This window comes from Novosphingopyxis sp. YJ-S2-01 (assembly GCF_016093175.1).
GTDB classification, from domain to species: Bacteria; Pseudomonadota; Alphaproteobacteria; order Sphingomonadales; family Sphingomonadaceae; genus Novosphingopyxis; species Novosphingopyxis iocasae.
Genome location: NZ_JAEDAI010000001.1, coordinates 731,086 through 786,479 on the forward strand (window position 1 = coordinate 731,086; position 55,394 = coordinate 786,479).

The following is a 55,394-nucleotide window of genomic DNA, read 5'->3' on the forward strand; positions in this document are numbered from 1 at the left end:
GCCTTTGCCGGGGATGCGACCGCGTTCGAGCAGGTGGGCTACAGCTTCCTCACCGCCATGATGGCGCTGGCGATCCTGGAACATTGGATGCTGGTGCTGCCGATGCCCGCGGGCAAGTTGTGGAATGCAGGTCTGAAATCGCGCGGCAATGCCCGCCCGTTCGATGCGGAAATCGTCGTCGGCTTCCTGGGCGCGGGCAAAACCACTTTCCTGAAGCGCGTGCTGGCCGCCGCCGATCCGTCGGTGAAGACGGTCGTGCTGGTCAACGATTTCGGCGAGCTCGGCATCGATGCAGGGCTTCTGAACGGCGACAGCGCCGAAGTGGTCGAGCTGCCCAATGGCTGCATCTGCTGCAGCTTGCGCGGCGATGTCACCACCCGCCTGCGCTCGGTGATCGAGGAGCAGCAGCCCGACCGTATCCTGATCGAGCCATCGGGCGTCGCCGATGTCGCGGCGCTGATGGGCGTGATGGAAGCGCCCGAGCTGAAGCCGCTCGTCCGCTCGATCACGCTGTGGACGGTGATCGATGCCGCCGCGTTCCTGGCGGATTACGCGCGCCTCCACGATTATTTCACGGTCCAGGCGCGTCTTGCCCCGGCCTTCGTGCTCAACAAGACTGATCTGGTCGATGCCGCGGAGCTCGCCGCCGTCACCGAGACCCTGCACATGATCAATCCGGAAGCGGAAATCCTGCCGGCCAAACATGGTGCGATCGATCCCGCGCGGCTCACCGCCGGGCCGAAGCTGGAGGCCAGGCCCGACGCGGCGCATGACCATGATCATGAGCACGATCATCATCACGGCCACGATCACCACGCCGCACCCGCGCTCGGTTTTGCGAATATGAGCCTGCGTCTGCCGCAGCCAATCCCCGTCGCGGCCCTGCGCGCGAAGTTGGATCGGCTTGTTGCGGGCGAGGCTGGGCGGATCGAACGCCTCAAAGGCCTTGTCCCCAGCGGCGAGGGCTGGCTGCGCTTCGATATCTCCGGCGGCCGCGCGCAGATCATGATCCACGCGCCGCGCGAAGACGAAGAGCCGCGCGTCATGATCATCGGCAGCGGCCTGGACCGCGAGAAATTGACCGAAATGTTCCAGTCGGGCGGGGCGCCGGTCGCGCGCCTCGTCGCGAACGCCTGAGGGAGGATAATATGGATTTCGAACGCTTCTTCGAGGACAAGCTGGACGAGCTGAAACAGGCCGGCAACTATCGCTATTTCGCCGATCTGGAACGCCGCGCCGGGCACTTCCCGCGCGCTCTGCACCATGGCGAAACCGGTTCGCGCGATGTCACCGTCTGGTGTTCGAACGACTATCTCGGTCAGGGGCAGAACCCGCTGGTGCTCGCCGCGATGGAAGATGCGCTGCAGGAATGCGGCGCGGGCGCGGGCGGCACGCGCAACATTTCCGGCACCACGCACCATCATGTCCTGCTGGAGCGTGAGCTGGCGGACTGGCACGGCAAGGAAGCCGCGCTGCTCTTCACCTCCGGCTATATCTCCAACTGGGCGACGCTCGGCACGCTGGCGGCGAAGCTGCCCGATTGCCTGGTGCTGTCGGATGCGAACAACCATGCCTCGATGATCGAGGGCATTCGCCACAGCCGCGCCGAATACAAAATCTTCAAGCATAATGATCCCGCCGATCTGGAGCGCCTGCTGGCCGAGGCTGATCCGGCACGGCCCAAGCTGGTGGCGTTCGAAAGCGTCTACTCGATGGACGGAGATATCGCGCCCATCGCGCAGATCTGCGACGTGGCCGAACGCTACGGCGCGATGACCTATCTGGATGAGGTGCACGCCGTGGGCATGTACGGCCCGCGCGGCGCCGGCATCGCGGAGCGCGAAGGGCTGTCGCACCGCCTCACGGTGATCGAGGGCACGCTGGGCAAGGCCGTGGGCGTCGTCGGCGGCTATATCGCGGCTTCCGCGAAGCTCGTCGATTTCATCCGCAGCTTTTCGAGCGGCTTCATCTTCACCACCGCGATCCCCCCCGCCATCGCCGCGGGCGCGGCGGAAAGCATCCGCTATCTGAAAAAGCACAGCAATGAGCGGGACGGCCAGAAGGAACAGGTCGCCTATCTGCGGCAGAAGCTGGACCGGGCGGGTATTCCGCACATGGAAAATGAAAGCCACATCGTGCCCGTCATGATCGGCAATGCCGAGAAATGCCGGCGTCTGGGCGATTGGTTGCTGGAGCGGCACGGTATCTATGTGCAGCCGATCAATTATCCCACCGTGCCCAAGGGCACAGAGCGGCTGCGCTTCACGCCCTCGCCCTGCCACAGCCATGCGGATATCGATGCGCTGGTCGATGCGCTCGCGGATCTATGGGGCCAGTGCGCGCTGGCGCATGTGGCCAAGGCCGCCTGACGGGCCGCCGCGCCATGGCCTCCCGCCCCGATTTCGACAATGTCGGCACTGCGGAGGAAGAAACCGCCCATGGCATGGCGCGCCCTTCGCTCAACAAGTTGAACGAGTCCCCGGCGACCCGAATATTCCACATCCTCGAACGGCTGCTGCTAATTTTCGTGGCGCTCATGACGTTGGGCGGCGCGGCCAGCGAGGTTTACGGTATCTGGTTGCGGCAAGAGCTGAACCTGGCCGACATCCTGCTGATGTTCATCTATACAGAGGTGATCGGCATGGTTGCGGTTTTTTACACGGGCCGCGCGACCACGTTCGTCTTCCCCATCTTCATCGCGATTACCGCTCTGGCGCGTCTGATCATTTTACAGGGCAAGGAAATGGCGCCCGAAAACATCGTGTTTGAGGCAGGCGCTATCCTGCTCCTCACCGTTGCCGCCACGCTGATGCTGCGGATCAGCCGCCGATGAAGGCGAACCTTTTGGCGGCCCGCGCTTTGTCCGGCGCATGAGCGGTCTGCGCGAAAGCCTGGAAGGCAAATACACCCCCACGCTGCTGATCGCCCTGATCGCGCTGGTGCCCTATATCCTCGTCACCAGCGCCTCCACGCTGTACCAGCCCGATATCCTGAAAGGCGTCGGCATTTCCAAGAGCGGGGCGACGCTCGCCAGCTCCTTCGCTACCGCCGCCTATGCGTTCGGCGCGCTGTTGTGCGGGGATCTGGTGAACCGCTTCCGCAAGCACCGCCTCTTCCCCATTTGTGGGGGCATCGCCGCTGTGGGTTGGGCGCTGGCAGCCTTGGCGACCGGCCCCGCTTCCTATGCGATTGGTACGGTGCTGCAAGGCTTCGGCACCGGCATGCTACTGGTGGTTGCGCTGCCGCCTACCATCCAGAACTTCAGTTGGAAGCGCGTGTCGCTTACCGCGATGTTTATCAATATCGGCCTGTTCGGCGCGGTCGCGGCGGGGCCGCTGCTCGGCGGGGCGATCGCTGCGCTGCAGGGCTGGCGCTGGCTTTATGGCGCGTTCGCGGTGCTGGCCGGCGGGGCTTCGCTTCTCTCGATGGTCATCATCCCGGATGAGGAGCCGCCCAACCCCGGCTTGCGGTTCGATTGGCCCGCGCTTCTGCTGGGCCTGGGCGCCACGTTCCTGCCGTTCGGTGGCATCGCCATGGTGGGCGCTGCGGGGTTCGGCTCCCCGCTTGTCTACCTTCCGCTGGGCGTCGGGCTCATCTGTTTCTTCGCGCTGCTCCTCGTAGAATTTCACCATGATGAGCCGCTCGCCCCGGTGAAGAAGATGTGGAACACCATCCCCGTCATCGGAACGCTGGTCGCCACCATCGGCGGCGGCGTGTTCGTTACACTGATGGAGCTGACCATCGAGCTGGATCAGAAAGTGGGCGGCGAGGCTCCGCTGAAAACAGGGATCATGTTCTGGCCGCAGCTGGCTTCCGTGCTCGTCGCGGCGGTCCTTCTGGGCGCGCTGTTCAAGACGCGCTGGCTGCCCGTACTCGTCCTCATCGGCATGCTGTCGCTGTGCACGGGCGGCGGACTTCTTTTGATGGCGAAGACGCCCGATCACCAGACGCTGCTAATGGTCGCGGTAGGCCTGCTCGGTTTCGGCGCGGGTACCACCGTCAGCCCGGGCCTGTTCCTTGCCGGCATGTCGCTGAAATCCAATGTACTCGGCCGAATCGTAGCGCTGGTGGAGCTTGTCCGTTCGGTCGGAGATTTCATCATCGCACCGGTGATGGTGGCGCTGTCGAAAAGCTTTTCAAGCGGCGGCAGCGTGGACAGCGGCGGCATCGCCGATTCGGTGCTGATCAGCGTGATCGTCTGCGCCGGCACCGTGATCCTGTGCATCGCACTCTATTGGGGCGGTCGCATGGGCCTGCCAAAGCCGAAGATCCAACAATGGCTGGAGGAAGACGGCGTCGCCCTGGAAAGTCCGCCGCTACTCGCACGGTGGCGCTGACGATCCAGCGCTTTAGATCCGCGTTGCCTGAAGCAAGGGGCGATCAATCTACCCGGGCGCGTGGGAAATGCTGCACCGCCGACGTTATTTCCACCCAGGCATGTTTGCGATCCTCCCATACGGATCGAACCGGTTGCATGTCGTGAGCGTCATCGAACAGCCCGATTGGTATGCCGGTCACATCCGGATTTTTGGCGCCTTTCATCAGCACCGTAACCCCGCATTCCGGACAGAATCGTTGTTCGAAGACTCCGCCCGCGGCGGTCGGACGGGAAAAGCGCCTGGCCGCCCCTTCGATCTCGATTTCGCCATGCGGATAATAGGCTGCCACTCCGAAGGGAGCGCCCGATCGCTTCTGGCAGTCCGTGCAATGGCAGGCGACGACGGCCTTCGTCGGACCGGGCACGGTCACACGCAATTGTCCGCAGTGACAGGAAGCCCTCATCGCAACAGCCTTTCTGATCGGTTTTGCCTATTTAAACGTCCCGCCGCGCCGGGCAAATCTGCTTCATCGGCTGGCGAAGTAAGCTAACTGCGCGCTGTCTCGGCTGCGGCGTCGAACGTATCGATCGTTTTTGATAGCAGGTTCAGAAATTGGCTGCGCTCATCGGAAGAAAGCCCTGCCAGCGCGCTGGCATTGACCGCTAGCGCCGCTTCGATCGCCGGCACCTGCAGTTTTCGGCCCTTCTCCGTCAACCGGACCTCCTGCGCGCGCCCGTCAGCCTGGCTTGGCCTGCGATCGATCAGGCCGTCGCGCTGCATGCGCATCAGCGTGTTCGCCATAGTCGCCTGCTCGATACCGATCCGACGCACGAGATCGGCTTGGGTCAAGCCATCTTCCTCCCACAGCTGCACCATGATCGGGAAGACGCCGGTCGACAGGCCCAGCGGTTTGATCCGCGTTTGCAGAGCCGCTGCAAAACGTCGGGCAAGATCGTTGATCAGGTATCCAGCGGAGGTGGCGCGCGAAAACTGCATGCCTCCCGTTAGCTTACATAGTGGACTATGCAAACAAATAATAGCAAGCTATGTAACGTCATTGCGAGGCGATCGGAGTCGTCTGCACGCCATGCTTGGAGGAGCTTTTTCATGTCGAAGATCATTCACCCCGTTGCCGGCACGCTTGCTATTCTGCTCATCGGTATCTTCTGGTTCTCCACCCTCATCGCGGAGCTGTTCGGGACCAAGGCGCAGATTATCACCGTAAAGACGGCCATTCCCTGGGGGTTCCTCCTGCTGGTTCCCGCGCTCGCGGCTGCAGGTGGTAGCGGCGCCATACACTCCCGCGGCAGGCGGGGCGGCTTCATAGATCGAAAAATGCGGCGTATGCCGGTTATTGCGGCCAACGGCCTGCTCGTCCTGATCCCCGCAGCACTCTTCCTCTCTTGGAAAGCCGGGGCGGACGAGATTGACGGCGCATTCTATGCCGTTCAGGCACTGGAACTGTTGGCAGGAGCGGTGAACTTTACGCTGCTTGCCCTGAACATGCGGGACGGGCTGCGCATGACGGGCCGCCTTTCCAAGCGCCCCCGCAAGAGATTGCAGCTCTAGCTGGCCGATCGTTGGTGGCGCGTCCACCGGACCGGCGGCGGCACTAAACAAGGTCCGGCGGCCGAAGCCTCAACCTTGGCCGCCGTCCTTCTTCATCCGTGTGCGCCCGATCAGCGCTGCGGTTCGCCCTCATACTGCACCAGCGTGTCGGTGGCCGGATAGCCGACCTTCGGATGACGGGTGAATTGCGGAATCGCCGGGTTCGCTGCGGCCAGCGGATTGGCATAGGGACCCTCCGGCGGCGGTCCGATCAGCGCGGGATAGTAGACGTTGATCATGCCGCCTGTGGGCTTTTCCTGGCCCTGGTGGCAGGTCTTGCAGTCTGCCTTGGCAGAATCGCCCATTTTGCCGAGCAGCTTGGTTTCGGTCAGCGGTGCCAGCTTCGCCAGATAATTCTGGTTCATCATCGTGGTCATGGCGATGCCCGAATAACCGTTCAGGCGGTTGGGCGGGCTTTGCGACCAATCGAATAGCGCGCGGCTGTTGTGGCAATAGGTGCAGTTGACGCCGAGGCCGTCCGACATCTGCATCATCAGGATATACACCTGCTCGGCATAGTCGCGGTCATGCTGCGGGCTTTCGGGCACCTCAGGATGCACCAGCGGATGCTGCGCCTGCTGCGTTTTCCCGATGCCTTTGCCTTCCAGCAGGAACATACGGTTCGGGCGGGTGGGGAAGAATTCGCGGATGGTCTTGGCCTTGGTATTCCAAGGTTGCGGCTTGCCGACGATCCCGCCTTCCGGCGGCACCAGCGGCGCATCCACGAACCAGCGACTGTCGGGCAGGTTCTTGCCCGCATGGCAGCTGAAGCAGGTGATGCCCTGCGAACCGACGTGGTTGGTCCAGTTGGCATTCACGGTGCGCGTCATGACCAGCATCTGCCGCGCGATTTCCTTGCGCGGATTGTCCGCCGAATAAGGCTCGCCCGCCTGGTGGCAGAAGGCACAGCCCTTGTCCGGGGAAACCCAGGCGGTCATCGCCGCCATCGTCCGGTCGAACTCCGCCTTGGAGACGGTGCCCAGCACCTTGACGTTCTGATAGGCCGCACTGGCGGAAGGGCCGCCCGCCGCCACTGGCAGGAACTCGGGCTGCGCCGGATTGGGTTCGGCGCGCGAATCCTTGAACACCACCATCTCGCCCGCCGCCGGGCCGTAATCGGTGGAAAGGATCGGCGGCAAAGACCATTTCGGGATCAGCGTGACACCGCTCACCACCGCAAAAACGGCGGCTGCGCCCGGAAGTATCCAATCCCTGATCATCGGCCTGCTCCCTGTTCAGCCGCAAGCGACGGATCTGCGGGCGTTACGACCGCTGCGGTGCCACCCGGCGCGATATAGCCGTCCAGCGTATTGGGCGGCGTGGTCGGTGCGTACGGATACTCATATTCGGGCACCATGCCGTGCTTCATGCCCCACAGATACCAGTTGTCGACCACCGTGCCCGTCAGGAGCACGCCGATGCCGCCGGCCAGAACCGTCAGGACCGCGAACCACCAGGCCCAGCGGTGGATCGATTCCATCGTGGCGTTGAAGCCCATGGTCCAGCGCCAGAAAAGGGCGGCGCGTTCGGAGGCGGTGCCGCGGTCCACGATTTCGCGGCTTTCCCGCTCGGACCCGTATTTCGAGGTGGCAAGGATGGTGCCGCCGTGCATCGCGAACAGCATGGTCGATCCGTAGAGGAACACGATCGAGAACATGTGGAACGGATTATAGTACCAGTTGCCGTAGAGAACGCTGACCGTCGCGGTCCAGTTAAGGTGCGGAATGATGCCGAAATTGGGTGCCTCGCTCCAGTCACCCATCAGCACCGGGCGGATGAGACCGAGCGAGAGGAACAGGAAGATCGCGCAACCGAAGGCGAGCGCGACATGGCTGCCCATGCCGATCGATTTCGCGCGGCGATACAGCCGTACCCACCACAGGCAGACCGACACCGTCAGGCAGAAGCCGGCGATCAGCCACCAACCGCCCTCGGTGAGCGGCGGGAACAAGGAGAGGCCGTATTTGGCAGGTGGAGGATCGATGCCGTTCCAGATCACGCCCTGGGCAAAGCGCATCGGGTTCCAGTCCGCCTGCGCGGCCATGTTGAGGCCGATGATCTCGAACGCCAGCAATCCGAACAGGATCGAGAGGATGCCCGCCCAGCCCAGATAGAACGGGCCCAGCTGCGGATCGCCGATCTTGCCCAGCAGGCGCACAAAGACGTGCGTGTTGATGCGCTTTTCGTCGCCCGGCGGCAAATCCGGCCCCGGATCGGGGGGACCATCGATCAGCACCTGGCTGTAGAAGCTTTCAAAAACGCCCATGACTGTCAGCTCCCCCTAAAATTTGCCCAGAAGGTTCCAGATCGGCAGCTGGAGATACCAATCGAACCAATAGGGCCAGCCTTGCACCACGAAGGGACCGCTCACGATCATGCAGACCGCGCTCCAGAAACCGGCGTTCAGCGCCAGGAGATAGCCGGCGCGGTGGATGCCGATTTCGCCGACCGAGTAGAAGATCGCGTCGCGCGCCCAGGCATTCTCATGCTCGGCATATTTCACTTCCTTGCCCTTGCCCGGATTGACTGCGGAGAGGACGAGCCCGCCGTGCATCGCCAGGAACATCGTCGTTGCGAAGAAGCAGGTGACGGCCAGGATGTGGAACGGGTTGTAGTGGAAGTGGTAGAATTGATAGCCCACGTTCGACACCCAATCGAGGTGCGCCATGATGCCATAAGGGAAGCCGTGGCCCCATGCGCCGAGCAGCAGCGGACGGAAGACGACCAGGCTGACATAGGCGAATACAGCGAAGCTGAAACCGATGGGGATGTGCCAGCCGATGCCCAGCTTACGGCAAATCTCGATTTCGCGCAGCACCCAGCTGCTGAAAGCGCCGATTGCGCAGATGGTGATGAGCTGCCACAATCCGCCTTCGGCCAGCGGCGCAAAGCCCAGGCCGTATTTGAGCGGCGGCGGCGCGATGGTGATCTGCCAGATCGTATCGGCATGGCCGATAGCCGCGCCCCAGAAAATCAAAAGGCTGCCGAGCAGCGCAAAGAACAGGGCGGTTACCCCGAAAAAACCGACATAGAAGGGCCCGACCCAGAAATCGAACAGCTCTCCGCCGACCAGCGTTCCTCCGCGAACGCGGTACTTCTCTTCGAAGCTCAGCATGCTCATCGCCGGGGCATCCTTCTTTTGCCCATCCAGCGCTTCGGCCGGGTCAGGGCATTGCGTCCGGCCAGCGCCGGTCCGCTATTGTCTGAAAAGTGAGGAGGTGCCCGCGGGCACCGCCCCTTGAAGTTGTCCGCTTATTGCGGTCCCGCGGCCGGAGCCGTGTCGGACGTCGCCGGAAGCGTACCCGCCGGAACGTTCGTGGCCGGGGCCATCGCGCCGCTCTGGGTTGCCGGAGCGCCCGCAGCCGGAGCCATCTCGCCACCCGCTGCCGGACCCATGGGGGCCATCGGCTGCGCCGGATAGATCGCAACCGCTTCCACCTGATCGGAGGAACTGCTGTCGAGCCAGTTGTACTTTTCCGTGCCGAGCAGGATGAAGTGGATCAACAGAGCCAGCACCAGCAGGAAAGCAAACAGGCCGATCAGCGCGCGGCGCGGATCGAAAATCATCCATAATCTCATGAGAGTTTCCTTTCAGGACTTACAGTCCCACGCCCCAAGGCGCGAAAGCGTAAGTGAGAATATGGACGATGAGGGCGAACCCGGTGAAACCGAGGAAGCTGGTCGAGAAGAATTTGTGGAATTCCCTCGCTTCGCTCTCGGTCAGGCCGGACAGGCTCGGCCGGTCTTGCGGATCAAATTTTTCTGCCATAACGGCTTCTCCTCAAACGTCGCTTTCGGATCATCCAGGCAGCGAGAACGCCTGCGCCGCCGCATCGCGGGCGGTGTCGAGTGCGGTGGCAAAGGGGCCGGCGGAACCGGCGGGCCTTGCCCCGAAGCTGCTGGCGAGGGTCACCGGCAGATAAGCGGTGAACACCAGGCCGACGAGAAGATGATATCCAACCGCTGCATTATGCATGCGCCGCATGCGGCCGCCTGCCGGTTTCTCCATCGCCATGATCGCTCTCCTCCTCATGAATGTCCTCCCGGGCCTGAAACATGCGCCAGCATGTCCGCGCGCACCGCGTCTTCTCCGCGGCGGCGTGCTTCGTTCTCGGCTGCGTCGCGCAGGCGCTTGGCTTCCGAAATTCGCGTGAGCACCGGGAATTTGGCGAGCGCCGCATCGAACAGCGCCTGCGCCTCCCCGTCCCAGCCGATCGCCTGTTCGCTCTCGCTGGCGCGCGCCGGTGTCGCTTCCACCTGATCGAGCTGGCCCGCCAGCGGAATGACGTGGAAGAGCATGTCGAACAGCGCGTTGCAGACTTCCTGCACCAGATAGACCGCGCCGGAATATCCCATGAAGGGCGTGCCGGTGTGGCGGCGGATGATCGCGCCGGGGAAGCTTGCGGGGATGTAAGTCGCGCGGCTGCCCGCTTCGGCCATGTAGATGCGCTCGTTGATCGAGCCGAACATCACCATCGGCGGGTTTTCGGCAATCCGCTCTTTCACCGACTGGTTGTCCGGCTTCTGCCCGGCGATGCGCGAGACCGCGAAGCGGCAGGGCAGACCCATTTCCTCTTCCAGGAAGTGGCGCACGCCGCGTGCGTAGGTTTCATTGGCCACGATCGCGAAGCTCGCTGTGCCGAAGAAATCCTGCGTGACCGAGCGCCACAGATCCCAGATCGGCTTCAGCGTCGTCGCCTTCTCGCGCGCGATAAAGGGCTGGACGTCGAGGCCCAGCAGCTGGCCCAGCGTCTCGAGAAATGCGGTGGTCGACTGCATGCCGATCGGCGCCTGCAGATAGGGCCGGTCCAGCATCTCGCACAGCTTGCGGCCATATTCGCGGTAGAGGCAGATGTTGACGTCCGCATCGTTCAGCTTCTTGACGTCGGCCAGCGTGCTGCCGAGCGGGAAGCAGCAGTTCACCTCCGCGCCGATGCCTTCGACCAGCCGCACGATCTCGGCTGCGTCGCTCGGCCCGTTGAACATGCCGTAGCCCGGCCCGATGATGTTCACGCGGGGGCGCTCGCCCTCTTTCTTCTTGCGCGGGCGGACCTTGCCGCCGAATTCGCTCATCATCCAGGCGAGCGCGCGGTCCGCGGACTGCCACTGATCCTCATCGATGGTGCGCGGCAGGAAGCGCTTGATGTGCGATCCTTCGGGCACCAGCCCGCCACCGATCATCTCGGCAATCGATCCGGTGACGACCACCGCGGGCTTCGACGTGTCGAGCGTCGCGCCTGCGCGCGTGAGCGCCTGTTCGGTGCCGTCGCGCCCCAGCTCCTGTTCGGACAGGCCGGTGACGACGATCGGAAGCTCATGCGGCGGCAGCGCATCGGTATAATGCAGCACGCTGGTGACCGGCAGGTTCTCGCAGCCCACCGGGCCGTCGATCACCACCTGCAGCCCTTCTAGCGCGGTAAACATATAGACCGCGCCCCAATAGCCGCCGGCCCGATCATGATCGAGGACGAGGGTCATGCCGCGGCCCCTTCCGGCGCGAAGAACGCCTTCATGGCATCGAACCGCGGTTTGGACGTCATGGCGGCATTCACCACCTCGGCGATCGATCCCGCACCTGCCGGGCCCATCAGCGGGCGGGCGGAAATCAGATTGGTGAAGTAGAGCGCCGGGATGCCGCGCTCCTTCGCCTTCTGCACCACGGGGGTGGTGCCGATAGCGAGATCCGGTTCGAACGCCTCCATCGCCGCGCAGTCCTGCTCCAGGCTGGCGCGGAAGCGGACGGCGACGCCGCGCGCTTCCAGCCATGCCGCATCGATCTCGGCAAAGGGAGTGCGCGGGCAGGCGGTGCCGACATAGCGCAGATCCGCGCCGCTTTCGACGAGCAGACGCGCGACCAGCAGTTCGGAGCCTTCATAGCCCGACAGGGTGATGCGGCCCTTGATCGGCGACTGGGCGAGCGCGCCGCGGCAGGCGCCCAGCATGGCATTCTGTGCGGCAGTGACTTTTTCGGCAGCGATCCCGCAAGCATCGCCGATCGCGGCCAGCCAATCCTGCGTGCCTTCGACGCCGACGGGGCCGGAGCCCAGAACCGTGCGGCCAGCCGCCTCGAACTCGCGGATGCTGGCGGTGTAGAAGGGGTGGATTGCGGCAACGGCGGCGCAATCGAGCGCCTGATACAGTTCGCGCCATTCGCGCGTCGGCACCACCGGCCCGGCGGCCAGGCCGAGCGGGGCCAGCATGCGGCCCAGGATCACCGGATCGGCGGGGAACATCTCGCCCAGCATGGTGATGCTCGGAAGATCGGCCTTGCCCTCGCCCATTTTCTCTCTGGGCGCACGAACCGGCCCTTCGGCCACTTCCTTGCGCGCATAAGCCAGCATGGCGCCTGCCAGAACGTCCTTCGCCTCGGCATGGGTCGGCACGCCGAAGCCCGGCACGTCGATGCCGACGATGCGCACGCCGTTGATGCTCTTGGGCAGCAGCCGCAGCGGGACGCCGCTGGCGGTGGGCACGCACAGATTGGTGACGACGATCGCGTCATAATTTTCGGGGTCCGCCATGTCGTGGACCGCATCGCGGATATCCTCGAACAATTTGCCGGTGACCAGGCTCTCGCTGTTGAAGGGCACATAGCCCACGCTGCGGCGCGCGCCGTAGAAGTGCGAGGTGAAGGTGAGGCCGTAAACGCAGCAGGCCGATCCCGACAGGATCGTCGCGGTGCGGCGCATGCGCAGGCCGATGCGCAGGGAGCCGAAGGCGGGGCACATGCTCTGCGGCTGATCGTGCGGGCCCATGGGATAGTCCGCGGTCAGCTTGTCGAGCACCTCGCCCGCGCCCGCTTCCCCGGCGCGTGCGCGGATCGCGGCGCGGTCGCCATGGCAATCCACGCTGTCGGGTGCGGGTGCGGTCGCGCTAAGGGTTTCGCTGTGCGCCATCAGACCGTCTCGTAGATGACTTCGAGGCTCTTCGGCTCTGGCACCGGGCGTCCGTGCATGTCTTCCATGCTGGCGGGCTGCAGCACGTAATCACGGCCGGTCTCGTCGGCGGAGAACAGGTTCAGGAGCGCGTCCTGTTCCAGCGGAGACGGCTTGATCGGCGGCGCTTCGGCCACGTTCTTGGCCAGCTCCTCGAACAGGGGCGCCCATTCGGTGCCGGGCTTGCCGATGATCTGATAGTTCGCGCTCTTCTTGCGGATGTCGTCATTCGCGGGAATCGAGGCGAGAATCGGAATTTTCGCTTCGTTTGCGAAGGCCTGCGCCTCGCCCGTGCCGTCATCCTTGTTCACCACCATGCCGGCAACGCCGACATTTCCGCCCATTTTCGAGAAATAATCCACCGCGGAGCAAACATTGTTCGCCACATAAAGCGACTGCATATCGTTCGACGCCACGACGATGACCTTCTGACAGAGGTCGCGCGCGATGGGGAGGCCGAAGCCTCCGCACACTACGTCGCCAAGAAAGTCCAGCAGCACATAGTCGAAACCCCAATCGTGGAAGCCGAGTTTTTCCAGCGTTTCGAAGCCGTGGATGATGCCGCGCCCGCCGCAGCCGCGGCCGACTTCGGGGCCGCCCAGTTCCATCGCGAACACGCCGTCGCGCTTGAAACACACGTCTTCGATGCGAACCTCGTCACCCGCCAGCTTCTTTTTCGAGCCGGTTTCGATGATGGTGGGGCAGGCCTTGCCGCCAAATAGCAGACTGGTGGTATCGCTCTTGGGATCGCAGCCGATCAGCAGCACGCGCTTGCCCTGCTGCGCCATCATGTAGCTGAGATTGGCAAGCGTGAACGATTTTCCGATGCCGCCCTTGCCGTAGATCGCGATGATCTGCGTCTCTTTCTTGGCCGGGCCGGTCTCTTCGTCCTCGGCCGGATCATAAGCGAGGTCGATCGTGTCGCGGCTGGGACGGGGGGCGCCAAGGGTCATAATTCGCTCCAATCGAGCACCATTTTCAGGCAGTCGGTCTGGGTGAAGGCACGCGAATAGGCGCTGGCCGCCTCGCGTGCCGGGGCGTGGTCGGTAACGAGGCCGTCGAGGCTGAGCGCGCCGCTTTGGATAAGGCCGCGCACGGCCTGCATGTCGGCGGGCGTCCATTCGGCGGCGATACGCAGGCGGGCCTCGCGCATGAAGGCGGGGGCGAAGGCGAAATCGATGCGGCCCGGATAGAAGCCCGCAAGCACCAGCTCCCCGCCCTTGGCGAGGCGACCCATCAGCGGATCGATCAAGGCGGCGTCGCCCGAACAGTCCGCGATCGTGCGGTAGTCGCGGCGATCATCCGACTCGGCATTTGTGACGGCGTAGCCGGACGCGCCGCCGGTGCGCGCGGCATCGCGTTCCCACACGACCGGCATTCCGCCCTTGGCGACAGCGATCCGCGCCATGATGCGTCCGACGGTGCCATGGCCGACGATCAGATCGGGCAGCGCGCCGCCCGCAACCGCATGGTGCGCGGTGGCCGCAAGCGCCAGCAGAACGCCGCGCTCGTCACCCAGCAGATCGTTGGAGAGAAGGCGTTCGCCCGGCACGGTCAGCGTGCGTGCGGCCGCGCCGAACAAGGAGCGCACCTCGCCGAAGCATTTTGCGCCCGGCACGAACACCTTGTCGCCGACATGGAAGCGTGCGCTGCGGCTTTCGGCCACTTCGCCCACCGCCTCATATCCAGGGACGAGCGGATAGCCCATGCCGGGAAAGTGCGGCATGCGCCCTTCCCAGAGCAGCTTTTCGGTGCCGGTAGAGATGCCGCTACGCGCGATCTCCACCACGACATCGCCATCGGCAGGTGCGTCCAGTTCGATCGACTCGATAGCGAGTGATCCTGGCTCCTGCATTATGACGGCTTGGCTGCGCATCGTGTTCCTTCGAGAAGGCTGGCACCGTCTGTCGATCAGCGGCGCTAATCCGACTGTCAGAATATACTTACATTTTTTAGTGTCAAGCTGGCTGTACGGTTTGCGTGGCAGTCTGGACTGACAGAAGCGGGGAGGGCCGCCGCAGCTTTCGCGACGGTTTCAGCCCCGCATCGCGCAGCAGACGCCTGAGGGCGGCGGGCGTGCGAAGGCGGCCCGATCGCATGGCTGCAAAATAGGCGGCAAAATAGGCGGTCTGCGGATCGCGCCCGCGCTGCGCCATCGGTTCTGCGATGACCAGCCGTCCGCCCGGTGCAAGCGCGTTGGCGCCGCGCGCGATCATGGCGGCCGCGGAGGCATCGTCATGGTCGTGCAGGACGCGGACGAGGGTCACGACGTCGGCCTGGGGGAAAGATTTATCGGCGGGCAGGAGGGCCACGCGCCCGGCCAGTCCTTGGCGACGCAGCGAGTCGCGGGCCACTTCCAGCACGGGTGGGAGATCGGCCAGGCTGAGTTGCAGCTTTGGAAAGCGCCGTGCCAGCTCGGCAACGAACCGTCCGTCGCCGCCGCCGAGATCAAGCACATGGCTGGCCGCGCCGAAGTCGAACCCGGCGATCACAGCGTCCGCGACGAAACTTTGCGATTCGGCCATCAGCGCTGCGTAACCGGCGGCGTCGCCGCTGCCGCCGTCATAGGGCCAGAAGGATGCGATGCGTCCGTCGCCGCCCCCGCGCAGCATGGCCACCGGATCGGCCATGTCTTCATAGAGCAGCCGGTTGTGTTGGATCATCGCGCGCAGTCCGGTATCGGTCGCGACGACCAGCCCGTCGATCGATAGCGCGATGCGATCGCCCCGCCGCTCCAGCAGCCCTGTGGCGATGAGGCCCTGAAGCAGCGCCGCCGCGCCGCTTTCCGGCAGACCGGAAAAAGCCGGCCATTCGTCCATCGCGCAAGCCCGCTCGCGCAGCCGATCGAACAGCCCCAGTTCCACCGCAGCGAACAGCATCTGCGACTGTGAAAAGCCAGCCACCGTTCCGAACAATCGCTGTGCATGATGGGCCGAAATGCGCCGCCCCACCGGCATCCGCCCGATCCGGTCACGGAAGGAAGGATCGCCGAGCAGGCAGTCGCGAAGAGCTCGTAACCCGAACATCCAGCTATGTTTACAGCTAAAACCGACAAAAGAAATGGACAGTTGCGGGGGCGGGGCGCATGCTGTCCTCATGGGCAACACATCCGCTCCCGTGGTCATCGTCGGCGCCGGCATGGCCGGTTTGACTGCCGCGAACCTTTTGGCGGCGGAGGGCGTCGCGGTGCTTCTTATCGAGAAGGCGGATGCGCCGGGCGGCAAGATGGCCACCATTACCATTGAGGGCCGCGCGATCGACACCGGCCCCACCGTTCTGACCCTGGGCGATGTGTTCGCCGATCTCGATATCGACCTGCCGCAAATCGAGCCCGCCGATATTCTGGCGCGGCATTTCTGGTCGGACGGTGCCTCGCTCGATCTGTTCGCCGATACGTCCCGCAGCGCGGATGCCATCGCCGCTTTTGCGGGTGAGGAAGACGCGAAGGGATTTCACAGCTTCACCAAAGCGGGCGGGGCCATACTCAATGCGCTGGAAGACAGCTTCATGCGCGCGGACAAACCGGCAAACCCGATCGACCTGATGTGGCGCGGCGGCGTGAGGGGGCTATCCGGCTTTGCCAAGATTGATCCCTATCGCTCGCTCTGGAAAATGGTGTCGCAGCATTTTGCCGACCCGCGACTGCGCCAGTTGTTCGGGCGCTATGCCACCTATTGCGGTAGCTCTCCGTTCGAGGCGCCCGCAACGCTCGCCTTGATTGCGGAGGTGGAGCGGCGCGGCGTCGGGCTGGTCGAAGGCGGGATGGGCCGATTGGCCGAGGCGATGTGGCAGGGGGCCGAACGTGCGGGCGCGCAGGGCCGTTTCGGCACGGGCGTCGAAGAAATTCTGGTCGAGGGCGGGCGCGCAGCCGGCGTGCGCCTGTCCGATGGATCGACCGTGCAGGCGGAGACCGTGCTACTGACAGCCGATGCAGCGGCTCTTGCCGAGGGGCGTTTCGGCAAGGCCCCGGCCAAAGGACGCACGCGGTTCAAGCGCGCGGATCGATCCTTTTCGGCCTTCACCGTCGCCATGCTGGCCGATGCGGGGGACGCACCCCTCGTGCGTCACAATATCGCCTTCTCGGACGATAGCGAGGCGGAGTTCGCCGAGCTGGCGGCGGGCCGCATCCCATCCGATCCCACCGTTTATCTGTGCGCGCAGGACCGCGGGGCCGATGCCGCAGCCCAGCGTCCACGCGGCGGGCTGGAGGCGATGCTGATCGTCGTCAACGCACCGGCAGACGGCGACATTCATGACTATTCGCAAGCGGAGATCGATCAATGCATGACCGCCATATCGAACCGGCTCTCCCGCTCGGGGATACCCATCCGGATCGATCGATCCCGATGTTCGATCTCGACACCTTCGGATTTCGAACGCCGTTTTCCTGCGACCGGCGGGGCGCTTTACGGCCGGGCTTCGCATGGGTGGATGGCTTCGTTCCAGAGGCCGGGCGCGACCACGGGCGTGAAGGGGCTCTACTGCGCGGGCGGCAGCGTCCATCCGGGCGCGGGCGTGCCGATGGCCGCGCTTTCGGGCCGGGCGGCGTACCGCGCGATGCGCAAAGACCGCGCTTTGACATCGATCTCCCGCAGGGCGGATATGCCTGGTGGTATGTCGACGCGTTCAGCGACTGCGGACGCTACGGGCTGACGGTCATCGCTTTCGCGGGATCGGTCTTCTCGCCTTATTATGCCAGCGGATATCGCGCCGAACCGCTCGATCACTGCGCGCTCAACGTTGCGCTTTATGGGCGCAACGCCCGGTGGACGATGACCGAGCGGGGCACCGAAGCGGTCTCGCGTGAGCGGCAGGAGTTTCGGATCGGCCCCAGTGGCCTGCGCTGGGAAGGCGACACGCTGGTGATCGACATTGCCGAGACGACGCCCTGGCTGCGCCGCAAGGTGCGCGGGACGATCCGCGTGCGCCCGGAGGCTTTGGTCGACCGGCCCCTGGCGCTGGGCCGGAACGAGCGGCATTTCTGGTGGCCCGTCGCCCCCTGCGCGCGCATCGAAGTGGCGATGGACGAGCCGGAGGCGAGCTGGAGCGGCTGCGGTTATCTCGATATGAATGTTGGGGCCGAGCCGATCGAGAACGGCTTTTCGCATTGGGACTGGAGCCGCGCGACGCTGAAGGACGGGCGCACGGTCGTGCTGTACGATCTGATGCCGCGCGACGGCGCGCCCAATAGCCTCGCCGTCGCCTTCGATCCCGATGCCGAGGTGTCGGAGATCGATCTGCCTGCGCCCGCCAACTTGCCGCCCACGCTCTGGCTAATGGGTCGCCGGACGCGCGCGGACGCGGGCACCAAGGTGCGTGTGCGCAAGACGCTGGAAGACACGCCCTTCTACGCGCGCACCCGCCTCTCAACGCACTTGTTCGGGGAGGAGGTGGAGGCGATGCATGAGAGCCTGTCGCTAGACCGGCTACGCTCGCCCGCGGTGCAGTTCATGCTGCCCTACAAGATGCCGCGCCTGGCGGACCGGCGCACCAAGCCGCGTGTCCCCTGGCCGATTGCCGCGCGGCCTTCGGGGGATCGCTGAGCGCCACTTTACTCCCGGCCCGTGAGCTGCCCAGGGAAGGCCTAAACGTCGATGGCGCTTTTTATTGCGTCCGCCACGCGGCCTGACGCTTCTTCATGCGCCAGATGCCCTAGGCCGGAGAGCCATTCGGTTCGCCCATTTGGCACCAGCGCGGCGACCTCGCGTCCCTGGACGGGGGGCACCATGCCGTCCTCGCTTCCGTTCAGCAGGGTGAGCGAGGGTTCGAGGCGACCGAGATCGGCCTTCAGCCCGTCGAGATCCCAATTGGCCATCAGCGCCAGCGCGGCATCGACATGGGCGGAATGGCGGAACAGCCGCGCATAATAGTCCCGCTGGCGCGCATCGATGCTCGATCCGGTCTGGCCCAGAACGCGGTCCACCGCGCCGTCGTCCTGCGCGCGCCAAGCCATGAAGCTGGGCACCAGCGGGTTGAGGAACAGCATCTTGGCGATGGCCGGGAACAGGCGGTGCGCCGGTCCCTTGAACGGCAGTAGCGCCCCGTTCAGCGAGACGATCCCCCGCGGCGCGATCCGTCCGTCCAGCGCCATGCGCAGGGCCACCGCCGCTCCGGCGGAGTGCCCGGCGACATAGGTAGGCGTCTCGTCCAGTGCCTCCTGCAGTCCGCCTACCGCGCGCGCGACATAGGGCAGCGAAAGCATGCCGCTCGCGCGCGGGGAGGTGAAGCCGTGGCCGGGCAGGTCCGGCGCGATCAGCCGGAAATGCGGCGCCAATAGCGGCCAGATCGGCCCCCAGCTATGCGTCGCCGCGCCCGTGCCGTGCAGCAGCAGCAGCGTGGGGCCGCTCCCGCCGCGCTGCACATGCCAGCGGTGGCCGGCGGCGGTGACGAACGCACTCGCCTCGCGGTTCGGCCAATCGGCCCCGTCGCGGTCCCAATCCGGGTGGCTCATGGCGCCACGATCGCGGCGAGCGCGCCGTCATCGAGGCGGGGCAGGCGAACGTAGCGCGCGGCCATGGAGCGGGCGAGGGCCTCCACGCGGCGGTCCCCGCGCGCGGAGCTGTCGATCAGGATCGCCGGAATACGGGCGGCGGCAACGAGCGCGGCGATGGCTTCCGCATCCTGCTGCGCCTGCGCGCGGCCCGGTGTGCCGTCGCGCGCGATATTGGCGCCGCCGTCGGTCAGCACCACCAGCAGCGGCGCGCGGCCCGCCGATCGGCTGCGCGCGGCCTGCTCGAGGCCCGCGGCAATTCCGGCGGCGAGCGGTGTTCCGCCCCCGCCCGGCAGCGCCTGCAGCTCGCGCTTCGCCCGGGCGAGCGAGCGCGTGGGCGGCAACAGCGTTTCGGCAGCCGAGCCGCGAAAGGCGATCAGCCCCACTTCGTCCCGCCGCACATAGCTTTCGGCGAGCAAGTGCTCGACCGCGCCCTTCACCTCGGCAAGGCGCGCCAGCGCGGCGGAACCGGAGGCATCGACGGCGAAGATGGTGGCGCGGCGGCGTTGCGGCACCGGACGGCGCACGCGAATATCGTCGGTGCGGATGGCAGGGCGGTCTCCCGGCCCCCGTCCGCGCAGCCGCTGCATCGGAGCGGCGGCAATCAGCGTGGCGGCCAGATCGAGCCGGGCGCCGGCATGGGGCAGGCCCTTGCGAAGCTGCCCCCGCCGCCCGCGCGGCGAACCGCCGCCGCGGCTTGTCGCGCTGCCGTGCAGACCCGCGCCGGCCATGGCGCCGCCGCCGATTTCCAGCAAACCGGCGGGAAGCGCGGCCTGCGCTGCATCCACCAGCCGCTCCCCCAGATCGTCGCCTTCCTTCTGTTCGGCGGTGTCGGCTTCGTCGGAAGGGGGTGTTTCGTCCGGTTCCGGCGGCGGCGGTTCGGAAGGCTCTTCCGGCAACCGCCGCGCGCGCGGGGCGAGCGCGAGCCGCACCGCCCCCTCTGCGTCGCTGCGAGTCGTTTCCCCCGTGCCCCGACGCGCGGCCAGCGCACGCGCTACGGCGATGGCATGGCTCGGCGCACGCAATGATGCGATGCCGAGCACCGCCGCCAGTTCGCAGAAGGGCGCGACCAGATCGCCGGTTGGTTCGCCATCCTCGTCGATCGGCGGAAAGGCTTCGAGATCGCGTAGCGACAGGCCGTCGCAATCGACCCACATCGCCATGCGGTCCGCCAGCATCGCGCCCATCGCCCCGTCCGGCTCGCTCTCGTCGATCAGCACCACCCCGCCCGGGAAGGCCCCTTCGTCGAGCCCGCGCGCAATCAGTGCGGCGAACCGCTCGCCGATCCGCTCCGCACCCGCTACCAGCAGCACGCGGCCTTCCAGTCTCTGGGAGAGCGAACGGGTGCGCACGGTCCGCCCGGCGGCAACGCTAGCCATGACGTCGATGCCGCCTGTCAGCGCCTCGACATCGGCCTCGGCGGTTATGCGCAGCATGCCGCGTTCAGCCGCGGCGAGCCGTTCCAGAAGATGCGCGCGCACCGGGCCTTCGCGGGCGCGCAGAACCAGCGACAGTCCGGCCTCGCTCACCAGATCGATCGCCGCCCGCGCGTCCTCCATTCGGCGCGCGGCCACGCTCACGCCGCGATCTCTTCCAGCGCGCGTTGGACGCGGGCTTCGCCGTCGCCGCCGTCGAGGGGATCGCGGCGCAGGCGATGGGCGAGCGCCATCGGCGCGATGGTGCGGACATGCTCCGCAGTCACCTCCGTCTCGCCTTCCAGCGCGGCGAGCGTGCGCGCTGCACGGATGGTCACCAGTTCGCCGCGCAGGCCGTCGGTGCCCAGCGCCATGCAGATACGCGCGGCCTGTTCGATCGCGGCGTCGGGCGTTTCGATAGTGGGCAGCGCCTCGCGCGCGCGTTCGACGGCGCGGCGCAGTTTGCCGTCCTGCCGTTTCCAGTGGGCGACGAAGTCTTCGGGATCCTGCTCATAGGCGTCGCGCCGCTTCACGATCTCGATGCGCTCGGCAATGGACGTTGGTGTCGTGACCGAGACGGCGAGGCCGAAGCGATCGAGAAATTGCGGGCGCAGTTCGCCCTCTTCGGGATTGCCGCTGCCGACAAGCCGAATGCGAGCAGGGTGACGCACCGAAAGCCCGTCGCGCTCGACCAGATTTTCGCCGCTGGCCGCCACGTCGAGCAGCAGATCGACAAGATGGTCTTCGAGCAGATTGACCTCGTCGATATAAAGGAAGCCGCGATTGGCGCGGGCGAGCAGGCCAGGTTCGAATGCCTTTACACCCTCGCCAAGCGCGCGTTCGAGATCGAGCGCGCCGACCAAACGGTCCTCGCTCACACCCAGCGGAAGATCGACCATCGGCACCGGCGCCTTGGCGGTTTTGCTCCGATCCGTTTCGCGGCACTCGGCGCATCGCGCGGCGGCAGGCTCGGGCGCGCAACCATAGCGGCAGCCTTTCACCACGCTCATGTCCGGAAGCAATTTGGCCAACGCGCGCACCGCGGTGGATTTGCCGGTGCCGCGATCGCCGAGGATGAGGAGGCCGCCGATACTCGCGTCGATGGCGAGAAGCAGCAGGCCGCGTTTCAAAGGTTCCTGTCCGACGATGGCGGAAAAGGGATAAGGGCTGGTCATCGCCCATCTGCCTAGCAGACCCGGCGACGCTCGGCGACAGCGGAGCGATCAGCGCGCTTCGTTTTCCTGCGCCGCGGGAGTCGGCGATTCGATCTCTCGCCGCAGCGGCTCCAGCGAAACCTCCGGCGTGCGCACCTCGGTGCCGCCGCCCAGCGCCACATAGAGCGAAGCGAAGTTCTGGAGTTCCTGCCGCTGCGCCGTCAGCAAAGCCTGCTGCGCGGCGAAGAGATTGCGCTCGGCATCCAGTACTTCGAGATAATTGGCGGCGCCTTCGCGGTAGCGCAGGCGCGCGAGATAGGAGAGGCGGTCGTTCGCTTCCACCGCGCGGCGCAGGACCGCCACCTGATCGGCAATGTAGCGGCGCCCGGCGAGGGCGTTGGACACTTCCTGGAACGCGGTTTGCACCGCCTTGTCGTAATTCGCGACCGATTCGAGCCGCCGCGCTTTGGCAAGTCCTAGATCCGCCTCGCGCGCGCCCCAGTCGAAGATCGGCAGGTTCAGGCTGGGGCCGAAGCTCCAGGTGAAGGCGTCGCCGTCGAACAGGCCGCCGAGGCTCGTGGAAGCAAAACCCGCATTGCCGGTTAGCGAGATGTTCGGGAAAAAGGCCGCGCGCGCCGCGCCAATATTGGCCTCGTCCGCGCGCAGCTGCTCTTCGGCCTGCACGATGTCGGGCCGCACGAGAAGAAGGCGGGACGGCAGTCCGGCATCGAGCCGCGCGGTGACGGTTTCGTCGGCCAGCGACAGGCCGGGGGGCAGATCGCCAGGAATGCGGCCGCCGACGAGGACGGTGAGCTGATTGGTGGCGGTGGCGAGATTCTGCTGCTCGACGGCGACCTGCTGTTCGGCCTGCGTCAGGAGCGTTTCGGCCTGATAATAATCGAGTGCGCTGGTGACGCCGGCATCGAGCCGCAGCTTGGCGATGCGCAAGCCCTCCTGACGGCTTTCGACCGTGTTGCGGGCCAGTTCCAGCTGTTCCTGCGTCTCGACCAGATCGAAATAGGCCGAAGCGACGTCGCCGATCAGCGAGAGATAAAAGGCGCGCTGGGCTGCGACGCTGGCGAGATATTGCGCGCGCGCAGCCTCGGTAAGATTGGCGACGCGGCCCCAGAAATCGAGCTCGAACGAGGACACGCCGACGCCGACATTGAAACGGTTGAAGGTCGTGCCGCCCGATCCGCCGACAAGCGCACCGCCGCCACCTGCGCCGCCCCCGCCGGTACCGCCACCGCCCGCGCCGCCATTACCGCTGCCGCCATTGCCCGCGCCTGCACCGGTCCCGCCGCCTGCACCACCTAAGCCGCCGCCACCGAAGCCACCGCTGCCGATACGGGTGCGGACGGCGCTGGCGTTGAGGCCGACATTGGGAAGCTGCTGGGAGCGCTGGATGCGATATTGCGCCGCGGCCTGTTCGATCCGCGCGGTGGCCGCGAGCAGATCGCGGTTGTTGGCCAGCGCCTCGGCAATCAGCGCTTCCAGCCGCGGATCGGCGAAATAATTCTGCCAGGCCAGGCTGCTTGCAACGGCGCCGCCGTCCGGGCGATAGTCCGGATCATAGGCTAGATCGCTTGCTTGAGCCGGACGCGCATGATCGGGCGCGAAGTTGACGCAGGCGGACAAAGCCAGCGCGGAGGCCGAGACCAGGGACAGCCGGGCAGCGGGGCGGAGGGCTTGGCGGATCGTCATGCAGGCTGTGCCTTTCCTTGGTCGCTGCCGCCCGCGCCATCGCCGTCCGGTTCGCTTCCGTCCGCTTCCTCACCGTCGGTTTCCATCGTGCCGGCGGCGTGCGGCTGCTTGCGGCTGAGATGGCGACGGACCAGTAGATAGAGGAGCGGAATGATGAACACGCCGATGCCGGTGGCGGTGATCATGCCGCCCATCACGCCGGTGCCCACCGCGATACGGCTGGCCGCGCCCGCACCGCTTGCCAGCACCAGCGGCACCATGCCCAGAATGAAGGCGAGTGAGGTCATGATAATCGGGCGCAGGCGCAGCTTGGCAGCTTCCTTTACCGCCTCGATCGGCTTCAGGCCGCGCTCTTCCTCCTCGATCGCGAACTCGACGATCAGGATGGCGTTCTTGGCGGCGAGGCCGATGATCGTGATGAGGCCGACGTTGAAATACACATCTGCCGAGAGACCGCGCAGCATCGAGAACAAGACCGCGCCCAAGACGCCCATCGGCACGATCAGCAGCACCGAAAGCGGCACCGCCCAGCTTTCATACAGCGCGGCGAGCAGCAGGAACACGACCAGCGCCGACAGGCCGAGAAGCGCGCCGACCTGGCCGGCGGACTGCTTTTCTTCATAGCTGATGCCGGTCCATTCATAGCCGATACCATCGGGCAGCTTGTCGGCCATCTGCTCCATCGCCGCAATCGCAGCGCCGGACGAGCGGCCGCTCGCCGCCTCACCGGAAATCGTCATGGCGGGATAGCCGTTGTAACGCGCCAGGCTGGGCGGCTCGGCGGTCCATTCGGCGGTGGCAAAAGTGCTGAAGGGGACGAGCTGCCCCTGATCGTTCGGCACGCGCAGATCCATCACGTCCTGCGGCGTCATCCGGTCGGCAGCTTCGGCCTGCGCGATAACGCGCAGCACCCGGCCGTTGCGGTTGAAGTCATTGATATAGGTCGAGCCGAAATTGATTCCGAGCGCATTGTTGACGTCCGATATCGAGAGGCCGAGCGCGGTCGCGAGCGTGCGGTCGATATCGACGCGCAGGACGGGGCCGGCGGGCTGATCTTCCGGGCGGATATTGGTGATCACCTCGTTCTGGCTGGCCATGCCGAGCAGTTGCTGCTGCGCCTGGCGCAGCGCATCGCGGCCCAACCCGGCGCGGTCCTCCAGCTTGAAGGAGAAGCCGCTGGCATTGCCGAGCGACTGGATCGGCGGCGGCTGGATCACGAAGGCGATGGCCGACTGTATCTGGCTGAACACACCGGTGGCCTTTTCCACCAGCGCGCCCGCAGAACTGCCATCGCCGGTCCGCTCGCTCCAGGGCTTCAGGCTGGCGAACATCAGCGCGTTATTCTGGCCCTGTCCGAAGAAGCTGAAGCCGCGCACGATCACGAGGTTCTGCACCTCGGGCTGATCCAGCCAGAACTCCTGGACCGGGGCGATCGCCTCGTTCAGCACATTGCGGGTGGATCCCGGCGGGCTTTGTACGACGGTGATGACATAGCCCTGATCCTCGGTCGGCAGGAAGGCCGTGGGGAGGCGCATGAACAGGAACACGGTGATCGCAGCGAGCAGCGTGAAGACGGCCAGTCCGCGCATCGGTTTGGACAGAATGCGGCTGTTTACCTTCGCATAGCGCTCGGTCATCCGGGCGAACCAGCGGTTGAACGCGGCGAAGAACCCGCTGACCTTGTCCCACAAGCGGGCGAAGAAGCCGCGATCCTGATCGCCTTGCTTGTCGTCGCTCTCCTGCGCGCGCGTTTGTGCGCTTTCTTCTTCCTCCTCCTCTTCGTCCAGCGACGGGGCGCTGCCCGTGCCGCCTTCTTCGATCGGCTTCAGGAAGGCGGCGCACAGGGCCGGCGTCAGCGTGAGCGCCATGAGGGCGGAGAAGGCGATCGATATCGCCAAGGTCACGGAGAACTGGCGGTAGATGCCGCCCGTCGATCCGGGGAAGAACGCCATGGGGATGAACACCGCGATCAGCACCAGCGTAATGCCGATGATGGCGCCGGTGATCTGGTCCATCGCCTTGCGCGTGGCCTCCAGCGGCGGAAGGCCTTCCTCGCGCATGATGCGCTCGACATTCTCGATCACTACGATCGCGTCGTCCACCAGGATGCCGATGGCCAGCACCATGCCGAACAGCGTCAGCACGTTGATCGAAAAACCGAACAGCCACAGGCCGAGCGCGGCGCCTGCCAGCGCGATCGGCACGACCAGCGCCGGGATCACGGTGGCGCGCCAGTTCTGCAGGAACAGGAACATGACGAGGAAGACGAGCACCATCGCCTCGATCAGCGTCTTCACCACTTCGTCGACCGAGGTCTGAACAAACGGGGTGGTGTCATAGGGAATCGAATAGCTGACGCCCGGCGGCAGCTGACGCTGCAGCTCTTCCATCCGGGCCTTCACGCCCTCGGCCGCGGCAAGCGCATTGGCGCCGGTGGCAAGCTGTACGGCCATGCCGGCCATCGGCTTGCCGTTCAGCGTGGTGGTGGTGTCGTAGCTTTGCGCGCCCAACTCCACACGGCCCACATCTGCGACGCGCACCGTCGCGCCGCTTTGCGCCGCGCGCAGGATGACCTGCTCGAATTCCTTGATCGTGGAGAAACGATCCTGCGTAACGATAGTCGCGTTGATCTGCTGGTCATCGACCGTGGGCAGCGCGCCGAGCGAGCCGCCTGCGGTCTGGCTGTTCTGCGCGCTGATGGCCGCCACCACATCGGACGGCGTGAGATTGTAGCTCGCCAGTTTTTGCGGATCGAGCCAGATGCGCATGGCATATTCGGAACCGAACAGCCGGATATCGCCCACGCCCTGCACGCGGCGCAGTTCATCGACGATGCGGGTGGAGGCGATATTGCCAAGGTCCACGGCGTCATATTGCTCGCCCTGGCTGGTCAGCGCGACGATCAACAGGAAGCCGGTATTGGCCTGACGCACCGTAATGCCCTGCCGCCGCACCGATTCGGGCAGGCGCGCCTCCACCGTGGAAAGACGGTTCTGCACCTCGGTCTGCGCGATATCGATATCGGTGCCAGCCTCGAAGGTCAGCGTGATAGAGGCGGTGCCGTTCGACTGGCTGGTCGAGGCCATGTAGAGATAGCCTTCAACGCCGTTCAGCTGCTGCTCGATCACCTGGGTGACGTTCTGCTCCAGCGTCTGGGCGTCGGCACCGGGATAAGCGACCGAAATGGTAAGCGAGGGCGGGGCGACCTGCGGATATTGCTCGATCGGCAGGGCGCGCAGGGCGATGATGCCGCCCAAGAGCACACCGAGCGCAATTACCCAGGCAAAAACCGGTCGGTCGATGAAGAAACGTGGCACGCGCGCGCTCCGCCCTTACTGGGTCTTGGCCGCAGCGCCCGAAGGCTGGCCGCCGCTTGGCTGCGGACGGGCCGTGCTGCCCAGAACCGAGCGGCTGTCCTGAACCTTTACAGGCGCGCCGGGGCGGATCTTCTGCAAATTGCTGACGATCACCTTGTCGCCCGGTTTCAATCCGCTTTTGATGATCCAGCCATTGTCGACCAGCGAACCCAGCTCGACATTCTGGCTGCGTGCCTTTCCGTCCGGGCCGACCACGAATACCGTTGAACCGTTCTCGCCCACCTGCACGGCGCGCTGAGGCACAATGATGCCGCCTTCGCGCTGGCCGGCAAGAATACGTGCGCGCACGAAATCACCGGGAAGCAGCAATTGTTGCGGGTTGGGGATTTCGCCGCGCAGAACAACCGCGCCGGTGCTCTGATCGACCGAATAATCGAGGAAATTCAGGCGCCCCTTGATGGGATAAGGCGTGCCGTCCTCAAACTGCACCTCGAACTCGATGCGGCCATTGGGGTCGAGCTCCAACTCCCCCGATGCGATGGCGCGGCGGATGTCCAGCACCTCGGATGAGGCCTGCGTCAGCGTCACGAAGATCGGATTGAGCTGCTCGATCCGGGTCATCAGCGTGCCTTCGCTTTGACTGACGAGCGCGCCTTCGGTCACCAGTGCGCGGCCCACGCGGCCGGAAATCGGCGCGCGGACGGTGGTGTAGCTGAGTTGCAACTGCGCCGCGTCCAGCTGCGCGCGTGCGGCGGCGACCTGCGCGCGGGCTTCGCGCTGCGCCGCGACGGCGGCGTCATATTCCTGCTGGCTGATGGCCTGTTCGCTCACCAGCGGCTGGTAACGCTGAACCACTGCGCTGGCATTGGCGGCGGTAGCCTGGAGCCGCTGCAGGTTGGCGCGCGCCTGATTGACCGTGGCCTGCACCTCGCGCGGATCGATCCGGAACAGCGGTGCGCCTTTTCGAATTTCGGTGCCCTCATCATAGACGCGGGCCTGCACGATGCCGGTGACGCGGGCGCGTACTTCGGCGGTCCGGATCGGCTCAACCCGGCCCGGCAGCTCGATAATGTTAGGCACGGACTGCGTCCGCACGGCCGCGACCTTTACCGGCGTCGCCGGCGGCGGACCTGCCTTGTCCTCGTCCCCGCCGGAGCAGGCGCCGAGCGCCATCGCGGCGGCAATCATCCATGTACGCATGTTGGTTGTCGAGACCATGCGGCGGCCATTCCTTAGCAGTTGCAGCAAAAGGCATAGGGCCGATCCGCCTGCCCCGCAAGTCGTTCGAACGAACTAACTCAGTTTTTTACCGAAACCTTTTATTCGCGTGTGCAAATTTGGGTTTTTGCCGGACCCGGCTGTGCCGAATGTTCAGCCGCCGGTGACGGACATGTGCCGCGCCAGCGCCGGATCGGCGCCCTTGGCGATGCGGAAATGGTGGCGCTCCGGCTTGGTCTTCATGGCCCGGTCCAACGCGGCATCGAGGGCCTGTTCCGGCTCCGGCCCGCGCAGGGCGGCGCGCAGATCGGTCATCTCGCCATGGCCGAGGCAGGGGAACAGTTCTCCCTTGGCGGTCACGCGCACGCGGTTGCAGCTGGCGCAGAAATTATGGCTGATCGGGCTGATGAAGCCGATGCGTCCACCCGTTTCCGCGACATTCCAGTAACGCGCCGGGCCGCCGCTGACATGGCTGGACGGCTCCAGCGTGAAGCGCTGCTCCAGATCGCGGCGCACGGTTTCCAGCGAGAGGAACTGGTCCGATCGTTCGGCCGCGATATCGCCGAGCGGCATCACCTCGATAAAGGTGATGTCCATGCCCTTGACATGCGCCCAAGCAGCAAGATCCGGAATTTCTTCACGGTTGGTGTCGGCCAAAGCCACGGTGTTGAGCTTTATCTTGATGCCTGCATCAAGGGCGGCATCGATGCCGTCGAGGACGCGGCTCAGCATGTCCCGGTTGGTCAGCGCAGCGAACGCTGCCGGATCGCGCGTGTCGAGCGAGACGTTGAGCCGCTTCACACCGGCATCGGCGATGCGCTGCGCATGCCGGGCGAGGTTGGTGGCGTTGGTGGTCATCGTCAGCTCATCGAGACCGTGACCCAGCCGCTTGCCCAGTTCGTCGATCAGCGGCAGCGTCACGGCGCGCACCAACGGCTCGCCGCCGGTCAGCCGGATCTTGTTGACGCCGCGGGCGATGAATCCGTCCGCCAGACGTACCAACTCATCGAGATCGAGCAGCTCCCGCCGGGGCAGGAACTGCATCGCCTCACCCATGCAATAATTGCAGCGCAGATCGCACCGATCCGTCACCGAAAGGCGCAGGTACCGGATCGTGCGTCCGAATTCGTCGATCAATTTTCCGCAAGCCATCAGTCGGTAACTATGCGCACCGGTACGCCTTTTGAAGCTGGTGTCTTCGATTTCTCGTCATGATACCAGAGCGGGACGAGCGGATTGAGCTCCGGAAAATAGCCGGCAAGGCAGCCGTCGGGCACCTCATAAGGTGTCACCGTCAGGCCCGGCACGCGCCGATCCACGCCATCTTCGGCATCGCCGATCAGGGTGACGCGCTGGCCCGCTTTCAGGCCGGCCTTTTCCATTTCCTTCGGATTGATCAGGATCACGTGCCGCGTGCCCTCGATCCCGCGGAAACGGTCCGAATAGCCGTAAATGGTGGTGTTGAACTGGTCGTTGGACCGCAGCGTGATGAGCCGATAGCGGCCTTCCTTGTCGGCGAGGCCGGTGGCGGACAGCATTTCAGGGGTCGTGAACTCGGCCTTGCCGCTCTCGGTCTTCCAGACCCGCTCGCGCGCGCTGTTGCCGCGGTAAAAGCCGCCTGCCTGCAGCATCCGCTCGTTCATGTCGTAGAATTGCTCGTGATAGGTCTCGGCAATCAGATCGCGCACGATAGAATAATCGCCGGTCCAATCGTCCCAACGAAGCTTGGGATTGGGCGCGCAGGTTTCCTTGGCAAGGCCTGCGACGATCGCGAATTCGCTCAGCAGATGCTCGCTCGCCGGCGTGCGCTTGCCGAAGGAGGCGTGAACATGGCTCAGGCTGTCTTCCATCGACACCTTCTGCATGCCGCTCGCCTGCATATCCCGTTCGGAGCGGGCCAGGCAGGGCAGCAACCATGCGCTCTTGCCGTTGATCAGATGGCTGCGGTTGAGCTTGGTCGCGATCTGCACCGTCAGCTCCAACTTTTGCCACGCCTCTTCCATCCGCACGATGTCCGGAATGGCGCGCACGAAGTTGCCGCCCAGCGAGATGAAAGCCTTTACGGTGCCGTCTTCGATGCCTTCGCAGGCTTCCACGGTGTTCATGCCGTCCTCACGCGGCGGATCGAACCCGAACTGTTCGGCAATCAGGTCGAGCGGGACGAGCGCGGTCTTTTCCGCAATGCCCACGGTGCGCTGGCCCTGCACATTGCTGTGGCCGCGCACGGGGCTCATGCCCGCGCCGGGGCGTCCGATATTGCCGCGCAGCAGCAGGAAATTGGTGAGCAGCGCAATATTCTCGAAACCGTGGACATGCTGCGTCAGCCCCATGCCGTAGATGCCGATCACCTTTTCGGCGTCCATATAGACGCGCGCAGCGTCCATCAGCGCGGTGCGGGGCAGACCGCTATTGGTCTCGATCTCTTCCCAGCCCGTGGCGGCGCATTTGGCCTTGAACTCCTCGAACCCGTGCGTGTGTTCGGCGATGAAATCCTCATCGATCACGCCGCGGCCGGTCGCCTGGCGACGCTTCACATCGCACTCCAGAATGAATTTGCACATGCCCAGGATAGCGGCGATGTCTCCGCCCGCCTTCACCTGATGATATTGATAGCTGATCTTGGTGGCGCGCCCGGTCAGCATTTCGACCGGGTTTTGCGGCGAGATGAACTCCTCGAGGCCCTTCTCTTTCAGCGGATTGAAGGTCACGATCTTGCAGCCGCGTTTTACGGCGTCGCGCAGCGGGTGGAGGAAACGCGGACTGTTGGTGCCGGTGTTCTGGCCGAAGAAGAAGATCGCGTCGCACTCGTCGAAATCGTCCAGCGTGCAGGTGCCCACCGGCGATCCGATCACCTTGCTGAGCGCCACCGAAGTAGTTTCGTGGCACATATTGGAGCTGTCGGGCAGATTGTTGTGGCCATAGGCGCGGGCAAACAGCGCGTAGAGATAGCTCGTTTCCAGGCTGGCGCGGCCGGAGGCGTAGAAGATGGCCGATTTGGGATCGAGCCGCTTCAGATGCGCGCCAATTTCGCGGAACGCCTCGTCCCATTCCACCGGCACATAATGATCCGTCTCGGCATCGTAGCGCATGGGGTGGGTCAGGCGGCCCTGATCCTCGAGATCGAAATCCTTCCAGCTGCGCAGCTCGGTCACGCTGTGGCGCGCGAAGAATTCGGGCGTGCAGCGCTTGGTGGTCAGCTCCCACATCGTTGCCTTTGCACCGTTCTCGCAAAACTCGAAATGGTGCGGGTCTTTCGGCTTGGCCCACGCGCAGCTGGTGCACATATGGCCGCCGGCCTTGTTCTGCCGGGCGAGGGTTTCGAGCATCGCTGGCGTCGGTTTTTCCGTGCCCGCGATCGCCGCCATGCCGCGTACACTGCCCCAGCCGCCGGCGGGCCCGTCATAATGCGGCATATCGTGATTGTCGCGGTTGGCCGGATCACGGGGGTCGCTCATACGGGGGCTCCTTCGGTGCTTCTGTCGTCCGCCCGTGACAACGGGGATTGTAAATCTGGCGGAACCAGCGGTCTGCCATAAATCTTTCAGAGCGGTAAGTCTCTGATCCAAGGAACGCGAAGATGCCGCAAAACGATCCCGTTCTCTATTCGCCCGCGCTCGAAACGCGAGAGGATGAGGAGGCGAAGACGAATGAGGAGATGCAGGAAACCTTTCAGGATATCCTGAACATCACCGCGGAAGATGAGGGCAGGGCGATCCGATCGGTCCATGCAAAGAGCCACGGCATCCTGTCCGGCACGCTCGAAATCCTGCCCGATCTGCCAATCGAATATGCGCAAGGCATGTTCGCACAGCCCGGCCGGCATGCGGCGCTGGCGCGGATATCGACCAATCCCGGCGACATCCTGCACGACAAGATCGGTCTGCCGCGCGGTTTTGCGATGAAGGTGCTGGATGTGGAAGGCACGCGCCTGCCCGGATCGGACGGTAGCGTGCAGGACTTCACCATGATCAATGCGCCCGCCTTTACCGCGGAAAACGGGAAGGATTTCCTGCGCAATCTGAAGCTGCTCGCCAAGACCACCGACCGCGCGGAATGGGCGAAGAAGGGGCTTTCCACCGTTTTGCGCGGCGCGGAGAAGCTGTTGGAAACGGTGGGTCTGGAAAGCGGCACGCTGCAGTCGATGGGCGGCGCGCCGAACGTCCATCCGCTGGGCGAGACCTATTATACGATGACGCCCTATCGCTATGGCGATTTTGTCGCGAAGCTGCAGATCGTGCCCGTTTCCGATAATCTCACATCGCTGACCGGGGAGATCATCGATGCGTCGGATCGTCACGACGCTTTGCGCGAAGAGGTTGCCGAGGCGATGAAGACAGCGGACGGCGTCTGGGAGTTGCGCGTGCAGCTGCTGCGCGACAAGGACAGTATGCCGATCGAGGATGCTACGGTGGTGTGGGACGAGGAGCTCAGCCCCTTCGTCGCCGTGGCGCGGCTCACCGTTCCCGCACAGACGGGGTGGAGCGAGGCGAAGGCGCAGAAGGTGGACGATTGCATGCATTTCAGCCCGTGGAACGGTCTGGAAGCGCACCGCCCGATGGGCCGTATCAACCGCATCCGCCGCGACAGCTACGATTTGTCGGCGCGCTTCCGTGCCCGGGTGAACCGATGCCCGATGCACGAGCCGACCTCCGCCGAACTGGAGGCGCTGGTCTGACCTGGCTCCCGAAAACAGGATCCTGACCGCGATGGCCCGCAGCCGGACCTTCGCCGCATTGGAACGCCGGTTCGATGGGAGCCCCGATGCGGAGCGCGACCGTGCGGTGCCTGTCGAGACGCCGGTGGCGTTCGAGGTCAACGGCCTCGGCTATGCGGTGATGATGGCGACGCCGTCCGACCTTGCCGAGTTCGCGACCGGCTTCGCGTTGTCGGAGGGTCTGGCCGAACGCGCCGATGAGGTACGCAGCGATATCGCCGAGGTCGAGGGCGGCTGGATCGCGCGGCTCAAGGTTCCCGCCGCCGGGGCCGAACGCGTTGCGGAGCGCCAGCGCGCGCGCATGTCGGAAAGCAGCTGCGGCCTGTGCGGAGTGGAGAATATCGCGGCAGTACATCGAACGCTTCCCGAACTCACCGCCGGGCCGCCGGTCGAGCGGGGCGCAATCGAGCGCGCGTTGCAGAGCTTGCGAGATTGGCAGCCGCTCAACCGGGAAACCGGCGCGGTCCATGCCGCCGCCTTCGCCGATATCTATGGCGCAATCAGCCATGCCTTTGAGGATGTGGGCCGCCACAACGCACTCGACAAGCTGATCGGGGGGCTGGCTTTGGCCGAAATCGATCCGGCGGGCGGCATGGTGCTGCTCTCGTCGCGCTGCAGCTATGAAATCGTGGAGAAATGCGCGCGCGCCGGGGCGGAGCTGTTGGTCACGATCAGCGCGCCGACGAGCCTGGCCGTGGAGCGCGCCAAACTCGCGCGGCTGACGCTGGTTGCGCTGGCGCGGAGCGATTCAATGCTGGTGCTGAACGATCCGTTCGGGCGGATCGGATGAGGCTGCTCGGCGCGGTGCTGGCCGGGGGACGCTCCAGTCGTTTCGGCTCGGACAAGGCCGAGGCGCTGTTGGGCGGACGGCGGCTGATCGATCATGTTGCCGCAGCGCTCGACGCCGAAACCGATGGGTTGATCGTCGTTGGCCGGGAAGACGCTGCTTATGCCTGCGTTCCCGATCGGCCCGCGCCCGGACTGGGGCCGTTGGGCGGCCTTGCAGGGGCGCTTGCCGCCGCTGGGGAACGCGGCTTCGATGCGGTGCTGACCTGCCCCGTCGATGTGCCGCGGCCGCCGACCGATCTGCGCGGACTGCTGGCGCCGGGCCCGGCCTTTCTTGTCAATCAGCCGACCATCGGTCTGTGGCCGCAAGGGCTGTTGACCGGTCTGCTGGCCTTTATCCAACATGACTCGAAGCGCTCGGTTCGGGGTTTCGCGCAGCATGTCGGCGCAGGTCCGGTCGACGCACCGGGGCCGATCGCGAACATCAACCGTCCCGAAGACCTGATCGATATTTCTTAGCCGGGGCGGTTAGCCGGGGCGGCACCCGCCCGTGCCGACGTGTGGAGGCAGTCGGAACGAACCCTTCTGGCCGCTCGCGCATTGAGGCTCTGTACGTCACCTCCACCGAAAGCCGTCTCATGCAAAGCACCCAGCTCACCATCAATGGCGAGAGCAGAACGCTCGAAGCCGATCCGCGCACCACATTGCTCGATGCGCTGCGCAATCATCTCGGCCTTACCGGCAGCAAGAAGGGGTGCGATCACGGACAGTGCGGTGCCTGCACCGTCATCGTCAACGGACGGCGGATCAATAGCTGCCTGACGCTCGCCTGCATGCATGACGGAGACGAGGTCACGACCATCGAGGGGCTGGGCCAGCCCGGCAATCTCTCCGATCTTCAGGCAGCCTTTGTGGCGCATGACGGATACCAATGCGGTTATTGCACGCCGGGCCAGATTTGTTCCGCCACCGCGATGCTGCAGGAAGCCAAGGATAATTGGCCGAGCAATGTCTCCGAAACGCTGGAAGGCCGGTTCGAACTGACCGATGAGGAAATTTCCGAGCGCATGAGCGGCAATATCTGCCGCTGCGCTGCCTATCCGAACATTGTCGACGCCATCCGCGAAGTCGCGACGACGGGAGAGGACGCATGAAGCTGTTCGAATATGCGCGGGCCGAAGGCACCGATATGGCGGTGAAGGCCGCTGCCGAGCCGCAGGCGCGCTACATCGCCGGGGGCACCAACCTCCTCGATCTGATGAAGCTGGAAGTGATGGCGCCGGACAAGCTGGTCGACATCAACCGGCTCGATCTGAAATCGATTGAAGAGACCGACGATGGCCTTCGTATCGGCGCGCTCGTTACCAATAGCGATTGCGCGGCGCATCCGGATATTCGCAAGCATTACGGCGTCCTGTCACGCGCTATTCTGGCCGGTGCCAGCGGGCAGCTGCGCAACAAGGCGACGACCGGCGGCAATCTGTGCCAGCGCACCCGCTGCTATTATTTCTACGATACCGCGATGCCGTGCAACAAGCGCGAGCCCGGTTCGGGTTGTCAGGCGATCGGCGGCGCGACGCGGCTGCACGCGATTCTCGGTGCGTCGGACCAGTGCATCGCCACCTATCCCGGTGACATGGCCGTGGCGATGAGCGCGCTCGACGCTACCGTGGAGATAGAGGGCAAGGAAGGCGCTCGACGTCACGTTCCGGTGCGCGATTTCCATCGCCTGCCCGGCGATCACCCGGAAAAGGACAATGTGCTGGAGCAAGGTGAGCTGATCACCGCGGTTACCTTGCCCGCGCCGACGGGCGGCACGCAGATTTACCGCAAGGTGCGCGACCGCGCGTCTTATGCCTTTGCGATGGTCTCGGTCGCCGCCGATGTCCGCATGGACGGTGGAAAGATCGATCACGCCGCGCTCGCCTTCGGTGGCATTGCGCACAAACCGTGGCACGATCCCGCGATCGACGATCTGCTGAAGGGCGAAACGCCTTCTGATGCGCTATTCGACAAGGCCGCCGACATTCTCCTCACCGAGGCGAAGGGGCAGGGCGGCAATGATTTCAAGATTCCGCTCGCCCGCCGCACGCTGAAAGCCGTGCTGCGCGAAGCCACCCAGACCGGAGAGACCGCATGACCCGCCATCTCGTAATGGACGAGCCCGCCACCAAGCGCTTGCTCGACGAATTGCCGTCCAAGATCACCGGCACGCCGATGGACCGTCCCGACGGCCCGCTCAAAGTGTCCGGCACCGCAACCTATGCCCATGAATGGAACCTGCCCGGCACCGTCTACGGCGTGCTGGCCCGCGCCACCGTACCCAAGGGCAAGCTGACCGAAATTCTGAAGGATGAGGTCGAGGCGCTGCCCGGCGTGCTCGGCGTGTATTCGGACGAGCGCTTCCTGCGCAATCCGGCACAGGGCACCGCGAACGAGGCCCCGATCCAGGGGGCGGACGAGATCGCCTATCTCGGCCAGCCGGTCGCGCTGGTCGTCGCCGAAACCTTCGAGCAGGCACGCCATGGTGCCAACCGCCTGCAGATGAAGTTCGACGGCGCAGCCGACGGCGTGTTCGATCCCGAAGCGACGAATGTGCCGCACGAGCGGCCCGAGGACGATCAGCTCGATCAGGGCGATCTCGATCAGGCCATGAAGGATGCGAAATTCACCGTCGATCAGGTCTATCGCACGCCCGGACACAACAGCGCGGCGATGGAGCCGCATTGTTCGATCGCCAGCTGGGATGGTGACAAGCTGACCCTGCGGGGCAGCTATCAGATGCTGAAATATAATGTGAACGAGCTGGCCGATTCGCTTGGCATCGATGTCGAGAATGTCCGTATCCTTTCGCCCTATGTCGGCGGCGGGTTCGGATCGAAGCTCGGTATTGCGCCGGAAGCCGTCTCCGCGGCGATCGCGTCGAAAGAACTGGGCAAGCCGGTGGTGGTGGCGCTGAGCCGCCAGCAGGTGTTCGAATCGGTCATGCGCCGTTCCGAATCGCGCCAGCATATCCGGCTGGCGGCGGACGAGAGCGGCAAACTGTCCGGCCTCGGCCATGACAGCCTTGTCTCCAACCTGCCGGGCGAGGATTTTTACGAGCCGGTGATGCAGGCGACGCACTTCATCTACACCGGGGAACATCGCCGGATGCAGATGGAGGTGGCCCGCGTGAATCGCACCTGTGCCGGCTCCGTCCGCGCTCCGGGTGAGGCGATCGGCATGGTCGCGCTGGAAAATGCGATGGACGAACTGGCCGAAGCCAGCGGCATCGATCCGGTCGAGCTGCGCAAGCGCAACATTCCGGAACAGCATCCTGAAAGCGGCCAGGGCTACAGCTCGCGGCCTTTTGCCGAGGCGCTGGACGAAGGCGCGAAGCGCTTCGGCTGGGACAAGCGCAATCCGAAGCCTGCGCAAATGCGTGACGGCGAATGGTGGATCGGGATGGGCATGGCGTCCGCTGCGCGCGTGAACATGCTGATGGAAAGCCAGGCACGCGTCACGCTGAATGCGGACGGCAGCGCGGTGGTGGAAACCGACATGACCGATATCGGCACCGGTACTTACGCCATTCTGACGCAGATCGCGGCCGATATGCTGGGGCTGCCCGCGGACAAGGTAGACGTGAAGCTCGGCGACAGCGATTTTCCCACGGCGTCCGGTTCGGGCGGCAGCTTCGGCGCGGCATCCAGCGGTTCATCCGTATTCCTCGCCTGCCAGGATATCCGCGCGCAGATTGCGGAAAAGCTGGGCATCGGCGAAGACGATGTCGTTCTCGAGGACGGCAAGGCGGGTGGCAAGGCGCTCGCCGACGTCCTGGATGGTACGTCACTGACCGGCGAGGGCCATATCGAGCCAGGCGAGACTGCCGATGACAGAAAGCAGGCCACTTATGGCAGTTATTTCGCCGAAGTCGCCGTTAACGGCGTCACCGGTGAAACGCGCGTCCGCCGCCTCACCGCCGTATTCGGTGCGGGCCGTATCCTGAACGAGAAGACCGCGACCAGCCAATGCTATGGCGGCTGCATCTGGGGCATCGGCATGGCGCTGCACGAGGAGCTAATGTTCGACCAGCGCGACGGGCATCTCGTCAATCGCGACCTGGCCGAATATCATGTGCCGGTGAACCTCGATGTGCCGCAGATCGACGTGCACTTGCTCGAAGAACGCGACGATTGGGCGAGCCCGATCCAGTCCAAGGGTATCGGCGAACTGGGCCTTTGCGGCGCGGCTGCGGCGGTGACGAACGCGATCTACAACGCCACCGGCGTGCGCGTGCGCGACTATCCGGTGACGCTCGACAAGCTGCTCGATCAACTGCCGGAGATGTAGGACGATCGTGCCGGGCTTCGGTACGAACCGGGGCCCGGCGCAGATCAGCCCGGCAGATCACTCGGCCGGTCGATATCGCGCAATTCACCAGGTTCGACTGCGATAGTCACGGTTTCCCGTGACGCGAGATAGCTTCCAGCCCCCCGGTCCCCTTCGATCTCCAGCAAGGCGTCGAAACAGCTGCTGCCGATCAGCGCGGGGGCTCCGGGCGCGCCATCGACCTGACGAACGGCGCAGGCACTGGTTGGAAGCCCGTCATGCGTAACGAGCAGATTCGCAATCGTCGCGTGCGACAGATAGGGCATATCGGCGAGTCCCAAAAGCAGCGCGTCGGCCCCTTGTTCGCGCGCAAAACCGACCGCACAATGTAGCGAACTCGCCATTCCGCTGGCCGCCAGCGGATTGTTGATCAGCCTTGCACCCGCTTCCTTCGCGAACAGTGGCACGTCGTCCGGCACCACAATGGCGCTGGCGAGCCAGTCCAATTCTCCCAGCACGGCCCAGCTCCACGCGCCGATCCTTCGTCCGTCCAGCATCGCATCCAGCTTGCCGCCGCCGAAGCGACTTCCCGCACCGGCCGCGAGCAAAACGGCTGCAACCCGGTCAGCCTTCATAGGCGAAGCGCTCATAAGCGGCGACGATCTGCGACAGCGCGCTCATCGCGAGGACCATCGGATCGCGGGCCCGCTCGATCAGACCTACCGGGCTGCGAACGCGGGCGATGGCCTCTGCCCCGAAACCGAGTTCCTCCAGCATTGCTGCGCGCGCCGCCCGCGCCTGCGCGCCTCCTTGCGCGCCGATGAAATAAACGTCCGTTTCCAGCGCCCACGGGAGCAGCCCGCGCTCCCACTCATGATCGTGGAACAGAAGCAGGATTGCCGTCCATGGATCGACCGTCACGCCCTCCGGCGCGCGGCCGAGCGACAGGCTGCCGCCTTCGCTACCCTGTGGCCACAAGGTCTCGACCAGCACGCCCATCGACGCGCCCAATTGCCGCGCGGCGTCCATTTCCGGACCGGCACCACATAGCAGCAGCCGCAGCGGCGGGGCGTAGCGTCGGTTGAAATGCGCGCCGGTGCGCCCGGTTGGCCGATCGACGTCGCCCGGCTCCACCGCGCCGCCTTCCAGCGGCCAGGCCAAGGCAGCGGGGCGGCGCGCATCGAGCGTACGTACTGCATCGGCGCACAGGCCCGCATCGGGCGCGGCGTCGACCAGCACGTCGAGCCCGCCGCCACAAGGTAGGCGAAAATCGATATTGGGCGAACCCGCACCATAGCGCAGCTTTTCGCGCGGAATATCGCTGTGACCGAGCCGCCGGGCATCTTCGGCGAGCGCCGCCTCCAGGCATCCGTCCGCCAGATCGCCTGCGAAACTTCCGTCCGCGCGGATCGCCAACTGCGCGCCGGTGCGCCGGGAGAAGCTGCCGTCGATCTGCGTGACGGTGGCCAGCGCCGCGCCAGGCGTCGCCGCTGCGCGCAGGGCGGCATCGTCGCGCCAGCGCGCCGGATCAGTTTGGTTTTGGTCCATGATCGGCAGGTGGGCGGTCCCGCGCATCGGTTCAAGCGCGAAATCGGTTGATCCCGCCCTCGCTTTCGGGTGAGAGCGGCGTCCATGAAAATGTCCCGATTTCTCGTGCCGACCCTTAAGGAAGCGCCTTCCGATGCGGTCGCGGTCTCGCACAAGCTGGCGCTGCGCGCCGGGCTGATCCATCAGGAAGCCGCCGGCATCTTCAGCTGGTTGCCGCTCGGCATTCGCGTCCTGAAAAAGATCGAGCAGATCGTGCGCGAGGAAATGGACCGCGCGGGCGCCGTCGAGGTGCTGCTGCCGACGATCCAGAAGGCCGATCTGTGGCGCAAATCCGGCCGCTATGACGATTACGGCGCGGAGATGCTGCGCATCAAGGACCGACATGATCGCGACTTTCTGTTCGGCCCCACCGCCGAAGAGGTGATGACCGAGATCGTCGGCGCGCATGTGAACAGCTATCAGCAGCTGCCTGTCATTCTCTACAACATTCAGTGGAAGTTCCGCGATGAGGTGCGCCCGCGCTTCGGTGTGCTGCGCAGCCGCGAATTCCTGATGAAGGACGCCTACAGCTACGATCTGGACGAGGCCGGCGCGCGCGAAAGCTACAACCGCATGTTCGTGGCCTATCTCAACATCTTTTCGCGGCTTGGCCTCTCGGTTCTGCCGGTGCGCGCCGATCCCGGCCCGATCGGCGGCGATCTGTCGCACGAGTTCATGCTGCTCGCCAAGACCGGCGAATCGATGGTTTACGCGGATGATCGTGCGCTGGGCCTGCCCGCGCCCGGTGCCCCGCCGGAGGATCGCGCTGAATTGCAGGCGTTGGTCGACGAGCGGCTCGCGCCTTATGCGGCCAGCGACGAGCTGCACGACGCGTCCGAATATGAAGCGCGCGTGGAAGAGGGCCACCGGATGGAAGCCCGCGGCGTGGAAGTGGGCCATATCTTCTTCTTCGGCGACAAATATTCCCGTTCGATGGATGTGAAGCTCGACGGGCCGGATGGTCAGCCGATCGCGTTGCAGAGCGGCAGCTACGGCGTCGGCGTATCGCGCCTCGTCGCCGCCATCATCGAGGCGAGCCATGACGAAAAAGGCATCATCTGGCCCGAAGCGGTGGCTCCTTTTCATGTCGGCATCGTCAATCTGGCGCCCGACAAGGAGGAGGTCAGCGCGCTTGCCAACAAGGTTTATGATGCACTGGAAGGGGCAGGGCGGCAGTGCTTGCTGGACGATCGCAAGATCCGCGCCGGCGGCAAGTTTGCCGACATGGACCTGATCGGCCTGCCTTGGCAGGTGGTGATTGGCCCCCGTTCCGTCGCCAGTGGTGAGCTGGAGCTGAAGAACCGCGCCAGCGGCGAAACGGTCTCGCTCGGCTTCGACAATATGATCGCCCGCCTTACCCAAGGCTCGGCCGGAAACTGACCATGCTGCCGCCGTCCGGCCAGCCCTTCGTCCTGTTGGACGATGCGCGGCCGGATGGGACGCCTGCACGGCTCTATCGCAATCCGGTGCGGATCATCCGGGCGGATGAGCCCCATGAGCTGCCGACGCTAATGAAGACATTGCGCGGCGCGCGGGCCGATGGCCTGCATGTGGCGGGTTATCTGGCCTATGAGGCGGGCCTCGCGATGGAACCCGCGCTTGCCGTACGCATGCCCTCCCGCAGGCCAAGTCCGCTGGCCTGGTTCGGACTGTTCGATAATTGGGAGCATTTCGATTCGGCGCATCATGCCGATCCCGGCGGCGCATGGCTTGGCGATTGGACGCCCGAATGGAGCCGCGCAGAATATGATGCGGCCTTCGGTGCGGCGCTCGACCTGATCCGGGCGGGCGATGTGTACCAGGTAAACCTGACCTTCCGCAGCAAGGCGGCTTTTTCCGGCGATCCGCGCGCCTTGTTCGCGGCGCTGAGGAGCCGGGGTGCTGCCGGTTATGGCGCGCTGGTGCATGACGGCGCGGACTGGCTGCTGAGCTTCTCCCCCGAGCTGTTCTTTTCGCTGAAGGGCGAAAAGGTGCGGGCCAAGCCGATGAAGGGCACCGCCGCCCGGCACGTAGATTCCCGCGCCGACGCTGCGGCAGCGCGAGACCTTGCCGCCGATCCCAAGCAGCGCGCGGAAAATCTGATGATCGTCGATCTGCTGCGCAACGATCTATCGCGCGTTTGCATGCCTGGTAGCGTCCTGGCCGGTCCGCTATTTGCCGTGGAAAGCTATCCGACCGTCCATCAAATGGTGTCCGGGGTGCACGGTCAAATCGCGCCGGACAGCGATGCGGTGGACCTGATCGAAAAGCTGTTCCCCTGCGGCTCGATCACCGGCGCACCGAAAATCCGTGCGATGGAAGTGATAGACGGTTTGGAGAAAAGCCCGCGAGGGGCTTATTGCGGCGCAATCGGCAGGATCGATGCCAATGGCGATGCGGCGTTCAATGTCGCCATCCGGACTTTGCACTTGCAAGCGGGCGGCGGGTCGGTTTCACTCGGCCTTGGATCAGGGGTGGTGGCGGACAGCGTCGCCGGCAAGGAATGGGCCGAATGTCTGGCCAAGGGGGAATTTGCGCGCGTGGACCGGCAATTCGATCTGATCGAGACCATGGCCTTCGATCCGCGTGCGGGGCTGATCCGGATCGAGCGGCATCTGGAGCGGCTGAAGGAGAGCGCGCGGCAGCTCGGCTTCGAATGCGATCGCCATGCTCTGCGCAACGATTTGCACGCGGCGACCTTCCACCTGACCCAACCTTCAAAAGTGCGGCTGATGCTGGCGCGTTCCGGCGCGAGCGCGATCGAGGTGCGGCCCGCGCCGTTGCATCCGGAAGCAGGCTGGAAGGTAGCACTCGCCCCTCTTCCGGTGGGGCCGGAGGATTTTCGCCTGTCTCACAAAACCAGTGACCGTGCGTTCTATGATGCCCCGCGAAAGGCCCATGGCGGCTGCGACGAGATTTTGTTTACCGACGCGGCGGGGTTTCTCACCGAAGGCAGCTATAGCAATGTCTTTGTAGAGAAAGACGGTGTCTACCATACCCCGCCACTTGCACGGGGGCTGCTGCCTGGCGTCCTGCGTGCCGAGCTGATCGAGACCGGGCAGGCGATTGAGGCGGACCTGAGGCCGGACGATCTGGCTCATGGATTTTTGTGCGGTAATAGTCTTCGCGGTCTTGTTTCCGCGCGGCTGATCCCCACAAATTAACAAGCGACAACAACCACATTCACGATGCGCTAAGCAGTGCCGTCTATAGTGGCGTTGCACTTGGCGGACATGTCTGTCCGTTCGGTCCGCGATAAAATATAACAAGAAAGCCAAGGATAAGGGCAGCTCCCATGCTCAAGCTGAAAAAAATGTTTCAATCCGATCTTTTCTGGAGCCTCAGCGGCGGATTCGCGCTCGGCGCGGTTGCCATGGTTACCTTGCCGACACCGGATGCGGAAATTTCCAGCTACGCACAGCATGCACCGTCAACGGCTTTGGAGCAGTCATGAAAAAAACACTCGTCTTGATCGCCGGATCCGCCGCGCTCGCGGGCGCCGCGCTGAGCTTTTCGCCCGGTAATGGCGGACTGATCAGCGTCGCGCATGCGGCCGACGGTCAGCACATTCCCCAGGCGGCCTTGCGTTCCAGCGAGTCGGGATTGAAAACGGCGGTGTTCGCCGGTGGTTGTTTCTGGGGGCTCGAAGCCGTTTTCGAGCATGTCGCGGGCGTCAAAAAGGTAGTCGACGGCTATGCCGGTGGCAGCAAGGCCACGGCTAATTACGAGCGCGTCGGTCGCGGCGATACCGGCCATGCCGAATCGGTAAAGATCACCTACGATCCGTCGAAAATTCGCTACGATCAGCTTCTGCGCATCTTCTTCTCGGTCGCGCATGATCCCACGCAGGTGAACCAGCAGCTGCCCGATCATGGTACGCAATATCGCAGCCTGATCGTGCCGCAGTCGAAAGAACAGCTTCGCGTGGCGAAGGCCTATATCGCGCAGCTCGACAAGGCGGATGTCTATTCCAAACCGATCGCGACGGAAATCGAGACCAGCCAGCCTTTCTACATGGCTGAGGAATACCATCAGAATTTCGCCAAAAAGAACCCGAACCATCCCTATATCGTGCGATGGGATGCGCCGAAGGTTGCCGCGCTCAAGCGCATCTGGCCGGGGGTGTATTCCGCCAAGCCATCGGCCTGACGGTGAAAGCAGCTTCCATCATAGGATAAAAGAAAACCCCGGCTCTCACCGGGGTTTCTTTTTGCCGTAGAGGGATAAGCCTTATTTCGGGCTCATCACCATCAGCATCTGACGGCCTTCCATGCGGGGCATCGCCTCGATCTTGGCGGCTTCCTTCATGTCCTCGGACAGCTTCTGGAGCAATTCCATGCCGAGTTCCTGATGGGCCATTTCGCGGCCGCGGAAGCGGATGGTGACCTTCACCTTGTCGCCGTTGTCGATGAACTTCACGACGTTCTTCAGCTTCACCTGATAGTCGTGCTCATCGATATTCGGACGCATCTTGATCTCTTTGATGTCCTGCGTCTTCTGCGTCTTGCGCTGGGCGTTGGCCTTTTTCTGGGCCTCGTACTTGTACTTGCCCACGTCCAGGAACTTCGCGACCGGCGGATCGGCATTGGGCGAGACCTCAACCAGATCGAGACCGACTGCGGCTGCTTCCCGGATTGCGTCGCGCGTATCCATGACGCCGAGGTTTTCGCCCTCGCCATCGATCACGCGAACGGTGTCCGACTGGATAAACTGGTTGAAGCGCGGTCCGCTCTTGGGCGGGGGCGTCATCGAACGCCGGGACATGGGGGCAGCTATAGCAAGGTCTCCTGAGATTCTGTTGGTCAGCTTAATATAGTGGTCTTCGCGCGATTGCGAAAGGGGGCGGGTGAGCGCGCCCTTCAAGGACGCGCTCTATCCAACTCGTCAGTTAAGATCTGGTGCCTTCGCCTCGCCAGAGAGCCGCGCGATGACATCGTCCAGGCTCAGCACCTTCTGATGTTCGTCGCTGCCCAGAACGCGCAGCGCCACTGTGCCCTCCTCCGCCTCGCGTTTGCCGACGACGAGCAGGTTCGGAACCTTGGCGAGCGAATGCTCGCGCACCTTGTAGTTGATCTTTTCGTTGCGCAGGTCCGTCTCCACGCGCAGTCCCGCCGCGCGCAGTTTCTCGGCAACGTCCTTCGCATAATCGTCGGCGTCGGAGACGATGGTGGCGACCACCGCCTGCACCGGTGCAAGCCAGGTCGGCAGCTTGCCCGCAAAATGCTCGATCAGGATGCCGATGAACCGCTCGTAGGAGCCGAAAATGGCGCGGTGGAGCATCACCGGGCGATGCTTCTCACCGTCTTCACCGATATAGCTGGCGTCCAGACGATCGGGCAGCACGCGGTCGGACTGGATCGTGCCGACCTGCCAGGTCCGCCCGATCGCATCGGTCAGGTGCCATTCCAGCTTGGGCGCATAGAAAGCGCCTTCGCCGGGCAGCTCTTCCCAGCCATAGTCTTCGGTGGCGAGGCCCGCCTCGACAACCGCGTTGCGCAGCTCGTCTTCGGCCTTGTCCCAATCGGCGTCCGAACCGAAGCGCTGTTCGGGGCGCAGCGCCAGTTTGATCGAATAGGTGAAGCCGAAATCGCGGTAGACTCGGTCGGCCAGTTCGCAGAATTTGCGCACCTCGCCCACGATCTGGTCTTCGGTGCAGAAGATGTGCGCATCGTCCTGCGTGAATTGGCGCACGCGCATCAGGCCGTGCAGCGCGCCATGCGGTTCGTTGCGGTGGCAGCAGCCCATCTCGCCCAGGCGCAGCGGCAGGTCGCGATAGGATTTGATGCCCTGTTTGAAGACCAGCACATGGGCCGGGCAGTTCATCGGCTTCAGCGCCATCCACTGCGCGTCGTCGCTGACCAGCGGGCCTTCGTCTTCTGTGTTCGGCACCTCATCGGGGATCACGAACATGTTCTCGCGATATTTACCCCAATGGCCGGACTGCTCCCACTGGCGCGCGTCCATCAGCTGCGGGGTCTTGATCTCGCGGTAGCCCGCACCGTCCATGGCGCGGCGCATATAGGCCTCCAGCTCGCGCCAGATGCGATAGCCCTTGGGGTGCCAGAAGACACTGCCATGCGCCTCCTCCTGCAGATGGAACAGGTCCATCTCGCGGCCTAGCTTGCGGTGGTCGCGCTTGGCCGCTTCCTCGAGGCGGATGAGATGCTGCTTCAGCTGTTTACGGTCGAGCCAGCCCGTGCCGTAGATGCGGCTGAGCATGGCGTTCTTCTGGTCGCCGCGCCAATAGGCACCCGAAACGCGCGTCAGCTTGAACGCGTCCGGCGCCAGCTTGCCGGTGCTGGCAAGGTGCGGGCCGCGGCACATGTCGAGCCAGTCGCCTGCCCGGTAAACCGTCAGTTCCTCGCCCTCGGGCAGCTCGCCGGCCCACTCGGCCTTGAACGTCTCGCCATGATCCTCGAACCACTGGATCAGCTGCTGGCGGGTCCAGACTTCGCGCACCAGCGGGGTATCCGCGGCGATCAGGCGGCGCATCTCCTCCTCGATTCGCGGCAGATCCTCTTCGGTGAACTGGCCGTGATCGGCAGGCGGGGCGAAGTCGTAATAAAAGCCGTCGTCGGTCGCCGGACCAAAGGTGATCTGCGTGCCGGGGAACAGGTTCTGCACCGCCTCGGCAAGCACATGCGCGTAATCGTGGCGCGCCAATTCCAGCGCCTCATCGACATCGCGGTTGGTGACGAGCGCGAGCTCCGCATCTTCTTCGATCGGACGGCCGATGTCGCGCATCTCGCCGTTCACCTTGGCCGCGATCGCCGCTTTGGCGAGCCCCGGTCCGATCGCCGCGGCCACGTCCGCCGGCGTAGTCCCGCGCTCGACTTCGCGCGCGGAACCGTCGGGCAGGGTGATCTTGATCATCTCGGACATGGAAAAGGGGCTCGTCTCGCTGGTGAAAACTGCGGCCTAGATAGAGAGGCGGGCGCAACATGGGAAGTCGTCTACGGGTAGCGCAGAGACGCGAATGCCAAGCGGGGACTAAGAGACCTTGCCAAAATGAAAAGGACACTTGACACAGCATCGGATCAGAATGTAAAGCAAACCATACCTTATGGATATGGAGCTTTACGCATGACGAACTGGAAATCTGCCTTGCCTTGGGGCCTCGCCATCCTTGTCATCGCGCTCTTCGCGCGCATGAACTGGATCGACGGCGATGCGGGGCGAACCCTGATCATCGCCTTCGCGGCACTTGCGGTCACCTCGTTGGCGCGCACGCGGCGCTGCGGCCTTCTGCGCCGAGGCGCCTGAGCGGTGGCCGCGTCGAAAGCCCCGGCACGCCGCTATCTCCGGCGTCTATCGACCGCGATGGCGATCTACCTTCTCTCGCTGTTTGCTGGGGAATATCTGATCGAACGCGATCTGGTCAGCGGCCCCGTCACCTGGGTGCTGGCGCTTCTGCCCGGCCTTGCCATCATCGGCGCTTTCTGGGCGATCGCTATGCTGATCGTCGAGACCGAGGACGAATTCATCCGCATGCTGATGGTGCGTCAGGTGATGATCGGCACCGGCTTCGCGCTCTCGATCGCGACGATCTGGGGCTTTCTCGAGAATTTCGAGCTGGTACCGCATGTCGATGCGTACTGGGTCGCGATCCTCTGGTTCGGCGGCTTCGGCCTCGGCGCGTGCGTAAACCGGCTGACCCACGGCGCGTGGGGCAATGTGAAATGAAGAACCGCCTCAAGGTCCTGCGCGCCGAGCGGGACTGGACCCAGAGCGATCTGGCCGAGCGGCTGGAAATCTCGCGCCAGAGCGTGAACGCCATCGAAACCGGCCGCTACGATCCCTCGCTCCCGCTCGCCTTCAAGATCGCCGGCCTGTTCGAGATGGCCATCGAGGAGATTTTTTCCCCCGCCGGTTGAGAGGGGTGCGCGGGAGCGACGGAACGCTTAGGCTTGCCCGATGGCCGGGCGGTTCAAACTCAAAGCACAGCTCTATCGGGGCGAAGACGTCGCGATCGGGCCGGGAAAGGCGGATCTGCTGGAGGCGATCGCCGAAACCGGATCGATCTCGGCGGCCACCCGCGCGCTCGGCATGAGTTATCGTCGCGGATGGCTCCTCGTGGAGGTAATGAACCGTTCGTGGAAGGAGCCGCTGGTCGAAACGGTGGTTGGCGGACGATCCGGGACCAGCCTCACTGATCTCGGGCGGCAGGTGCTGGCCGACTATCGCGCGCTGGAGACGGAACTGGCGGCGCTATCGAACGGGGCGGCGGCCAAGCGTCTCGAAGCGCTTTTGGCCGAGGATTGAACCCTTTCCATCGGCGCCGGTTGCTGTATCTGCCGGTATATAGCAACGCGGTATGGAGTGATGAGGGGTCTGGGATGGCAGCAGGGCGGATCATGGCGGCCATATCAGACGCGCGGGCCGTGGCGATCCTTTGTCTTGCGCTGGCGCTTTCCCTCTTGGCGGCATGTGGACCCGCGACGAGCGACAGGGAAAGCGGTTCGGCGGTGAACGCGCCGCCACTGGTGCTCGCCGCGTCCAGCCTGCAGGAATCGCTGGAGGCGGCGGCGGACGCCTGGGCCGCCAAGGAGCATGAGCGACCGACATTGTCCTTCGCCGCAACTTCCGCGCTTGCCCGTCAGATTGACGAGCGGGCGCCTGCGGACCTGTTCCTGTCCGCCGATCAGCAATGGATGGATCATGTCGAAGCGCGCGGGCTGATCGATCCGAAAAGCCGTGCGAATTTCGTCGGCAATAGCATCGTGCTGGTGGCGCCGCGAAACAGTAATCTTTCCTGGAGCCCGGGCGGCGATCTGTCGCTGGCGCTGGGCGACGGCAAGCTCGCCATGGCAGATCCCGACGCAGTGCCCGCGGGGAAATATGGCAAGGCCGCGCTAGAGAGCCTCGGGCAGTGGAATGCGGTTTCCCCTGATATCGTGCGCGCCGAGAATGTGCGCGCTGCCCTGGCATTTGTGGAGCGCGGGGCTGCGGCGGCGGGCGTGGTCTACGGCACCGATGCCGCCGCGTCGGACAAGGTGCGCGTCGTCGCAACTTTTCCCGCCAGCTCGCATCCGCCGATTGTCTATCCGCTGGCGCAATTGAACAGCTCTCGATCGAAAGATGCTGCTGCGTTTCGCGGCTTTCTGCTTTCGCCTGAGGGGCAGGCAATCTTCCGCCGCTACGGCTTTACCGCGCCCTGATGCTGAGCGCAGCCGAATGGGGCGTGGTGGCGCTGTCGCTCAAGGTCAGCCTGACTGCGATGGCCGCGACGCTGCCGATCGCTTTTGCGCTCGCCTGGGTTCTGGCGCGCGCACGATTTCCGGGCCGTTTCCTGCTCGATGCGCTGGTCCATCTGCCGCTCGTGCTGCCGCCGGTAGTGATCGGCTGGTTGCTGCTCATCGCATTCGGAACGGATGGGCCGGTGGGCCGCTGGCTGGAAAGCTGGTTCGGCGTCACCGTCATCTTCCGCTGGACCGGCGCGGCCATTGCCGCCGCCGTGATGGCACTGCCGCTGATGGTCCGCGCGATTCGCCTCTCGATCGAACAGATCGACCGGCGGCTGGAGGGGGCGGCCCGCACGCTGGGTGCCTCACGCACCCACGCCTTTTTCACGATCAGCCTGCCGCTGTGCTTTCCAGGTATCTTGGCGGGCACGATCCTCGGTTTCGCCCGCTCGATCGGCGAGTTCGGCGCGACCATCACCTTCGTCTCCAATATTCCGGACGAAACGCGCACGCTGCCGCTCGCCATCTATTCGGCGCTGCAGGTGCCCGGCGCGGAGGCGGAGGTACTACGGCTCGCGCTTATCTCGATCGCGCTGTCGCTTGGCGCACTGATCGCATCCGAAGCGCTTGCGCGACGCGGACAACGGAGCGGCCATGTCTTTTGACGTCGATGCCACATGCCGGTTCGAAGGCCGGACCGTGGCCGCGCGCTTTGCCACCGGACCCGGCCTTACCGCGCTGTTCGGCCCTTCCGGCGCGGGCAAGTCGAGCGTTCTGAACATGGTCGCCGGGTTGCTGAAGCCGGCGCGAGGGAGGATCGTCGTGGCGGGTGAGACCTTGTTCGATGAGGCGACTGATCTGCCGCCCGAGCGCCGGCGCGCCGGATACGTCTTTCAGGATGCGCGGCTGTTTCCGCATAAGCGCGTGGCGGCCAATCTGCGTTACGGCGAAAAACTCACCGCGGTTACCGAACGCTGGATCAGTTTCGAGCGGACTATTGAATTTCTAGGGATCGAACATCTGCTGGGCCGCTGGCCGCGCAGCCTTTCGGGCGGAGAGGCGCAGCGCGTCGCGATTGGCCGGGCGCTGTTGTCCGCGCCGCGCTTCCTGCTGATGGACGAACCGCTCGCCAGTCTGGACGGCGCGCGGAGGGAGGAGATCATGCGGGTGATCGAGCGCATACGCGACGATCTGAAACTGCCGGTCCTCTACGTCAGCCATGATCGCAGCGAAGTCGAGCGCCTCGCCGATCATATCATCGAAATGGGTTAGCCGAGCCCGAGGAAAAGTCCCGCCAGCGCTGCGCTCATCAGATTGCTGAGTGATCCGGCAAGCAGTGCCTTGATGCCCAGCCGCGCGATGACGGGACGCTGATTGGGGGCCAGGCTGCCGGTCACCGCCATCTGGATCGCAATCGAGCTGAAATTGGCAAAGCCGCACAAGGCAAAGGTGACGATTGCCACCGTGGGGGCGGAGAGGCCGCTGGCATTGCCGAGGCTGATGAAGGCGACGAATTCGTTCAGGACGATTTTTTCGCCGAACAGGCCGCCCGCGCGGATCGCCTCGTCCCACGGCACGCCGATCAGGAACATGATGGGCGAAAAGATATAGCCGATGATGCGCTGGAAGGTGAGGTCGGCAATGCCGAACCAATCGCCGATGCCGCCGAGGATGCCGTTCGCCAGCGCCACGAGTGCAACGAAAGCAAGCACCATGGCACCCACGGCCACGGCCAGCTTCACACCCGTCTGCGCGCCTTGGCTGGCGGCCATGATGATGTTTTCCGCACGCTCTTCCTCTATCGGCGCGGCTTCCACTTCGGTGGTGGTGGCGACCGCGTCGGGGTGCCCGCGGGGCAGATCGGTGCCGTCGGTCAGCTCCGATTTCTCGCGATGCGGATCGCGCAGCGTCATCGGCTTGTGGCTGGGCTTCAGCTCGTCCGGCATCATCATCTTGGCCATCAGAATGCCGCCCGGCGCGCTCATGAAGGCGGCGGCGAGCAGATAGTCGATGCGGATGCCCATGGCGGCGTAAGCAGCGAGGATCGTGCCAGCCACACCCGCCATGCCGACGCTCATCACCGTGAACAGCTGCTGCGGGGTAAGATTGGCGAGATAGGGCCGGATGACGAGCGGCGATTCGCTCTGCCCGACGAAGATGTTCGCCGCCGCGCACAGGCTTTCCACCTTACTGATTCCGGTAACGCGTTCCAGCGCGCCGCCGATCCAGCGGATCACGAACTGCATCACCTTCAGATAATAGAGTACGGAGATCAGCGAGGCGAAGAAGATGATCACGGGTAGCGCAGCGATGGCGAAGCTGTTGCCACCGATTTCCGGCGCGGCGAGCGGGCCGAACAGGAACTGTGTGCCCGCCTCTGCATATCCCAGCAAATTGGAAACGCCGCGCGCCAGGAACTGCAGCACGTCATTGCCCCACGGAACGTAGAGCACCAGCGCGGCAAAGCCGGCCTGCAATGCGAATGCGGCGCCCACGACGCGCAGACGGATCGCGCGGCGGTTGGACGACAGCGCAAAGGCGATGAGCAGGATCAGCGCGATCCCGCACAGGCTATAGAATATGCGCATCGATTCGAGGGGCCCCTTCGCCGCTTCGCTCCGTGCGCCGTCTTTGCGGTTTCGTGACATAAACGCAAGGACGCGCTTGCGGGCGCGGCCATTCTGCCGCTAGCAGCGGCTTCATGGAAACACCCGCCGGTTCGCGGCTGATGCCGCTGTCACTGTTCGTCTTCGCGCTCTTCTACGGTGGTATGACCGTGCTGTCCGGCGTGCTGGGCAACAAGCAGGTGGCCCTGGGGCCGCTTGCCGTGGAAGCCGGCATCTTCGGCTTTCTGCTGCTGGTCGTCCTGTCCAGCGCGGTGGCCGAACTGCACGGGCGCAAGGCGGCGAACCGCCTCGTCCTGATCGGCTTTGCGCCGCTCGTCGGATCGATGCTGCTGATCCTGCTCGTCCTCGGCCTCCCGGCTGCGGAGGATATGGACCCGGCGCGGCTGGAAGGCTTTCAGCTGATCTTGGGGCAGAGCCCCAGGCTGATGGTGGCCGGCATTATCGCTTACGGCATCTCGCAATTCCTGAACGTCACTATCTTCAGCGCCCTGCGCGGGCGAGAGGGCAGCCGCTTTCTGGCCTTCCGCGGCGCGGTGGGCAGCGCGCTGAGCCAAATCGTGGATACATTGCTATTCATCACGATCGCTTTCTACGGCGTGTTTCCCATCTGGGAGCTGCTGCTCGGTCAGATGCTGGCAAAGGTGACGTTGTCGATCGTCGTGGTGCCCTTTCTGATTGTCGGCGCGGTGAAGCTGGGCCGCTGGCTCGATGGAAAGCCTCTTCTATGACGCACGATCCCGCCATGCTGCAAAAGGCCGAAACGCTGGCCGAGGCGCTGCCCTATCTGCAGGCGTATGCCGGCCGCACCTTCGTGGTGAAATATGGCGGCCACGCGATGGGCGATGCGGAGCTCGCGCGCGCCTTTGCCGAGGATGTCGTGCTGCTGAAGGCGGTCGGCATCAATCCGGTGGTGGTGCATGGCGGCGGCCCTCAGATCGGCGCGATGCTGAAACGCACCGGCGTGGAGAGCGAGTTCGTCGATGGCCTGCGCGTCACCGATGCCGCGACCGCGGAGATTGCCGAAATGGTGCTGTCCGGCGCGATCAACAAGCAGCTGGTCGGCTGGATCAACGCGGCAGGCGGCAAGGCGGTAGGCCTGTCCGGCAAGGACGCCAATCTGGTCACCGCCACCAAGCTTCAACGCACCAAGCGCGATCCGGACAGCAATATCGAACGGGTGGTCGATCTCGGTTTCGTGGGCGAACCTTCGAAGATCGATCGTACCATCGTCGATACACTGACCGGTGCCGGCATGATCCCGGTGATCGCGCCGATCGGTGCGGGCGAAGATGGCCATAGCTACAATATCAACGCGGACACCATGGCGGGCGCCATCGCCGGCGCGCTGGAGGCGGCGCGATTGTTCCTGCTGACGGATGTTGCCGGCGTTCTCGATGCGGATAAGCAGCTGCTCACCGATCTAAATCCGTCGCAGATCGGAAAGCTGACCGATCAGGGCGTGATCTCGGGCGGCATGATTCCGAAGCTCGAAACCTGCGTGCAGGCAGTCGAAGGCGGAGTGGACGCCGCTGTCATCCTGGACGGTCGGGTGCCGCATGCGATGCTGATCGAAATGTTCACCCGCCGCGGTGCCGGTACGCTGATCCGGCTAAGCGAGGCGGCGGGCTGAGGGAACATCGGGCGCTGCGCATGGGTTGATGCCGCAAGCATGTTCTGATGTGGAGTTTTTCCGTGCGCGCCATTTTTCTCCTCGCCCCCCTTCTGCTTGCAGCGTGCAATTCCGGGTCGGCCGAGCAGCCCGCCAAGGATGCATCGGAAACGCCGCAGACGGCGGAGATGCCGATGTCAGCAACCGTGCCCACCCCGCTGCCGTCGCCGGCAGCGACGCCTCAGCCGACATCCTTCACCGAAGAGGCGAGCGGTCCAGCCGATATGGCACCTGCTGAGCTGGTACCGGCAGCCGAAAAGGGCGAAAAAGGCGCGCGCAATGTGCTGCTGTTCTGGGGCGCCGCGCTGGAGCAGAAGCAGTTCGCCAAGGCGTGGGCGCAATTCGGTGAGGACGGAAAGCGCAGCGGCATGAGCCAGCAGCAATATGCCGAGAGCTTCGCCCCCTATGACACCATCACCGTCGCAATGCCGAACGGCCGGATGGAGGGCGCGGCTGGCAGCCTCTATTACACCGCGCCGACGACCATCACCGGCACACTGAAATCAGGCGGAAATTACAAGCTGCAAGGGCCCGTCATTTTGCGCCGCGTGGACGATGTGCCCGGCGCGACGGCCGAGCAGCTCCGTTGGCATATCTATTCCACGGACCTGAAGCGCGTCGATTGAGCCTCCTGCGAACGCGGAGTTTGCGGACGCAGCCTTGACGGAGCCTCAAGGCGTCTTACCTCGCTAAAACAGTTGATGCCGCCGCGGGCCTCGCCTAGTGGCGGGCGCAATCCAGCGGAGTCGCCATGCTTACCTTCTTGGGAATCCTAATCCAGATCCTCGGGCTGCTTTCCAGCATCCTGATCACGGTCGTCATCGTTCAGTTCGTCCTCAGCCTGCTGATCGCGTTCAACGTGGTCAGCATGTCCAACCAGTTCGTGTCCGCGATCTATCAGTCGCTGAATATGATCCTCGACCCCGTGCTGCGCCCGATCCGCCGGATCATGCCGGATACGGGCATGATCGACTTCTCGCCCATCGTGCTGATCTTCGGCTTACGCGTGCTGATGATCATCCTCGAAGGCATCGCCAGTTCCATTGCCAGCGGAGCTTGACGCATGACATCCGATCGCCTGATCGACGGCAAGGCTTTTGCCGCTGAGCTGCGCGCGCGCGTGGGCGGGCTCGTGCCTGCGTTTCGGGATCATGCGGGCCGCGCGCCCGGTCTCGCCGTGGTTTTGGTGGGGGAAGATCCGGCCAGCGCCGTCTATGTCCGCGCCAAGGGCAAAGCGACGCGCGAGGCGGGCATGGAAAGCTTCGAGCACCGCCTGAACGATGACGTATCGCAGGAAGAGCTGATCAGTCTGGTTCAGCGGCTTAACGCGGACGAGACGGTGGACGGTATCCTGGTACAGCTTCCCCTGCCGGATCATATCGATGACAAGGCCGTGATCGCCGCGATCGATCCGGACAAGGACGTCGATGGCTTCCATGTCGTCAACGCAGGCCGCTTGGCGGTGGGCGAAGAGGCGATGGTGCCGTGCACCCCGCTCGGGTGCCTGATGCTGCTGCGGGACCGGCTCGGCGATCTTTCGGGACTCGATGCCGTGGTCATCGGCCGCTCCAACATCGTCGGCAAGCCGATGGCCCAGCTGCTGCTGCGCGAAAATTGCACTGTCACCATGGCGCATAGCCGCACGCGCGATCTGGAGGCGGTGGTGCGCCGCGCAGACATCGTCGTTGCCGGCGTGGGCCGGGCGGAGATGGTGCGCGGGAATTGGCTGAAGCCGGGCGCGACCGTGATCGATGTCGGCATCAACCGCGTACCCGGCAGCGAAGAGGGCAAGACGCGGCTGGTGGGCGATGTTGCCACCGCCGAGGCGCTGGACCATGTCGGCGCGATCACGCCGGTGCCCGGCGGCGTCGGGCCGATGACGATCGCCTGTCTGCTCCGCAACACCCTGGTGGCCGCGCACCGCCGCGCCGGCCTGAGCGACCCCGAGGGTCTGTGAAACGCGCGCTGGCCCTAATGCTGCTGGCCGGGCTTGCCGCCTGCGCGAGCGGCCCCGGTTCGCGGCGCGGCGAGCGGGCGCCGGACGGCCAGCGTGTGCTGCGCGGCTATGACGGCTCCCAGCTTGAACGCACCGCCAGTCCCAGCGCGCTCGTTGCCGAGCAGATCGCGCTGAGCCAGGCCGCGCGGGAGGACGGGCAGTGGACCGCGCTGCGCGATTTTGCCGCCGCCGACGCGGTCATGTTCGTGCCGCAGCTCGTGCGGGCGCAGGATTGGCTGAACAATCGTGCCAATCCGGCAGCGGCCATGCGCTGGCAGCCGCATGAAGTCGTCATGTCCTGCGACGGGCGCACCGGCGCCACCACCGGCGCGATGCAGCGGCCCGACGGCAGCTTCGGTTACTATACGACCATCTGGCACCGT

The 55,394-nt window shown here is 64.7% G+C and carries 56 protein-coding genes (2 of these 56 only partly in view); 30 read left to right on the forward strand and 26 right to left on the reverse strand.

What is annotated here, in order from left to right; all coding sequences use genetic code 11:
• The 4 genes in view from puhE to I6A82_RS03520 are tightly spaced (at most 37 nt apart) and all read left to right on the forward strand, a layout consistent with a single transcriptional unit that may run on beyond the window.
• On the forward strand, nt 1-1,137 hold the 3' portion of the coding sequence (gene puhE / locus I6A82_RS03505; protein ID WP_198093752.1) for a putative photosynthetic complex assembly protein PuhE. 609 nt of this gene lie to the left of the window's left edge; only the last 1,137 of its 1,746 coding nucleotides appear in the window; the start codon falls outside the window, past its left edge; the stop codon is at nt 1,135-1,137.
• Nucleotides 1,138-1,148: 11 nt separating this feature from the next.
• Nucleotides 1,149-2,369 carry a 5-aminolevulinate synthase gene (gene hemA / locus I6A82_RS03510; protein WP_198093753.1) on the forward strand — a complete coding sequence of 407 codons (1,221 nt, stop codon included), beginning with the start codon at nt 1,149-1,151 and terminating at the stop codon, nt 2,367-2,369.
• 14 nt (nt 2,370-2,383) lie between these two features.
• A complete protein-coding gene (locus I6A82_RS03515) occupies nt 2,384-2,833 on the forward strand; it encodes a phosphate-starvation-inducible protein PsiE (RefSeq protein WP_232343259.1) in 450 nt (149 codons plus the stop codon).
• 37 nt (nt 2,834-2,870) lie between these two features.
• Nucleotides 2,871-4,337, forward strand: coding sequence for an MFS transporter (locus I6A82_RS03520; protein ID WP_198093754.1), 1,467 nt, complete (start codon nt 2,871-2,873; stop codon nt 4,335-4,337).
• 43 nt (nt 4,338-4,380) lie between these two features.
• Here I6A82_RS03520 and I6A82_RS03525 read toward each other — a convergent pair whose 3' ends face one another.
• Nucleotides 4,381-4,782 (reverse strand): GFA family protein, encoded by a 402-nt coding sequence (locus I6A82_RS03525; RefSeq protein WP_232343260.1) that lies wholly within the window; start codon nt 4,780-4,782, stop codon nt 4,381-4,383.
• 83 nt (nt 4,783-4,865) lie between these two features.
• On the reverse strand, nt 4,866-5,315 hold the full coding sequence (locus I6A82_RS03530; RefSeq protein WP_198093756.1) for a MarR family winged helix-turn-helix transcriptional regulator: 450 nt from the start codon (nt 5,313-5,315) through the stop codon (nt 4,866-4,868).
• Nucleotides 5,316-5,426: 111 nt separating this feature from the next.
• Between I6A82_RS03530 and I6A82_RS03535 the strand changes: the two genes are divergently transcribed.
• A complete protein-coding gene (locus tag I6A82_RS03535) occupies nt 5,427-5,888 on the forward strand; it encodes a hypothetical protein (RefSeq protein ID WP_232343263.1) in 462 nt (153 codons plus the stop codon).
• Between the two features lie 110 nt (nt 5,889-5,998).
• Here I6A82_RS03535 and pufC read toward each other — a convergent pair whose 3' ends face one another.
• From pufC to I6A82_RS03590, 11 genes are all read right to left on the reverse strand, one after another.
• Nucleotides 5,999-7,147, reverse strand: coding sequence for a photosynthetic reaction center cytochrome PufC (pufC, locus tag I6A82_RS03540; RefSeq protein WP_198093757.1), 1,149 nt, complete (start codon nt 7,145-7,147; stop codon nt 5,999-6,001).
• Nucleotides 7,144-8,193 (reverse strand): photosynthetic reaction center subunit M, encoded by a 1,050-nt coding sequence (gene pufM, locus I6A82_RS03545; RefSeq protein WP_198093758.1) that lies wholly within the window; start codon nt 8,191-8,193, stop codon nt 7,144-7,146. Before pufM ends, pufC begins: the two co-directional genes overlap by 4 nt.
• Before the next feature lie 15 nt (nt 8,194-8,208).
• Nucleotides 8,209-9,048, reverse strand: a complete 840-nt coding sequence (pufL, locus tag I6A82_RS03550) for a photosynthetic reaction center subunit L (protein WP_198093759.1) — start codon at nt 9,046-9,048, stop codon at nt 8,209-8,211.
• Between the two features lie 131 nt (nt 9,049-9,179).
• On the reverse strand, nt 9,180-9,506 hold the full coding sequence (pufA, locus tag I6A82_RS03555) for a light-harvesting antenna LH1, alpha subunit (RefSeq protein ID WP_198093760.1): 327 nt from the start codon (nt 9,504-9,506) through the stop codon (nt 9,180-9,182).
• A 19-nt stretch (nt 9,507-9,525) separates the two neighbouring features.
• On the reverse strand, nt 9,526-9,696 hold the full coding sequence (gene pufB / locus I6A82_RS03560; RefSeq protein ID WP_198093761.1) for a light-harvesting antenna LH1, beta subunit: 171 nt from the start codon (nt 9,694-9,696) through the stop codon (nt 9,526-9,528).
• Nucleotides 9,697-9,726: 30 nt separating this feature from the next.
• A complete protein-coding gene (locus tag I6A82_RS03565) occupies nt 9,727-9,942 on the reverse strand; it encodes a hypothetical protein (RefSeq protein ID WP_198093762.1) in 216 nt (71 codons plus the stop codon).
• A 14-nt stretch (nt 9,943-9,956) separates the two neighbouring features.
• Nucleotides 9,957-11,405 carry a chlorophyllide a reductase subunit Z gene (bchZ, locus tag I6A82_RS03570; RefSeq protein ID WP_198093763.1) on the reverse strand — a complete coding sequence of 483 codons (1,449 nt, stop codon included), beginning with the start codon at nt 11,403-11,405 and terminating at the stop codon, nt 9,957-9,959.
• Nucleotides 11,402-12,823, reverse strand: a complete 1,422-nt coding sequence (gene bchY / locus I6A82_RS03575) for a chlorophyllide a reductase subunit Y (RefSeq protein ID WP_198093764.1) — start codon at nt 12,821-12,823, stop codon at nt 11,402-11,404. Before bchY ends, bchZ begins: the two co-directional genes overlap by 4 nt.
• Nucleotides 12,823-13,815: a chlorophyllide a reductase iron protein subunit X gene (locus I6A82_RS03580; RefSeq protein WP_198093765.1), complete on the reverse strand. Its 993-nt coding sequence runs from the start codon at nt 13,813-13,815 to the stop codon at nt 12,823-12,825. Before I6A82_RS03580 ends, bchY begins: the two co-directional genes overlap by 1 nt.
• Nucleotides 13,812-14,738, reverse strand: a complete 927-nt coding sequence (gene bchC, locus I6A82_RS03585) for a chlorophyll synthesis pathway protein BchC (protein ID WP_198093766.1) — start codon at nt 14,736-14,738, stop codon at nt 13,812-13,814. The genes I6A82_RS03580 and bchC overlap by 4 nt, the downstream gene beginning before the upstream one ends.
• A gap of 82 nt (nt 14,739-14,820) precedes the next feature.
• Nucleotides 14,821-15,888: a methyltransferase gene (locus tag I6A82_RS03590; protein WP_198093767.1), complete on the reverse strand. Its 1,068-nt coding sequence runs from the start codon at nt 15,886-15,888 to the stop codon at nt 14,821-14,823.
• Nucleotides 15,889-15,958: 70 nt separating this feature from the next.
• On the opposite strand from I6A82_RS03590, the gene I6A82_RS03595 reads away from it, so the two are divergent.
• The gene (locus tag I6A82_RS03595; protein WP_198093768.1) at nt 15,959-17,515 is read left to right on the forward strand and encodes a phytoene desaturase family protein; all 1,557 of its coding nucleotides are present in this window, start codon (nt 15,959-15,961) and stop codon (nt 17,513-17,515) included.
• 119 nt (nt 17,516-17,634) lie between these two features.
• On the forward strand, nt 17,635-18,405 hold the full coding sequence (locus I6A82_RS03600) for a hydratase (RefSeq protein ID WP_232343264.1): 771 nt from the start codon (nt 17,635-17,637) through the stop codon (nt 18,403-18,405).
• Nucleotides 18,406-18,446: 41 nt separating this feature from the next.
• On the opposite strand, the gene bchO is transcribed toward I6A82_RS03600, so the two are convergent.
• The 8 genes from bchO to I6A82_RS03640 form a co-directional block, all read right to left on the reverse strand.
• Nucleotides 18,447-19,313 carry an alpha/beta fold hydrolase BchO gene (gene bchO, locus I6A82_RS03605; RefSeq protein WP_198093769.1) on the reverse strand — a complete coding sequence of 289 codons (867 nt, stop codon included), beginning with the start codon at nt 19,311-19,313 and terminating at the stop codon, nt 18,447-18,449.
• Entirely contained in the window at nt 19,310-20,932 is a 1,623-nt protein-coding gene (locus I6A82_RS03610) for a VWA domain-containing protein (protein ID WP_198093770.1), read from the reverse strand. The genes bchO and I6A82_RS03610 overlap by 4 nt, the downstream gene beginning before the upstream one ends.
• A complete protein-coding gene (gene bchI / locus I6A82_RS03615) occupies nt 20,929-21,942 on the reverse strand; it encodes a magnesium chelatase ATPase subunit I (protein WP_198093771.1) in 1,014 nt (337 codons plus the stop codon). Before bchI ends, I6A82_RS03610 begins: the two co-directional genes overlap by 4 nt.
• 48 nt (nt 21,943-21,990) lie before the next feature.
• Nucleotides 21,991-23,625 (reverse strand): efflux transporter outer membrane subunit, encoded by a 1,635-nt coding sequence (locus tag I6A82_RS03620; protein ID WP_198093772.1) that lies wholly within the window; start codon nt 23,623-23,625, stop codon nt 21,991-21,993.
• Nucleotides 23,622-26,942 carry a multidrug efflux RND transporter permease subunit gene (locus I6A82_RS03625; RefSeq protein ID WP_198093773.1) on the reverse strand — a complete coding sequence of 1,107 codons (3,321 nt, stop codon included), beginning with the start codon at nt 26,940-26,942 and terminating at the stop codon, nt 23,622-23,624. Before I6A82_RS03625 ends, I6A82_RS03620 begins: the two co-directional genes overlap by 4 nt.
• 15 nt (nt 26,943-26,957) lie before the next feature.
• Nucleotides 26,958-28,160, reverse strand: coding sequence for an efflux RND transporter periplasmic adaptor subunit (locus tag I6A82_RS03630; RefSeq protein WP_232343266.1), 1,203 nt, complete (start codon nt 28,158-28,160; stop codon nt 26,958-26,960).
• 153 nt (nt 28,161-28,313) lie between these two features.
• Complete coding sequence (moaA, locus tag I6A82_RS03635; protein ID WP_198093774.1) at nt 28,314-29,312, reverse strand: GTP 3',8-cyclase MoaA; 999 nt, start codon at nt 29,310-29,312, stop codon at nt 28,314-28,316.
• On the reverse strand, nt 29,312-31,615 hold the full coding sequence (locus tag I6A82_RS03640; RefSeq protein ID WP_198093775.1) for an FdhF/YdeP family oxidoreductase: 2,304 nt from the start codon (nt 31,613-31,615) through the stop codon (nt 29,312-29,314). The genes moaA and I6A82_RS03640 overlap by 1 nt, the downstream gene beginning before the upstream one ends.
• A 122-nt stretch (nt 31,616-31,737) precedes the next feature.
• Between I6A82_RS03640 and I6A82_RS03645 the strand changes: the two genes are divergently transcribed.
• The 6 genes from I6A82_RS03645 to I6A82_RS03670 all read left to right on the forward strand — a co-directional run bounded on the left by I6A82_RS03645 (nt 31,738) and on the right by I6A82_RS03670 (nt 37,992).
• Nucleotides 31,738-32,835, forward strand: a complete 1,098-nt coding sequence (locus I6A82_RS03645) for a catalase family protein (protein WP_198093776.1) — start codon at nt 31,738-31,740, stop codon at nt 32,833-32,835.
• Nucleotides 32,836-32,866: 31 nt separating this feature from the next.
• Nucleotides 32,867-33,664, forward strand: a complete 798-nt coding sequence (gene fdhD / locus I6A82_RS03650; protein WP_198093777.1) for a formate dehydrogenase accessory sulfurtransferase FdhD — start codon at nt 32,867-32,869, stop codon at nt 33,662-33,664.
• On the forward strand, nt 33,661-34,179 hold the full coding sequence (mobA, locus tag I6A82_RS03655; RefSeq protein ID WP_198093778.1) for a molybdenum cofactor guanylyltransferase: 519 nt from the start codon (nt 33,661-33,663) through the stop codon (nt 34,177-34,179). The genes fdhD and mobA overlap by 4 nt, the downstream gene beginning before the upstream one ends.
• A gap of 119 nt (nt 34,180-34,298) precedes the next feature.
• A complete protein-coding gene (locus I6A82_RS03660; RefSeq protein ID WP_198093779.1) occupies nt 34,299-34,814 on the forward strand; it encodes a 2Fe-2S iron-sulfur cluster-binding protein in 516 nt (171 codons plus the stop codon).
• Nucleotides 34,811-35,800 (forward strand): FAD binding domain-containing protein, encoded by a 990-nt coding sequence (locus I6A82_RS03665; RefSeq protein ID WP_198093780.1) that lies wholly within the window; start codon nt 34,811-34,813, stop codon nt 35,798-35,800. Before I6A82_RS03660 ends, I6A82_RS03665 begins: the two co-directional genes overlap by 4 nt.
• Nucleotides 35,797-37,992, forward strand: a complete 2,196-nt coding sequence (locus I6A82_RS03670; protein WP_198093781.1) for a xanthine dehydrogenase family protein molybdopterin-binding subunit — start codon at nt 35,797-35,799, stop codon at nt 37,990-37,992. The genes I6A82_RS03665 and I6A82_RS03670 overlap by 4 nt, the downstream gene beginning before the upstream one ends.
• Before the next feature lie 44 nt (nt 37,993-38,036).
• Here I6A82_RS03670 and I6A82_RS03675 read toward each other — a convergent pair whose 3' ends face one another.
• Both I6A82_RS03675 and I6A82_RS03680 read right to left on the reverse strand, forming a co-directional pair.
• On the reverse strand, nt 38,037-38,606 hold the full coding sequence (locus tag I6A82_RS03675) for a nucleotidyltransferase family protein (RefSeq protein ID WP_198093782.1): 570 nt from the start codon (nt 38,604-38,606) through the stop codon (nt 38,037-38,039).
• Nucleotides 38,596-39,519 carry an XdhC family protein gene (locus I6A82_RS03680; RefSeq protein WP_198093783.1) on the reverse strand — a complete coding sequence of 308 codons (924 nt, stop codon included), beginning with the start codon at nt 39,517-39,519 and terminating at the stop codon, nt 38,596-38,598. Before I6A82_RS03680 ends, I6A82_RS03675 begins: the two co-directional genes overlap by 11 nt.
• Before the next feature lie 84 nt (nt 39,520-39,603).
• Here I6A82_RS03680 and proS point away from each other — a divergent pair, with 84 nt between their 5' ends.
• The 4 genes from proS to msrA all read left to right on the forward strand — a co-directional run bounded on the left by proS (nt 39,604) and on the right by msrA (nt 43,686).
• On the forward strand, nt 39,604-40,938 hold the full coding sequence (gene proS / locus I6A82_RS03685) for a proline--tRNA ligase (protein WP_198093784.1): 1,335 nt from the start codon (nt 39,604-39,606) through the stop codon (nt 40,936-40,938).
• Between the two features lie 2 nt (nt 40,939-40,940).
• Nucleotides 40,941-42,701, forward strand: a complete 1,761-nt coding sequence (gene pabB / locus I6A82_RS03690) for an aminodeoxychorismate synthase component I (RefSeq protein WP_198093785.1) — start codon at nt 40,941-40,943, stop codon at nt 42,699-42,701.
• Between the two features lie 131 nt (nt 42,702-42,832).
• The gene (locus I6A82_RS03695; RefSeq protein ID WP_198093786.1) at nt 42,833-42,991 is read left to right on the forward strand and encodes a hypothetical protein; all 159 of its coding nucleotides are present in this window, start codon (nt 42,833-42,835) and stop codon (nt 42,989-42,991) included.
• Entirely contained in the window at nt 42,988-43,686 is a 699-nt protein-coding gene (msrA, locus tag I6A82_RS03700) for a peptide-methionine (S)-S-oxide reductase MsrA (protein WP_198093787.1), read from the forward strand. The genes I6A82_RS03695 and msrA overlap by 4 nt, the downstream gene beginning before the upstream one ends.
• Before the next feature lie 81 nt (nt 43,687-43,767).
• Here the strand turns inward: msrA and infC are convergent, their stop codons facing one another.
• Together infC and thrS are read right to left on the reverse strand one after the other, a co-directional pair.
• Nucleotides 43,768-44,301 (reverse strand): translation initiation factor IF-3, encoded by a 534-nt coding sequence (infC, locus tag I6A82_RS03705; RefSeq protein ID WP_187335083.1) that lies wholly within the window; start codon nt 44,299-44,301, stop codon nt 43,768-43,770.
• Nucleotides 44,302-44,421: 120 nt separating this feature from the next.
• Complete coding sequence (gene thrS, locus I6A82_RS03710) at nt 44,422-46,419, reverse strand: threonine--tRNA ligase (RefSeq protein WP_198093788.1); 1,998 nt, start codon at nt 46,417-46,419, stop codon at nt 44,422-44,424.
• A gap of 201 nt (nt 46,420-46,620) precedes the next feature.
• On the opposite strand from thrS, the gene I6A82_RS03715 reads away from it, so the two are divergent.
• The 7 genes from I6A82_RS03715 to I6A82_RS03745 all read left to right on the forward strand — a co-directional run bounded on the left by I6A82_RS03715 (nt 46,621) and on the right by I6A82_RS03745 (nt 49,991).
• Complete coding sequence (locus I6A82_RS03715) at nt 46,621-46,800, forward strand: hypothetical protein (RefSeq protein WP_198093789.1); 180 nt, start codon at nt 46,621-46,623, stop codon at nt 46,798-46,800.
• Between the two features lie 3 nt (nt 46,801-46,803).
• Complete coding sequence (locus tag I6A82_RS03720; RefSeq protein WP_246449455.1) at nt 46,804-47,220, forward strand: hypothetical protein; 417 nt, start codon at nt 46,804-46,806, stop codon at nt 47,218-47,220.
• Complete coding sequence (locus I6A82_RS03725) at nt 47,217-47,411, forward strand: helix-turn-helix transcriptional regulator (protein WP_198093790.1); 195 nt, start codon at nt 47,217-47,219, stop codon at nt 47,409-47,411. The genes I6A82_RS03720 and I6A82_RS03725 overlap by 4 nt, the downstream gene beginning before the upstream one ends.
• A 40-nt stretch (nt 47,412-47,451) precedes the next feature.
• On the forward strand, nt 47,452-47,799 hold the full coding sequence (locus I6A82_RS03730; protein ID WP_198093791.1) for a winged helix-turn-helix domain-containing protein: 348 nt from the start codon (nt 47,452-47,454) through the stop codon (nt 47,797-47,799).
• Between the two features lie 92 nt (nt 47,800-47,891).
• Nucleotides 47,892-48,695 (forward strand): molybdate ABC transporter substrate-binding protein, encoded by an 804-nt coding sequence (gene modA / locus I6A82_RS03735; protein ID WP_198093792.1) that lies wholly within the window; start codon nt 47,892-47,894, stop codon nt 48,693-48,695.
• The gene (gene modB, locus I6A82_RS03740) at nt 48,695-49,384 is read left to right on the forward strand and encodes a molybdate ABC transporter permease subunit (protein WP_198093793.1); all 690 of its coding nucleotides are present in this window, start codon (nt 48,695-48,697) and stop codon (nt 49,382-49,384) included. The genes modA and modB overlap by 1 nt, the downstream gene beginning before the upstream one ends.
• Nucleotides 49,374-49,991: a molybdenum ABC transporter ATP-binding protein gene (locus I6A82_RS03745; protein WP_198093794.1), complete on the forward strand. Its 618-nt coding sequence runs from the start codon at nt 49,374-49,376 to the stop codon at nt 49,989-49,991. The genes modB and I6A82_RS03745 overlap by 11 nt, the downstream gene beginning before the upstream one ends.
• On the opposite strand, the gene I6A82_RS03750 is transcribed toward I6A82_RS03745, so the two are convergent.
• Complete coding sequence (locus I6A82_RS03750; protein WP_198093795.1) at nt 49,988-51,307, reverse strand: NupC/NupG family nucleoside CNT transporter; 1,320 nt, start codon at nt 51,305-51,307, stop codon at nt 49,988-49,990. The genes I6A82_RS03745 and I6A82_RS03750 overlap by 4 nt on opposite strands.
• Before the next feature lie 113 nt (nt 51,308-51,420).
• On the opposite strand from I6A82_RS03750, the gene I6A82_RS03755 reads away from it, so the two are divergent.
• The 6 genes from I6A82_RS03755 to I6A82_RS03780 form a co-directional block, all read left to right on the forward strand.
• Complete coding sequence (locus I6A82_RS03755; protein ID WP_198093796.1) at nt 51,421-52,074, forward strand: queuosine precursor transporter; 654 nt, start codon at nt 51,421-51,423, stop codon at nt 52,072-52,074.
• Nucleotides 52,071-52,976, forward strand: coding sequence for an acetylglutamate kinase (gene argB / locus I6A82_RS03760; RefSeq protein WP_198093797.1), 906 nt, complete (start codon nt 52,071-52,073; stop codon nt 52,974-52,976). The genes I6A82_RS03755 and argB overlap by 4 nt, the downstream gene beginning before the upstream one ends.
• 47 nt (nt 52,977-53,023) lie before the next feature.
• Nucleotides 53,024-53,641: a hypothetical protein gene (locus tag I6A82_RS03765; RefSeq protein ID WP_198093798.1), complete on the forward strand. Its 618-nt coding sequence runs from the start codon at nt 53,024-53,026 to the stop codon at nt 53,639-53,641.
• 125 nt (nt 53,642-53,766) lie between these two features.
• The gene (locus I6A82_RS03770; RefSeq protein ID WP_187335095.1) at nt 53,767-54,075 is read left to right on the forward strand and encodes a YggT family protein; all 309 of its coding nucleotides are present in this window, start codon (nt 53,767-53,769) and stop codon (nt 54,073-54,075) included.
• A gap of 3 nt (nt 54,076-54,078) precedes the next feature.
• Nucleotides 54,079-54,972 carry a bifunctional methylenetetrahydrofolate dehydrogenase/methenyltetrahydrofolate cyclohydrolase FolD gene (folD, locus tag I6A82_RS03775; RefSeq protein WP_198093799.1) on the forward strand — a complete coding sequence of 298 codons (894 nt, stop codon included), beginning with the start codon at nt 54,079-54,081 and terminating at the stop codon, nt 54,970-54,972.
• A protein-coding gene (locus tag I6A82_RS03780) for a hypothetical protein (RefSeq protein WP_198093800.1) crosses the window boundary here: on the forward strand, nt 54,969-55,394 show its 5' portion. 309 nt of this gene lie beyond the right edge of the window; only the first 426 of its 735 coding nucleotides appear in the window; the start codon lies at nt 54,969-54,971; its stop codon lies beyond the right edge, outside the window. Before folD ends, I6A82_RS03780 begins: the two co-directional genes overlap by 4 nt.

Bases quoted from the DNA above. Each gene is read 5' to 3' on its own strand.
- hemA (WP_198093753.1), top strand. From the start codon at position 1,149: ATGGATTTCGAACGCTTCTTCGAGGACAAGCTGGACGAGCTGAAACAG.
- I6A82_RS03515 (WP_232343259.1), top strand. From the start codon at position 2,384: ATGGCCTCCCGCCCCGATTTCGACAATGTCGGCACTGCGGAGGAAGAA.
- I6A82_RS03520 (WP_198093754.1), top strand. From the start codon at position 2,871: ATGAGCGGTCTGCGCGAAAGCCTGGAAGGCAAATACACCCCCACGCTG.
- I6A82_RS03525 (WP_232343260.1), bottom strand. From the start codon at position 4,782: ATGAGGGCTTCCTGTCACTGCGGACAATTGCGTGTGACCGTGCCCGGT.
- I6A82_RS03530 (WP_198093756.1), bottom strand. From the start codon at position 5,315: ATGCAGTTTTCGCGCGCCACCTCCGCTGGATACCTGATCAACGATCTT.
- I6A82_RS03535 (WP_232343263.1), top strand. From the start codon at position 5,427: ATGTCGAAGATCATTCACCCCGTTGCCGGCACGCTTGCTATTCTGCTC.
- pufC (WP_198093757.1), bottom strand. From the start codon at position 7,147: ATGATCAGGGATTGGATACTTCCGGGCGCAGCCGCCGTTTTTGCGGTG.
- pufM (WP_198093758.1), bottom strand. From the start codon at position 8,193: ATGGGCGTTTTTGAAAGCTTCTACAGCCAGGTGCTGATCGATGGTCCC.
- pufL (WP_198093759.1), bottom strand. From the start codon at position 9,048: ATGAGCATGCTGAGCTTCGAAGAGAAGTACCGCGTTCGCGGAGGAACG.
- pufA (WP_198093760.1), bottom strand. From the start codon at position 9,506: ATGAGATTATGGATGATTTTCGATCCGCGCCGCGCGCTGATCGGCCTG.
- pufB (WP_198093761.1), bottom strand. From the start codon at position 9,696: ATGGCAGAAAAATTTGATCCGCAAGACCGGCCGAGCCTGTCCGGCCTG.
- I6A82_RS03565 (WP_198093762.1), bottom strand. From the start codon at position 9,942: ATGGCGATGGAGAAACCGGCAGGCGGCCGCATGCGGCGCATGCATAAT.
- bchZ (WP_198093763.1), bottom strand. From the start codon at position 11,405: ATGACCCTCGTCCTCGATCATGATCGGGCCGGCGGCTATTGGGGCGCG.
- bchY (WP_198093764.1), bottom strand. From the start codon at position 12,823: ATGGCGCACAGCGAAACCCTTAGCGCGACCGCACCCGCACCCGACAGC.
- I6A82_RS03580 (WP_198093765.1), bottom strand. From the start codon at position 13,815: ATGACCCTTGGCGCCCCCCGTCCCAGCCGCGACACGATCGACCTCGCT.
- bchC (WP_198093766.1), bottom strand. From the start codon at position 14,738: ATGCGCAGCCAAGCCGTCATAATGCAGGAGCCAGGATCACTCGCTATC.
- I6A82_RS03590 (WP_198093767.1), bottom strand. From the start codon at position 15,888: ATGTTCGGGTTACGAGCTCTTCGCGACTGCCTGCTCGGCGATCCTTCC.
- I6A82_RS03595 (WP_198093768.1), top strand. From the start codon at position 15,959: ATGGGCAACACATCCGCTCCCGTGGTCATCGTCGGCGCCGGCATGGCC.
- I6A82_RS03600 (WP_232343264.1), top strand. From the start codon at position 17,635: ATGACCGAGCGGGGCACCGAAGCGGTCTCGCGTGAGCGGCAGGAGTTT.
- bchO (WP_198093769.1), bottom strand. From the start codon at position 19,313: ATGAGCCACCCGGATTGGGACCGCGACGGGGCCGATTGGCCGAACCGC.
- bchI (WP_198093771.1), bottom strand. From the start codon at position 21,942: ATGACCAGCCCTTATCCCTTTTCCGCCATCGTCGGACAGGAACCTTTG.
- I6A82_RS03620 (WP_198093772.1), bottom strand. From the start codon at position 23,625: ATGACGATCCGCCAAGCCCTCCGCCCCGCTGCCCGGCTGTCCCTGGTC.
- I6A82_RS03630 (WP_232343266.1), bottom strand. From the start codon at position 28,160: ATGGTCTCGACAACCAACATGCGTACATGGATGATTGCCGCCGCGATG.
- moaA (WP_198093774.1), bottom strand. From the start codon at position 29,312: ATGGCTTGCGGAAAATTGATCGACGAATTCGGACGCACGATCCGGTAC.
- I6A82_RS03640 (WP_198093775.1), bottom strand. From the start codon at position 31,615: ATGAGCGACCCCCGTGATCCGGCCAACCGCGACAATCACGATATGCCG.
- I6A82_RS03645 (WP_198093776.1), top strand. From the start codon at position 31,738: ATGCCGCAAAACGATCCCGTTCTCTATTCGCCCGCGCTCGAAACGCGA.
- fdhD (WP_198093777.1), top strand. From the start codon at position 32,867: ATGGCCCGCAGCCGGACCTTCGCCGCATTGGAACGCCGGTTCGATGGG.
- mobA (WP_198093778.1), top strand. From the start codon at position 33,661: ATGAGGCTGCTCGGCGCGGTGCTGGCCGGGGGACGCTCCAGTCGTTTC.
- I6A82_RS03660 (WP_198093779.1), top strand. From the start codon at position 34,299: ATGCAAAGCACCCAGCTCACCATCAATGGCGAGAGCAGAACGCTCGAA.
- I6A82_RS03665 (WP_198093780.1), top strand. From the start codon at position 34,811: ATGAAGCTGTTCGAATATGCGCGGGCCGAAGGCACCGATATGGCGGTG.
- I6A82_RS03670 (WP_198093781.1), top strand. From the start codon at position 35,797: ATGACCCGCCATCTCGTAATGGACGAGCCCGCCACCAAGCGCTTGCTC.
- I6A82_RS03675 (WP_198093782.1), bottom strand. From the start codon at position 38,606: ATGAAGGCTGACCGGGTTGCAGCCGTTTTGCTCGCGGCCGGTGCGGGA.
- I6A82_RS03680 (WP_198093783.1), bottom strand. From the start codon at position 39,519: ATGGACCAAAACCAAACTGATCCGGCGCGCTGGCGCGACGATGCCGCC.
- proS (WP_198093784.1), top strand. From the start codon at position 39,604: ATGAAAATGTCCCGATTTCTCGTGCCGACCCTTAAGGAAGCGCCTTCC.
- pabB (WP_198093785.1), top strand. From the start codon at position 40,941: ATGCTGCCGCCGTCCGGCCAGCCCTTCGTCCTGTTGGACGATGCGCGG.
- I6A82_RS03695 (WP_198093786.1), top strand. From the start codon at position 42,833: ATGCTCAAGCTGAAAAAAATGTTTCAATCCGATCTTTTCTGGAGCCTC.
- msrA (WP_198093787.1), top strand. From the start codon at position 42,988: ATGAAAAAAACACTCGTCTTGATCGCCGGATCCGCCGCGCTCGCGGGC.
- infC (WP_187335083.1), bottom strand. From the start codon at position 44,301: ATGTCCCGGCGTTCGATGACGCCCCCGCCCAAGAGCGGACCGCGCTTC.
- thrS (WP_198093788.1), bottom strand. From the start codon at position 46,419: ATGTCCGAGATGATCAAGATCACCCTGCCCGACGGTTCCGCGCGCGAA.
- I6A82_RS03715 (WP_198093789.1), top strand. From the start codon at position 46,621: ATGACGAACTGGAAATCTGCCTTGCCTTGGGGCCTCGCCATCCTTGTC.
- I6A82_RS03725 (WP_198093790.1), top strand. From the start codon at position 47,217: ATGAAGAACCGCCTCAAGGTCCTGCGCGCCGAGCGGGACTGGACCCAG.
- I6A82_RS03730 (WP_198093791.1), top strand. From the start codon at position 47,452: ATGGCCGGGCGGTTCAAACTCAAAGCACAGCTCTATCGGGGCGAAGAC.
- modA (WP_198093792.1), top strand. From the start codon at position 47,892: ATGGCGGCCATATCAGACGCGCGGGCCGTGGCGATCCTTTGTCTTGCG.
- modB (WP_198093793.1), top strand. From the start codon at position 48,695: ATGCTGAGCGCAGCCGAATGGGGCGTGGTGGCGCTGTCGCTCAAGGTC.
- I6A82_RS03745 (WP_198093794.1), top strand. From the start codon at position 49,374: ATGTCTTTTGACGTCGATGCCACATGCCGGTTCGAAGGCCGGACCGTG.
- I6A82_RS03750 (WP_198093795.1), bottom strand. From the start codon at position 51,307: ATGCGCATATTCTATAGCCTGTGCGGGATCGCGCTGATCCTGCTCATC.
- I6A82_RS03755 (WP_198093796.1), top strand. From the start codon at position 51,421: ATGGAAACACCCGCCGGTTCGCGGCTGATGCCGCTGTCACTGTTCGTC.
- argB (WP_198093797.1), top strand. From the start codon at position 52,071: ATGACGCACGATCCCGCCATGCTGCAAAAGGCCGAAACGCTGGCCGAG.
- I6A82_RS03765 (WP_198093798.1), top strand. From the start codon at position 53,024: ATGTGGAGTTTTTCCGTGCGCGCCATTTTTCTCCTCGCCCCCCTTCTG.
- I6A82_RS03770 (WP_187335095.1), top strand. From the start codon at position 53,767: ATGCTTACCTTCTTGGGAATCCTAATCCAGATCCTCGGGCTGCTTTCC.
- folD (WP_198093799.1), top strand. From the start codon at position 54,079: ATGACATCCGATCGCCTGATCGACGGCAAGGCTTTTGCCGCTGAGCTG.